65 protein-coding genes (1 of these 65 cut by a window edge) are annotated in these 55060 nt (G+C 69.5%); 21 read left to right on the top strand and 44 right to left on the bottom strand.

From position 1 onward, the window contains the following. A protein-coding gene (locus tag HC028_RS18150) for a winged helix DNA-binding domain-containing protein (protein ID WP_168078552.1) crosses the window boundary here: on the top strand, positions 1–946 show its 3' portion. The gene continues 224 nt to the left of window position 1, outside the view; the window shows 946 of its 1170 coding nt (coding positions 225–1170); its start codon lies off the left edge, out of view; the stop codon is at positions 944–946. On the opposite strand, the gene HC028_RS18145 is transcribed toward HC028_RS18150, so the two are convergent. Continuing rightward, positions 943–1386: an NUDIX domain-containing protein gene (locus tag HC028_RS18145; protein ID WP_168078551.1), complete on the bottom strand. Its 444-nt coding sequence runs from the start codon at positions 1384–1386 to the stop codon at positions 943–945. The genes HC028_RS18150 and HC028_RS18145 overlap by 4 nt on opposite strands. A 169-nt stretch (positions 1387–1555) precedes the next feature. Here HC028_RS18145 and HC028_RS18140 point away from each other — a divergent pair, with 169 nt between their 5' ends. Together HC028_RS18140 and HC028_RS18135 are read left to right on the top strand one after the other, a co-directional pair. Next, entirely contained in the window at positions 1556–2596 is a 1041-nt protein-coding gene (locus tag HC028_RS18140) for an SMP-30/gluconolactonase/LRE family protein (protein WP_239075488.1), read from the top strand. Positions 2597–2649: 53 nt separating this feature from the next. Then, the gene (locus tag HC028_RS18135; protein ID WP_168078549.1) at positions 2650–3213 is read left to right on the top strand and encodes a hemerythrin domain-containing protein; all 564 of its coding nucleotides are present in this window, start codon (positions 2650–2652) and stop codon (positions 3211–3213) included. A 32-nt stretch (positions 3214–3245) separates the two neighbouring features. Here HC028_RS18135 and HC028_RS18130 read toward each other — a convergent pair whose 3' ends face one another. Then, positions 3246–5276, bottom strand: a complete 2031-nt coding sequence (locus HC028_RS18130) for a glycoside hydrolase family 55 protein (protein WP_203981342.1) — start codon at positions 5274–5276, stop codon at positions 3246–3248. Between the two features lie 284 nt (positions 5277–5560). Between HC028_RS18130 and HC028_RS18125 the strand changes: the two genes are divergently transcribed. Both HC028_RS18125 and HC028_RS18120 read left to right on the top strand, forming a co-directional pair. After that, positions 5561–5980 (top strand): hypothetical protein, encoded by a 420-nt coding sequence (locus HC028_RS18125; RefSeq protein ID WP_240940238.1) that lies wholly within the window; start codon positions 5561–5563, stop codon positions 5978–5980. After that, positions 5977–6321: a DUF3817 domain-containing protein gene (locus tag HC028_RS18120; protein ID WP_168078547.1), complete on the top strand. Its 345-nt coding sequence runs from the start codon at positions 5977–5979 to the stop codon at positions 6319–6321. The genes HC028_RS18125 and HC028_RS18120 overlap by 4 nt, the downstream gene beginning before the upstream one ends. Here the strand turns inward: HC028_RS18120 and HC028_RS18115 are convergent. The 7 genes from HC028_RS18115 to HC028_RS18085 form a co-directional block, all read right to left on the bottom strand. Continuing rightward, the gene (locus HC028_RS18115; protein WP_168078546.1) at positions 6305–6730 is read right to left on the bottom strand and encodes an ATP-binding protein; all 426 of its coding nucleotides are present in this window, start codon (positions 6728–6730) and stop codon (positions 6305–6307) included. The two genes, HC028_RS18120 and HC028_RS18115, sit on opposite strands and share 17 nt — an antisense overlap. A gap of 334 nt (positions 6731–7064) precedes the next feature. After that, positions 7065–7541: a YybH family protein gene (locus HC028_RS18110; protein ID WP_168078545.1), complete on the bottom strand. Its 477-nt coding sequence runs from the start codon at positions 7539–7541 to the stop codon at positions 7065–7067. Positions 7542–7719: 178 nt separating this feature from the next. After that, positions 7720–8220 (bottom strand): metallophosphoesterase family protein, encoded by a 501-nt coding sequence (locus tag HC028_RS18105; RefSeq protein ID WP_168078638.1) that lies wholly within the window; start codon positions 8218–8220, stop codon positions 7720–7722. Positions 8221–8224: 4 nt separating this feature from the next. Then, entirely contained in the window at positions 8225–8731 is a 507-nt protein-coding gene (locus tag HC028_RS18100) for a hypothetical protein (protein WP_168078544.1), read from the bottom strand. An 85-nt stretch (positions 8732–8816) separates the two neighbouring features. Then, positions 8817–9182: an STAS domain-containing protein gene (locus HC028_RS18095; protein ID WP_168078543.1), complete on the bottom strand. Its 366-nt coding sequence runs from the start codon at positions 9180–9182 to the stop codon at positions 8817–8819. Positions 9183–9275: 93 nt separating this feature from the next. After that, the gene (locus HC028_RS18090) at positions 9276–10001 is read right to left on the bottom strand and encodes a GAF and ANTAR domain-containing protein (RefSeq protein ID WP_168078542.1); all 726 of its coding nucleotides are present in this window, start codon (positions 9999–10001) and stop codon (positions 9276–9278) included. A gap of 103 nt (positions 10002–10104) precedes the next feature. After that, a complete protein-coding gene (locus HC028_RS18085) occupies positions 10105–10869 on the bottom strand; it encodes an ATP-binding protein (protein WP_168078541.1) in 765 nt (254 codons plus the stop codon). A gap of 129 nt (positions 10870–10998) precedes the next feature. On the opposite strand from HC028_RS18085, the gene HC028_RS18080 reads away from it, so the two are divergent. The 4 genes from HC028_RS18080 (at position 10999) to HC028_RS18065 (ending at position 14193) form a co-directional block, all read left to right on the top strand. Then, positions 10999–11364 carry a hypothetical protein gene (locus tag HC028_RS18080; RefSeq protein WP_168078540.1) on the top strand — a complete coding sequence of 122 codons (366 nt, stop codon included), beginning with the start codon at positions 10999–11001 and terminating at the stop codon, positions 11362–11364. 169 nt (positions 11365–11533) lie between these two features. Further along, positions 11534–13096, top strand: a complete 1563-nt coding sequence (gene rfaE2, locus HC028_RS18075) for a D-glycero-beta-D-manno-heptose 1-phosphate adenylyltransferase (RefSeq protein ID WP_168078539.1) — start codon at positions 11534–11536, stop codon at positions 13094–13096. Between the two features lie 63 nt (positions 13097–13159). Continuing rightward, positions 13160–13330 (top strand): hypothetical protein, encoded by a 171-nt coding sequence (locus HC028_RS18070; protein ID WP_168078538.1) that lies wholly within the window; start codon positions 13160–13162, stop codon positions 13328–13330. Then, positions 13327–14193: a glycosyltransferase gene (locus HC028_RS18065; protein WP_168078537.1), complete on the top strand. Its 867-nt coding sequence runs from the start codon at positions 13327–13329 to the stop codon at positions 14191–14193. Before HC028_RS18070 ends, HC028_RS18065 begins: the two co-directional genes overlap by 4 nt. Before the next feature lie 5 nt (positions 14194–14198). Here HC028_RS18065 and HC028_RS18060 read toward each other — a convergent pair whose 3' ends face one another. Further along, complete coding sequence (locus HC028_RS18060; protein ID WP_168078536.1) at positions 14199–15323, bottom strand: baeRF2 domain-containing protein; 1125 nt, start codon at positions 15321–15323, stop codon at positions 14199–14201. Between the two features lie 108 nt (positions 15324–15431). Here HC028_RS18060 and HC028_RS18055 point away from each other — a divergent pair, with 108 nt between their 5' ends. Next, on the top strand, positions 15432–15953 hold the full coding sequence (locus HC028_RS18055) for a phosphatase domain-containing protein (protein ID WP_168078535.1): 522 nt from the start codon (positions 15432–15434) through the stop codon (positions 15951–15953). Positions 15954–16015: 62 nt separating this feature from the next. On the opposite strand, the gene HC028_RS18050 is transcribed toward HC028_RS18055, so the two are convergent. Next, positions 16016–16408, bottom strand: coding sequence for a DUF3140 domain-containing protein (locus HC028_RS18050; RefSeq protein ID WP_168078534.1), 393 nt, complete (start codon positions 16406–16408; stop codon positions 16016–16018). 137 nt (positions 16409–16545) lie between these two features. Between HC028_RS18050 and HC028_RS18045 the strand changes: the two genes are divergently transcribed. The 10 genes from HC028_RS18045 (at position 16546) to HC028_RS18000 (ending at position 25224) form a co-directional block, all read left to right on the top strand. Beyond that, complete coding sequence (locus HC028_RS18045; RefSeq protein WP_168078533.1) at positions 16546–17379, top strand: sortase; 834 nt, start codon at positions 16546–16548, stop codon at positions 17377–17379. Between the two features lie 83 nt (positions 17380–17462). Next, positions 17463–19811 (top strand): chemotaxis protein CheW, encoded by a 2349-nt coding sequence (locus HC028_RS18040; protein ID WP_168078532.1) that lies wholly within the window; start codon positions 17463–17465, stop codon positions 19809–19811. Positions 19812–19815: 4 nt separating this feature from the next. After that, positions 19816–20262 carry a chemotaxis protein CheW gene (locus tag HC028_RS18035; protein WP_168078531.1) on the top strand — a complete coding sequence of 149 codons (447 nt, stop codon included), beginning with the start codon at positions 19816–19818 and terminating at the stop codon, positions 20260–20262. 142 nt (positions 20263–20404) lie between these two features. Then, the gene (locus HC028_RS18030) at positions 20405–21298 is read left to right on the top strand and encodes a hypothetical protein (protein ID WP_168078530.1); all 894 of its coding nucleotides are present in this window, start codon (positions 20405–20407) and stop codon (positions 21296–21298) included. A gap of 186 nt (positions 21299–21484) precedes the next feature. Beyond that, a complete protein-coding gene (locus tag HC028_RS18025) occupies positions 21485–22648 on the top strand; it encodes a protein-glutamate methylesterase/protein-glutamine glutaminase (protein ID WP_168078529.1) in 1164 nt (387 codons plus the stop codon). Further along, a complete protein-coding gene (locus HC028_RS18020; RefSeq protein ID WP_168078528.1) occupies positions 22648–23502 on the top strand; it encodes a CheR family methyltransferase in 855 nt (284 codons plus the stop codon). The genes HC028_RS18025 and HC028_RS18020 overlap by 1 nt, the downstream gene beginning before the upstream one ends. A 6-nt stretch (positions 23503–23508) precedes the next feature. Then, positions 23509–23895 carry a response regulator gene (locus HC028_RS18015; protein WP_168078527.1) on the top strand — a complete coding sequence of 129 codons (387 nt, stop codon included), beginning with the start codon at positions 23509–23511 and terminating at the stop codon, positions 23893–23895. Continuing rightward, a complete protein-coding gene (locus tag HC028_RS18010) occupies positions 23892–24362 on the top strand; it encodes a chemotaxis protein CheX (protein ID WP_168078526.1) in 471 nt (156 codons plus the stop codon). The genes HC028_RS18015 and HC028_RS18010 overlap by 4 nt, the downstream gene beginning before the upstream one ends. Next, entirely contained in the window at positions 24359–24733 is a 375-nt protein-coding gene (locus HC028_RS18005; RefSeq protein ID WP_239075490.1) for a response regulator, read from the top strand. Before HC028_RS18010 ends, HC028_RS18005 begins: the two co-directional genes overlap by 4 nt. A gap of 8 nt (positions 24734–24741) precedes the next feature. Beyond that, entirely contained in the window at positions 24742–25224 is a 483-nt protein-coding gene (locus HC028_RS18000; RefSeq protein ID WP_168078525.1) for a hypothetical protein, read from the top strand. Between the two features lie 129 nt (positions 25225–25353). Here HC028_RS18000 and HC028_RS17995 read toward each other — a convergent pair whose 3' ends face one another. The 4 genes from HC028_RS17995 to flhA are packed head-to-tail and all read right to left on the bottom strand — an operon-like array spanning position 25354 to position 30038. Further along, positions 25354–25716 carry a hypothetical protein gene (locus HC028_RS17995; protein ID WP_168078524.1) on the bottom strand — a complete coding sequence of 121 codons (363 nt, stop codon included), beginning with the start codon at positions 25714–25716 and terminating at the stop codon, positions 25354–25356. 20 nt (positions 25717–25736) lie between these two features. Beyond that, positions 25737–26399 carry a PilZ domain-containing protein gene (locus HC028_RS17990; protein ID WP_168078523.1) on the bottom strand — a complete coding sequence of 221 codons (663 nt, stop codon included), beginning with the start codon at positions 26397–26399 and terminating at the stop codon, positions 25737–25739. Then, entirely contained in the window at positions 26396–28021 is a 1626-nt protein-coding gene (locus tag HC028_RS17985) for a hypothetical protein (protein WP_168078522.1), read from the bottom strand. Before HC028_RS17985 ends, HC028_RS17990 begins: the two co-directional genes overlap by 4 nt. After that, on the bottom strand, positions 27999–30038 hold the full coding sequence (gene flhA / locus HC028_RS17980) for a flagellar biosynthesis protein FlhA (RefSeq protein ID WP_168078521.1): 2040 nt from the start codon (positions 30036–30038) through the stop codon (positions 27999–28001). Before flhA ends, HC028_RS17985 begins: the two co-directional genes overlap by 23 nt. 145 nt (positions 30039–30183) lie before the next feature. Here flhA and HC028_RS17975 point away from each other — a divergent pair, with 145 nt between their 5' ends. Then, complete coding sequence (locus HC028_RS17975; RefSeq protein ID WP_168078520.1) at positions 30184–31428, top strand: EAL and HDOD domain-containing protein; 1245 nt, start codon at positions 30184–30186, stop codon at positions 31426–31428. A gap of 76 nt (positions 31429–31504) precedes the next feature. Here the strand turns inward: HC028_RS17975 and HC028_RS17970 are convergent, their stop codons facing one another. The 29 genes from HC028_RS17970 to HC028_RS27685 form a co-directional block, all read right to left on the bottom strand. After that, positions 31505–32587: an EscU/YscU/HrcU family type III secretion system export apparatus switch protein gene (locus HC028_RS17970; RefSeq protein WP_168078519.1), complete on the bottom strand. Its 1083-nt coding sequence runs from the start codon at positions 32585–32587 to the stop codon at positions 31505–31507. A gap of 142 nt (positions 32588–32729) precedes the next feature. After that, positions 32730–33503: a flagellar biosynthetic protein FliR gene (locus tag HC028_RS17965; RefSeq protein ID WP_168078518.1), complete on the bottom strand. Its 774-nt coding sequence runs from the start codon at positions 33501–33503 to the stop codon at positions 32730–32732. After that, on the bottom strand, positions 33500–33775 hold the full coding sequence (locus HC028_RS17960; protein ID WP_168078517.1) for a flagellar biosynthetic protein FliQ: 276 nt from the start codon (positions 33773–33775) through the stop codon (positions 33500–33502). Before HC028_RS17960 ends, HC028_RS17965 begins: the two co-directional genes overlap by 4 nt. A 12-nt stretch (positions 33776–33787) precedes the next feature. Then, entirely contained in the window at positions 33788–34663 is an 876-nt protein-coding gene (gene fliP / locus HC028_RS17955) for a flagellar type III secretion system pore protein FliP (RefSeq protein WP_168078516.1), read from the bottom strand. Beyond that, entirely contained in the window at positions 34660–35088 is a 429-nt protein-coding gene (gene fliO / locus HC028_RS17950; RefSeq protein WP_168078515.1) for a flagellar biosynthetic protein FliO, read from the bottom strand. The genes fliP and fliO overlap by 4 nt, the downstream gene beginning before the upstream one ends. 9 nt (positions 35089–35097) lie before the next feature. Continuing rightward, a complete protein-coding gene (fliN, locus tag HC028_RS17945) occupies positions 35098–35850 on the bottom strand; it encodes a flagellar motor switch protein FliN (protein ID WP_168078514.1) in 753 nt (250 codons plus the stop codon). Then, positions 35850–36803: a flagellar motor switch protein FliM gene (locus tag HC028_RS17940; protein WP_239075492.1), complete on the bottom strand. Its 954-nt coding sequence runs from the start codon at positions 36801–36803 to the stop codon at positions 35850–35852. Before HC028_RS17940 ends, fliN begins: the two co-directional genes overlap by 1 nt. Before the next feature lie 98 nt (positions 36804–36901). Continuing rightward, complete coding sequence (locus HC028_RS17935) at positions 36902–37336, bottom strand: flagellar basal body-associated FliL family protein (RefSeq protein WP_168078513.1); 435 nt, start codon at positions 37334–37336, stop codon at positions 36902–36904. 32 nt (positions 37337–37368) lie between these two features. Beyond that, the gene (locus HC028_RS17930; RefSeq protein WP_168078512.1) at positions 37369–38271 is read right to left on the bottom strand and encodes an OmpA/MotB family protein; all 903 of its coding nucleotides are present in this window, start codon (positions 38269–38271) and stop codon (positions 37369–37371) included. A gap of 34 nt (positions 38272–38305) precedes the next feature. Then, entirely contained in the window at positions 38306–39076 is a 771-nt protein-coding gene (locus HC028_RS17925; protein WP_168078511.1) for a motility protein A, read from the bottom strand. Further along, the gene (locus tag HC028_RS17920) at positions 39076–39384 is read right to left on the bottom strand and encodes a flagellar FlbD family protein (RefSeq protein ID WP_168078510.1); all 309 of its coding nucleotides are present in this window, start codon (positions 39382–39384) and stop codon (positions 39076–39078) included. Before HC028_RS17920 ends, HC028_RS17925 begins: the two co-directional genes overlap by 1 nt. Positions 39385–39600: 216 nt before the next feature. Further along, positions 39601–40812, bottom strand: a complete 1212-nt coding sequence (locus tag HC028_RS17915) for a flagellar hook protein FlgE (RefSeq protein ID WP_168078509.1) — start codon at positions 40810–40812, stop codon at positions 39601–39603. A gap of 27 nt (positions 40813–40839) precedes the next feature. Further along, entirely contained in the window at positions 40840–41268 is a 429-nt protein-coding gene (locus HC028_RS17910; protein ID WP_239075493.1) for a flagellar hook capping FlgD N-terminal domain-containing protein, read from the bottom strand. Between the two features lie 15 nt (positions 41269–41283). Next, positions 41284–42837 carry a flagellar hook-length control protein FliK gene (locus HC028_RS28520; protein WP_168078508.1) on the bottom strand — a complete coding sequence of 518 codons (1554 nt, stop codon included), beginning with the start codon at positions 42835–42837 and terminating at the stop codon, positions 41284–41286. A gap of 14 nt (positions 42838–42851) precedes the next feature. Further along, positions 42852–43808, bottom strand: a complete 957-nt coding sequence (locus HC028_RS17900) for a transglycosylase SLT domain-containing protein (protein WP_168078507.1) — start codon at positions 43806–43808, stop codon at positions 42852–42854. Further along, complete coding sequence (locus HC028_RS17895) at positions 43805–44209, bottom strand: flagellar FliJ family protein (RefSeq protein ID WP_239075499.1); 405 nt, start codon at positions 44207–44209, stop codon at positions 43805–43807. The genes HC028_RS17900 and HC028_RS17895 overlap by 4 nt, the downstream gene beginning before the upstream one ends. A 20-nt stretch (positions 44210–44229) precedes the next feature. Further along, entirely contained in the window at positions 44230–45564 is a 1335-nt protein-coding gene (locus HC028_RS17890) for a FliI/YscN family ATPase (protein WP_168078505.1), read from the bottom strand. Then, complete coding sequence (locus HC028_RS17885; RefSeq protein ID WP_168078504.1) at positions 45561–46220, bottom strand: FliH/SctL family protein; 660 nt, start codon at positions 46218–46220, stop codon at positions 45561–45563. The genes HC028_RS17890 and HC028_RS17885 overlap by 4 nt, the downstream gene beginning before the upstream one ends. After that, positions 46204–47220, bottom strand: coding sequence for a flagellar motor switch protein FliG (gene fliG / locus HC028_RS17880; protein ID WP_168078503.1), 1017 nt, complete (start codon positions 47218–47220; stop codon positions 46204–46206). The genes HC028_RS17885 and fliG overlap by 17 nt, the downstream gene beginning before the upstream one ends. A 2-nt stretch (positions 47221–47222) precedes the next feature. Next, positions 47223–48836, bottom strand: a complete 1614-nt coding sequence (gene fliF / locus HC028_RS17875; RefSeq protein ID WP_168078502.1) for a flagellar basal-body MS-ring/collar protein FliF — start codon at positions 48834–48836, stop codon at positions 47223–47225. Next, a complete protein-coding gene (fliE, locus tag HC028_RS17870) occupies positions 48836–49153 on the bottom strand; it encodes a flagellar hook-basal body complex protein FliE (RefSeq protein WP_168078501.1) in 318 nt (105 codons plus the stop codon). Before fliE ends, fliF begins: the two co-directional genes overlap by 1 nt. Continuing rightward, the gene (locus HC028_RS17865; RefSeq protein ID WP_168078500.1) at positions 49150–49572 is read right to left on the bottom strand and encodes a flagellar basal body rod protein FlgC; all 423 of its coding nucleotides are present in this window, start codon (positions 49570–49572) and stop codon (positions 49150–49152) included. The genes fliE and HC028_RS17865 overlap by 4 nt, the downstream gene beginning before the upstream one ends. Before the next feature lies 1 nt (position 49573). Further along, positions 49574–49924 (bottom strand): flagellar basal body rod protein FlgB, encoded by a 351-nt coding sequence (locus HC028_RS17860; protein WP_168078499.1) that lies wholly within the window; start codon positions 49922–49924, stop codon positions 49574–49576. 183 nt (positions 49925–50107) lie between these two features. Further along, positions 50108–50413, bottom strand: coding sequence for a hypothetical protein (locus HC028_RS17855; RefSeq protein ID WP_168078498.1), 306 nt, complete (start codon positions 50411–50413; stop codon positions 50108–50110). 63 nt (positions 50414–50476) lie between these two features. Beyond that, entirely contained in the window at positions 50477–52654 is a 2178-nt protein-coding gene (locus HC028_RS17850; RefSeq protein ID WP_168078497.1) for a glycosyltransferase, read from the bottom strand. Between the two features lie 100 nt (positions 52655–52754). Further along, a complete protein-coding gene (locus HC028_RS17845; RefSeq protein WP_168078496.1) occupies positions 52755–53075 on the bottom strand; it encodes a hypothetical protein in 321 nt (106 codons plus the stop codon). 5 nt (positions 53076–53080) lie between these two features. Continuing rightward, the gene (fliS, locus tag HC028_RS17840) at positions 53081–53500 is read right to left on the bottom strand and encodes a flagellar export chaperone FliS (RefSeq protein ID WP_168078495.1); all 420 of its coding nucleotides are present in this window, start codon (positions 53498–53500) and stop codon (positions 53081–53083) included. 8 nt (positions 53501–53508) lie between these two features. After that, complete coding sequence (gene fliD / locus HC028_RS17835) at positions 53509–54810, bottom strand: flagellar filament capping protein FliD (protein ID WP_168078494.1); 1302 nt, start codon at positions 54808–54810, stop codon at positions 53509–53511. Between the two features lie 166 nt (positions 54811–54976). Continuing rightward, positions 54977–55051 carry a hypothetical protein gene (locus HC028_RS27685; RefSeq protein ID WP_275941330.1) on the bottom strand — a complete coding sequence of 25 codons (75 nt, stop codon included), beginning with the start codon at positions 55049–55051 and terminating at the stop codon, positions 54977–54979. Positions 55052–55060: the final 9 nt, after the last annotated feature.

The raw sequence follows: 55060 nt of genomic DNA, 5'->3' as shown, positions 1-55060 counted from the left end.
GCTCGGCATGCGCCGAACGATGTTCGTGGTGCCGGTCGAGTTCGCTCCGGTGATACAGGCCGCCTGCACCGAGGCGATCGCTGTGGTGCAGCGACGGAAGTACACGCAGCTCATCAGCGAAGGCGGCCTCGGCGACGCCGACTGGCTGGCCGAGGTGGAGGATTCGACCGCCAGGGCGCTCGCCGTCCGGGGCGAGGCGACCGGGGCCCAGTTGTCCAGCGCCGAGCCGCGCCTCCGCAGCCAGGTGATGATGGCCGAAGGCAAGTCGTACGGGGGCAGGCAGAGCATCACCACCTGGGTCCTGTTCCTGCTCGCCGCGGATGGTCGGATCGTCCGCGGCCGGCCGAGCGGCTCCTGGACGAGCACCCAGTGGCGATGGTCGCCGGTCGAGAGATGGCTGCCGGGCGGCATGGCCGAGGTGCCGGTCGAGGCGGCCCGGGTGGAGTTGGTCCGCCGGTGGTTACGGGCGCTCGGTCCGGGCACCGTCGCCGATCTGAAATGGTGGACCGGGTGGTCGGCTGGCCACGTCAAGCAGGCGCTGAGCGCGATCGGGCCGGTGGAGGTCGACCTCGACGGTTCCACGGGGCTGGTGCTGGCTGACGACATGGAGCCCGAGGTCGAGCCGGAGCCCTGGGTCGCGCTGCTTCCCGCGCTCGATCCGACGGCGATGGGCTGGTCGGAACGTTCGTGGTACCTCGGCGCGCACGGCCCGGCGCTGTTCGACCGGTCCGGCAACATCGGGCCGACGGTGTGGAGCGACGGCCGGATCGTCGGCGGCTGGGCGCAGCGGGCGGACGGTGAGGTCGTGTACCGGTTGCTCGAAGACGTCGGCAGCGATACCGCCGCGGCGGTGGAGGCGACCGCGGGCCGGCTCACCAAATCGATCGGGGCGATCCGCGTGATCCCGCGTTTCCGTACGCCGCTGGAGCGGGAGCTGGCCGCCTAAGCTGCGGTGAGCGCGCGGTACTCCTCGGAGATCAGGAACGTCGGCACCACCCGGTCGACGCCGCTGGCCAGGGGCAGTTCGAGGGCCTCGGCCGGCGCGAAGAACCGCAGCGCCGCCCCCTCGCCGAGGACCACGTCCTCCTGCCGGGCGAGCGTTGCGCCGCAGTACACATGCCAGTCGATGCGCATCCCAGGGGTGAGGCGGGAAGGGAAGTTCTCGTGCAGGAAGAGCGAGAGATCGCCGCGTGCCCGTAGTCCGGTCTCCTCGCGCAGTTCGCGCTGCGCCGCGACGGCCGGGTCCTCGCCCGGCTCCACGTGCCCGCCGGGCAGGCCCCACCGGTCGGGGTCCATCCGGGCGTCGGGCTCGCGCAACTGCAGCAGGATCGCGCCGTCCTGGTTGACCAGTAGGACGCTGGCCAGGCGCAAGGCGGCAGATGACATGTGATCACTGTAGGGGTGGCCGGGGTGCTGCAGCCGCGATTGGTCCGGTATGCGACGCGCGTCCCCGGTACGCGTACCTTGACGAGTGGTGCCAGAACGGGCTGGACTGATCTTTTTATCGTCCGGAATGGATCTTTCTTGTCGGTGCGCGCGACGGCAGAATGGCGCCGTGGCCTCTTTGATTCGTGCCGCCAAGGCACCTGCGAGCACACCGCCCCCGCTGGTGGGGGAGTGGGCGGCCGTCGACACCAGGCTTGACCGGCTTCAACGCTTTGCGCTGCCCGGTGGGCATGGGCCCGAGGACATCGTTGTCGACCTCGAAGGCCGGCTGATCACCGGAGCCGAGGACGGTCGGATCTGGCGCTGGCCATCCGGCGCGGTGAGCGCCAAGGACGACGCAGATGCGGATGGCGCTGCTCCACCAGAGCTGGTCGCGGACACGGGTGGGCGGCCGTTGGGCATCGAGTTCGACCCGCGCGACGGCAGCCTCGTGGTGTGCGACGCCCACCGGGGGCTGCTGCGGGTCACTGGCGACGGGGCCGTCACGCTGCTGACCGACCACGCGGCCGGCAAACCGATCCGGCTCTGCGACAACGCCGCGGTCGCGCGGGACGGCACGGTGTACTTTTCGGACAGCTCCGACCGCTACGGCATCGAGGACTGGCGCCTCGACATGCTGGAGCACCGCCCCAACGGCCGGCTGCTGCGCTACGACCCGGGCACCGGGCAGACGGACGTGGTCGCCGCCGGGCTGTACTTCCCGAACGGCGTCGCGCTCACCCCCGATGAGTCGGCGCTGCTGTTCGTCGAGACGACCACCCACCGGCTGATGCGGATGTCGCTCGACGGCGGGTCGCCGGTCCAGCTCGCCGACCTTCCCGCGTACCCGGACAACATGGCGCCGGTGGGGGACGGCACGTACTGGATCGCGCTGCCCAGCCCCCGGGTGGCGTCCCTGGAACGGCTGCTGCCGTACCCGCGGATCCGCCAGCTTGTGGCCAGGGTGCCGGAGCGGCTGCAGCCACAGCCCAAGCGGTACGGCCTAGCGGCGCTCGTCGACGGTGACGGGCGGGTGCTGCGCAGCCTCCACGGACCAGCCGGCCGTTACCTGTTCATCACGGGAGTCCGCCAGCACGGGTCGGACCTGTGGCTGGGCAGCCTGATGGAGAGCGCCGTCGCGCGGGTGAGCCTGGCCGAGTCCGCGGGTTAGCCCCCCGGTTGCCGGGGTAGCCGAGCGGCGACCCTACTTGTCGGGAGGCTGCTGTGAGCGCGCCGCAGGACCGCGGCGAGGACCTCGTGGATGTGCTCATTCACGATCACCGCGAGATCGAAGAGCTGTTCGGGGAGTTGCAGACCGGTGACCCGGGCGCGGAGGAGCGCCGCCGGATCGCCGACGAGGTCGTGGCCGAGTTGGTGCGCCACTCGGTCGTGGAGGAGCAGTACCTCTACCCGACGCTGCGCAGGGTGCTCCCCGAGGGGGACCGGATCGCCGACCACGAGATCCAGGATCACTCCGAGGCCGAGGTCGACATGAAGCGGCTGGAGCGCCTGGAGGCGACCGACCCGGACTTCGAGTTCGTGCTGAGCCGGCTGATGGCCGCGATGCGCCAGCACTTCCTCGAGGAGGAGGTCGAGGTCTTCCCGCGGCTGCGGATGGCGACCGACCCGGACGAACTGCGGGAGCTGGCCGACCGGGCGCAGCAGGCCAAGAAGTTCGCGCCGACCCGTCCGCACCCGGCGGTGCCCGCCAACCAGCCGGTGAGCCGGCTGCTCTATCCGGCGCTCGGCCTCGTCGACCGCATCCGCGACGCGCTGCGGCGGGCCTGACACGCGACGCGCGTCAGGCGGCGCGGATGGGCTCAGCCCGTGTACAGCGGCACCGTCCGGCCCTCACCGCGCCAGTAGGTGTCCTGCCGGGCCAGATCCTTGCTCGTGCCGCCCCGGCGCTGCCGGATCAGCACGTCGTAGACGCCGTACCCGGGGCCCATCGTCGCGAACGACAGCGCCATCGACGCGTCGTCGAGGCACTCGAAGGCCACGGCGTTCCCGCTCGGCGCCTCGTACACGGCACCGCCGAGCACCTCGGTACGGGCGCCGCGCTCGGTACGCAGCAGCGGCCCGCTCCGCTCCGTCTCCAGGCCGAGCACCCATACCGTCGCCCCGGCGTTGACCAGTAGCGGCGAGCGATTCTCGGTGGCGGTGTCGCGGTCGACGTGGTTGAACTGGCGCGCCCACACCTGTTGCGGCTGGTCGAACTGCCAACCGGAGGCGGAGACGTTCTCCAGGTACAGGGGCCCCACACCGGGCGCGGCCTGGTAACTCGTCGTAGCGTCCGCGCAGTCGATGTCCTTGAGGATCAGCGGGCGGGTGGTGCGCTGGGCGAATGCGACCAGGCCGGTGACGGGTGGGGAGGACTTCTCGGCGCGGGCGATGCGCAGCCCGGTGATCGTGACGTCCCGGGCGGTGCCGTCGCCGACCTCGATGAGGGCGGCCGGCGCCGCGGCGTTGCCCCACGCCGCCCCGGTCGGGGTCAGCGTCGACGCGAAGCCGACGATCTGCCGCACCGCACCGGTGATGCGCACCGGCTTGGAGATGACGTACCGGCCGGTGGGGAGGTAGACCACGGGCTTGCCGGCGTCCAGGGCCTTCTGGAAGGCGGCGGTGTCGTCTTCGCCGTCGTCGGGTTTCGCCCCGTACGCCGCGACGCTGGCCCAGTCCGCCGCCTGGGTCGGGAAGTAGTCGGGGGTCTCGCGTACCGGGAGGTCGACGGCGGGGCTCTGGGTCTCGGGGAACGGCGTGAACGCGGACTTCGACACGTACTGCGCCAGCTCGGTGCCCGCGATGATCCGCCCGCTCTGGGTGATCGCCGACCGGTATCCGGCGGTGCTGACCCGGCGGGTCATGAGCTCGCCGTTGCTCTGGATCGCGCTGAAGTCGACGGTGCCGCCGGTGAGCTTCGCGTCGACGAGGGAGATGAAGCCACCGCGGTCGCCGTTGCGGATCGCCGGCACGGCGTTGACGCTCGTCAGATCGCGGATGGCGAGGATGTTGCCGGCGTTGTCGAGTCCGGCGATCTTCTGCTCGGACAGGTGCAGGTGCTCCAGCGTCAGCCCGTACTGCCCCTGCGCGATCCTGATGCCGTAGTCGAAGCCCTTTACCGTCACCCGGGAGATCAGCGCCGGGCCGGGCAGGCCCTGGGTGATGGACAGGCCGACCGGTCCCTTGCCGGTGACCGTGAGCCGGCGGATCGATGCGACGGTACTGCCGGTGTAGTCGATGCCGGTGGCGCCGGGGTTGTCGCCGGTGTCGACGGTGAGGTTCTCCAGATGGTTCCCGTACCCGATGGCTTCGCCGGGCCGGCCGATGCCGTCGGTGGTCGAGGCGCCCGCCCGCAGGAACGGTCGCGGGCTCCAGTGGTTACCGAAGCCGGCGGTGTGGTCCTTCAGCTTGATGATCGTGTTGTTGCGTTCCTCGCCGACCAGCCGGAGGCCGGACTGCCAGCGCCCTTGCTGGTCCCGTGCCTCCAGGGCCTTGCTGACCAGGTACGTGCCTGCCGGCAGGTACAGCGTGCGGCCCGGGTTCTCGGTGATCGCCTTCTGCAGGGCGGCGGTGTCGTCGGCGCTGCCGTCGCCCTTGGCCCGGTAGGACGACTTCACGTCCACCACGGCGTCGGTCGGGAACAGCAGCCGAGGGTTGTCCGCCGCGGGGTCGTCGGCCGTCGTCGTTTCGGGAGTAGGTACGGCCGGCGCGGGGGCAGGGGCCGTGCTGACCACGGGCGCCTGAGGATTCGCGGCGGCGACGTCCTTCGCCGGCCGGACGCCAACACCGGCGGTGCAGGCCACCGCCAATCCGCCAACCAGGCTCATCATGGTCAGTGCGGCCGTTGCCACCGTCTCCGACGATGGTCGTTTCTTGGTCATATGCTCCCTCGGACGAACCGGTGGCAGGCGGGCATCACCCTACTCAACCGTCGATGGACTTCACACCCCCATGGTCGTGGTCAGTTCACCACGTCACCTGGTATTTGCCCTAAAACTGGCATATCGCCATCGGCATATGGATCCCGCCGAGACCGGGCGTGCTCGGCGGGAGCGGTGCCCGGAGGAGTCGGGCGGGTACGCTCGCATGCGTGGCCCGGTTTCTGACGCCCTGGTGGTTGGTGCGTCACCTGCTGATGGTGGTGCTGGTCACCACGTTTCTTCTGCTTGGCTGGTGGCAGGTCGGCAGGGCCCGCGGCGGCAACATGCTCAGCTTCGGGTACGCGCTTGAATGGCCGCTCTTCGCGGCCTTCGTCGTGTTCGTGTGGATCAAAGAGATCCGCGCTGAGCTGCGCAAAGGGCAGCCGGTTCCGGAGAGCGTGCCCAGCGTGGCGGTCCCGGCGGAACTGGCCCGGCAGCCCGGGTACGTGCCGTTCCAGGCCGCGCCGGTGCGGCGGGAGCGGGTGTCCGACGATGGCGACCCGGACCTGGTGGCGTACAACCGGTACCTTGAGTGGCTGACCGCCAACCCCGGTCGCCGGCCCAGTGAATACCGGCCCAGTGAATACCGGCCTGGTGAATACCGGCCCAGTGAATACCCGAGATCGGAAGGATGACCGGAGTGGAGTCCGCACTCAAGCGTTTCCGCGTGGCTGCTTACGTCGTCGGGGTCTTCCTGTTGCTTCTCACGCTGGTGGCGATGCCGCTGAAGTACCTGGCCCACGACGAGACGGTGATCGCCATTGTCGGGCCGATGCACGGCTTCCTCTACATGGTCTACCTGGTGATCACTTTCCAGCTGGCGGTGCGCGCCCGCTGGCGGTTTCTCTACACGCTGGGCATCCTGCTCGCGGGTACGATCCCGTTCCTGTCGTTCGTCGCTGAGCGCAAGGTGACCCACCGCGTGCGGGCGGCTCAGGCCGCCGCCGAAGCGGAGCCGATCACTTCAGCTGTGTGAGGAGGGACTGCGGCTCCCACTCGAGCTTCTTCTCGAAGTGCATGATCGTTCCGCGCTTCGGGTGGTGGGCCAGCATGACGTTCTCCGTCAGCATGCGGATCAGGTGTAGCCCGCGGCCCTCTTCGGCGTTGGGGTGCGGCATCGATGCCTGGAGCGCCTCCTCGTCGTAGCCGTGGCCGCTGTCGATCACGTCAATGCTGCAGGTGGCGCCCTGGATCGCGATGGTCACCTCGTACTCGTCGGAGTAGGCCGCGTGCTGCACGACGTTCGCGCAGGCCTCGGTCAGGGCCAGCTCGACGTCGTAGCGGATGTCCTCGACGACGCCCAGGGCATTGAGCGCCGACCGCACCACCCGGCGGCTGATCGAGACGCTGGACGTGTCTCTGGGTAAACAAAGTTTGACGGTCACCTGTACCATGTGGCCCCTCGCGATCGGCCGCTACCGGCCAGACATCGACCGATGGTGCGACAGAAGAGGTTAGTCGCTTCACGTTACACGGCTCTATCTAGTAGTGCCCCCGCGCGGTCCACAACAAACCGCGCGTGGGTGGCGGAAGGGGTGGATTCCCCTGACTCGGGTGGCGTCGCGCAAGGCCGTCGCCGTTTGGAACTTCTCAACTCCGGTCGGCGGCCGCCGATGCTTGTCTTGCCGGACCCCACCGTCTGCCGGACCGCTCGCCGTAAGGACTGGGGTCCGGCTTCCATATCTCCGTCGCTTCGTCCGACGCCGCTCCGCGTGATGCTCACAACAGGGAGCCGGACGTCTCGAACTGTTCCATCTCGCGGCCACTCGTGAACGTCTCCTCGCCGACTGTGCCACCCTCGTCGGAGTCGTAGTCCAGGGCAATCCGCCAGACGCCATTGCGTTTGCGGCAGATCGTGTGGAACATCCCGTACCACACGTTTTCGTCGGTATCGGGATAGGTCAGAGTGAGCCGGTAGACGCCGCGTTCGGACGAGGCGTCATCGCCGGTGTGCCGCTCCAGGAAGCGGAATTGGATCTCGAGCTGGCCCTCCTGCACCGCGACCCATTGGAACCACTCACGGAGGCGCCCCGAGTACTCTTCGAAGCCGCCGATCCAGCCGCCGTTGCCCTCCACCCGGATCACCTCGGGGGAGTGCAGTGCGATGAAGGCTTCCGGGTCGCCGGCCGCGTACGCGGTGGAGAACGGGATCCATATGTCCCGATTGATCTGAGTGAGCACATCCGCATTGGCCAACCGGATCGCTCCTTCTTTGGCGCGCCCCACCGACACTCGCGGCCGTACGTTAACACCGTCTACCGAGGACTGTTAAGGGGTTGTGCACCCGCACGAAACCCGCCCCTGTTCGTGCGGAGGGCGCCCGGCTCACGGGACAGACCGTAGGCGGGGCGCCCTCCTCGGAAACAGGGGCGGATCACCGACGCGGCAGCGGGTGGAGAGTCACGTCCGTCAGCGCGCCGTCGTGGATCTCCGCGGTCAGGTACGTCGCGACCGGCTGGCGCCGTCGGTCGGTCGGCGACCCGGGGTTGAGCAGCCGGAGGCCGCCGGGCGCGACGGTGTCCCACGGGATGTGGCTGTGGCCGAAGACGAGCACGTCGACGTCTCCGAAGCGCTCGGCGCAGCGGCGTTCGCGGCCGGTGGCCGGGCCGGTCTCGTGGATCACGGCGAGCCGGAGCCCGCCCAACTCCGCCCGGGCCACCTCGGGCAGCCGGGCGCGCAAGGCCGGGCCGTCGTTGTTTCCGTACACCCCGACGAGCCGGGCGGCCCGGGACTCCATCCGGTCGAGCAGCGCGACGTCGACCCAGTCGCCGGCGTGCACCACGACATCGGCCGCGTCGATGGCGCGCCAGAGCGGCTCGGGAAGGTCGCGGGCCCGCTTCGGTACGTGCGTGTCGGCGGTCAGGACGAGCTTCATGGCCTCAGTACTGTTCACGGATGGCCCGCCAACGCGGTCCCATCCGGGCGCCGAGGTCGGCCAGGAACGCCTGCGACAGCGGTGGCCAGTTGTTGAACCGTACGGCGAGCTCGCCGACCACGTAACCGTCCGGCCATTCGCCGAGCAGTCGGGCGGTGCCGCAGCCGGCGCAGTCCACCCTCGGCTCGGGGCCGTCCAGCCACGGCCGGATCATCGCCTCAAGGGTCGCCTCGGCCAGTTCGTACCCGCACTCGGGGCAGCTCGGGGCCTTGTGCGGAGAGGTGTCGCGGTACAGCTCGCGCTCGACGAGGATCTCCACGCCGTTGTTGGCGAGGGTGTAGTCGGTGTCCCCGAATCCGGGCGCCGCGGCCGGCGCCTGCGGGCCCGGCAGGTACCCGCTGGGCTGCCAGGTGTTGCCGCGCTGGGGGTTGGGCACGATCACTCCGGTGTCGAGGAGCCACTGGATGACGGCGTCGGCCCGATCGGCGGCCTCCAGCGCTCCGGTCGACATCTCCACGACTGTGACGCATTCGTCACCCACGGTTCACCAGCCTAGGTGACCTACCGGTATCGAGCGACCCCTCACTCAAGTGACGTCAGGGGCCGGCGACCACGAGGGCGTCCGCGTCGGCGCGCCTGGCGGCCTCGACGCTTTGGTAGGTCGGGAACGTGTCGAGCAGGCCGACGACGGCGAGGACCCGGGCGACGTGGCGGCTGGGTGCGGCCAGCCGCAGGTAGCCGCCCTGCAGGAGGCAGTCGTTGTTGGCGCGTACCAGCGTGCCGATGCCCGTCGAATCGCAGAAGGCCAGGCCGGCGAGGTCGACGACGAGACGGGTACGCCCGGCGTCGATCAGGCTGCGGATGCGCTCCGCCAGCGGAGGGGCGGAGGCTATGTCCAACTCACCGGTCAGCGAGACGACCACCGGATCCGTGTCGGCCACGGTTGTGATGCCCAGGTCCATTGCTCGCCCTCCCGACGCGTTCGCGTGAGCATACGTGCCCGCGATGCGGGCACGTTCAAGCACCGCGCTGGTAGAGGCGCAGTTGCGGGCGGCTCAAGCGGATCGACTGCCGATCGCGTTGACCAGCCGGTCGGCCACGTCGTGCAGCGGTACGTGCAGGTTCATCGACGCCTGTCGCAGCACCTGGAGGGCCTCTTCGGCGCGGCAACCCCGCTGCGCCATCACGATGCCGATCGCCCGGTTGACGGTATCCCCGCTCGCGAGCGCCTCGGAGAGGTCGGCCGCGAGCCCGGCCAGTCGACCGCGGTCGAGCACGGCCGCGAGCAGCAATCCGGCGTGCTCGGCCACCAGCATCGCAGCCAGTTGGACGTCTGGGGAGAACGCGTTCGACTCGCTCGTGTACAGGTTCAGTGCCCCGATCACATGGTCGTCGATGTCGAGCGGCATCGACAGTACGCCCGAGATCCCGTCGTCGGCCGCGGCCTCACGCCACTGCGGCCACCGGGCCTCGCCTGCAAGGTCGCCGACGACGACCATCTCCCGGGTGCGGATGGCGGTGAGCGCCGGGCCATCGCCGATCTTGTACTGGATGTCGTCGACCCTGGCCGTCAACGGGCTCGATGCGGCCTGCGTGGTGGGTGCGCCGGCCCTGATCAGGGTGATTCCGCACCACGATTCGCCCGGCACTGCCTGCGCGGTCGTCGCAACCAGCACCTCCATTGCCTCGTCGAGGTCATCGCTCGCGATGAGGCCGGCGGTCAGTTCCCGCAGCAACGAGGCGATCTCGACCACGTGAAGCTGACCCGTTCGCTCACCCATACCTGTTTTCTCCCCTCAGGGCGCGCCAGCACGCCGGCACCTGCCTACCCCACGGGGCTGTCGGAAACACCTACGTGACAGCCGGATCGGTTCGAGCGGGTCCTCACGTGAATCCCGCCGAGACCCTAGCCCACACCACTTTTCCGTTTCCTACACATGTCATTCCCCAGTCCTTACACAGGGCGTCCACCATGAACAGCCCCCGCCCGTGCTCGTCTGCGGGGGAGGCCGTCCGCTGGCGTGGCAGCGCAGGGCTGTCGTCGCCAACCGAGATCTGGAGGTCGCCCTGGCGCAGCGAAACGGTGAGTACCACCCGGCTGCCGGCGTGCCGGACCGCGTTGGCTACCAGTTCGGTGGCGACCAGTTCCGCGGGTTCGAGGAGTTCCTGCACCGACCAGGACCGGCACGCCCGGCCGAGCAGCCGTCGGGCCGCCGGCGCGGCGACCGGCGAGGCGGGCAGCGCCTCGCGCAGCCGGTACCGGGACCCGCCGCTGGCGACCCTGTCCCGCGCGGCGTCCACGGAGGGGTACGACGCGATTTCCTTGCCCCTGCGGCGGACCGCGGCGACGAGGGCCGGTGGCGCGCAGGCGAAGACGACGGGGCTGCCGGGCCAGGTCATCGCCTCGCAGGAGAGGGACACGAAGGCAGTTGCGCACTCGTCGGCGGTGACGGTCAGGTCGGCCACCTCCAGGACGACGGCCTCCGGCTCCGCCGCCAGGCAGCAGTGGAGGCAGGTCTGCAGTTCGGGTAATCCGGTCGGGTCCAGCCGCCCGACGATGTGGATCACCGCCACCGGGTACTCCGACTCGACGGTGCAGCTCAGGGCCGCGTCGCCGGGCGCGCTTCCCACGTCGGTCCGTCGATCCATGCCCCAGTGCTACCCGGTGCCACGAGATCCAATCGTCGCGTCTGAATCGCCACACCGTAGTGGCACGGCCGTTTCGGTCACAGGCCGGCTGGGTAGGCAACTACGGACCGTAATGGAAGGTGATCTCCGATGAGCGCACCCGCACCCGGACCCCAGGACAAGAATGCGAGCGCAGCGCAGGGCGACGCACCGCGCGACGACACTCACAAAGACAAGATCAGCGCGCCGCGCGAGGGGCACGTGAGCGCACCTCGCGGTGAGGGTGTCTGGCGGGACCCGAACGAACTGCCGATCGGTGAGCTCACCAAGGCGATGGCGCAGTACTCCTACGACGGTCAGATCGACGACCCGACCGGCGGAGACGCCGGGTCGGAGCAGGCGTTCGGCGACGAACTGCGGTTCGCGAAGTGGTACACCGGGCCGGACCCGGACGCCGACACCGAGGAGGGGCGCAAGCTGCGCCCGAGGCCCGAGGGCCAGTCCGGCCCGGGCTGAGCCGCACCGAGTCGCGAGCTCCTGGAGCTTCGGCAGCAGCCACGGCGCGAGGCCGCCGCGGACGAAAGTACCGCTGAGCGGCTCACCGCGCACGCGATGAGCGGGATGGTTCGCCGGCGCGGGACGGGGTATCCCCGGCGGGACATGCGCCGACGACAGGAGGGCGTCGATGACGCTGACCGACCTACCCGCACGGTGGCGAGGCGCCACCGTGCTCGTCGTGGGGGACGCCATGCTCGACGGTTGGCTCGCGGGTTCGCCTCGACGCCTCTGCCGGGAGGCGCCCGCGCCGGTACTCGAGGTGGAGCGCATCACGTACGCGGGCGGCGGGGCCGCCAACACCGCGGCCAACATCGCGGCACTGGGTGGGCGGGCCATGCTGGTGTCCCCGATCGGGGAGGACCCGGACGGCGGCCGGCTGCGCCGCCGGCTGGACGCCGCCGGAGTCGACCACCGGCTCGTACCGGTACGGGGTAGGCGCACGCTCGCGAAGCGACGGCTGGTGGCCGACGAGCAGATCGTGCTGCGCTTCGACGAGGGCGACACCGGGGCGCTCCCGGCCAAGTCCGAGGCGGCCCTGGTCGACGTGGCCGCCACCGCGCTGGACTCCGGCGTCGATGCGGTGGTCGTCGGCGACTACGGAGGGGGCGGGGCCGCCGAATCCGTACGGGCGTTACTGGCCCAGCGGCGGGACGACATCCCGCTGCTGGTTGTCGACGCGCACGATCCGCGACCGTGGGCCGGCGTCCGCCCGGATCTCGTCACGCCGAGCTTCGCCGAAGCATGCCGGCTGCTGGAGTGCGATCCAGTCGCGGTCGGCACGCGCCGCGCCGAGTGGGTGATCGAGGCGACCGACCGCCTGCTGGCGCTCGCCGGGGCGCCCACGGTGGCGGTGACGCTCGACATCGACGGATCCGTCGTGCTGACCGCGGAGGTCGAACCGGTGCGCACGCATGCGCTGCCGGCGCCCACCAGCCTTACCGTCGGCGCCGGTGACGCGTACGTCGCGGCGTTCACGCTGGCGCTCGCCGCGAAGGTGCCGCTCGCCGACGCGGCGCACGTGGCGCAGCTGGCCGCGACGGCGGCCACCCGGGGCCACGTGCCGGGTACCGCGGTCTGCGACACGCACGGGCTGCTGGAGATCGGCGGAGAGGGCGACCAGGTGGAGATCGGCGCCGCCGACCTCGTCGCCGCGGTCGCGGCGTACCGCAAGCGGGGAAAGCGGATCGTGTTCACCAACGGCTGCTTCGACGTGCTGCACCGGGGCCACGTCGGGTACCTCAACCAGGCCCGGCGCCTCGGTGACGTCCTCATCGTCGCGGTCAACTCCGACGACTCGGTACGCCGCCTGAAGGGCCCCGAACGCCCGGTCAACTCTGTCGAGGACCGCGTTGCCGTGCTCGCGGCGTTATCCAGCGTCGACCACGTCGTGGTCTTCGAGGAGGACACCCCGGCCAACCTCATCGCGCTGGTCCGGCCGGACCTGTACGTCAAGGGCGGCGACTACCGCCCGGAGATGATCCCGGAGGCGTCGCTCGTACGCGAACTCGGCGGTGAGGTGCTGACGCTGGACTACCTGCCGGACCGCTCCACGACGAAGTTGATCGGCCGTATCCGCGCCGGCACCGCCCGGTCCGCCGCTCACTCCGCGAAGCAGGCACACCCACAGCAGGGACACCCACAGCAGGGGCATCCGCTCGACCCGGCTCGGGGTCGGCGTACCCGGTCCTGAATGTTGGTTTTCCGCGCCGGTGCGGGGTAGCACCGTTCACGGATGACCGATTAGGGGAGCGTCATGACCAACATCCAGCAGCCGGAGATGCGCCGCAGCGAGCATGACCCGCTGGTGACCGACCATGCGGAGGAGACCGCGCAGAACGCCCTGCCGCCGGGCAAGGACGACCGGGCGCTGCACAAGGTGCCGGAGGACCAGCGGACGCCGTACGAACCGCCGCCGAAGGAGTGAGCCGGCCGCTCGAGACGGGTGACCCGTACGCGTTCGCGCACGAGCGCGACCTGGACGTGCTGGTACCCACGCGCAACCGGCCGGTCGAACTGGCCGTCGCCCTCGCCGGGTTGGCCGCCCAGGACGTCGGGTTCGGCGTCGTGGTCAGTGATCAGTCCGACGCCGAACCGGCCTGGTGCCATCCCGCCGTCGCCGGCGTGGTGCGCGCGTTACGCCACTTCGGCCATCCTGTTCTGCTCGGCCAGCACCTGCCGCGGCGCGGGCTCGCCGAGCACCGCGGCTACCTGCTGTCGTGCTCCCGCGCCCGGTACGTCCTCTTCCTCGACGACGACATCTGGCTCGAACCCGGCAGCGTCGCTCGGATGCTCACCGCCATCAGGCAACTGGGCTGTGGCTTCGTCGGCAACGCGCCGCACGGTGTCTCATACGTCGATGACCACCGGCCGGCCGAGGAGTCGTCCTTCGAGGAGTGGGACGGCCCGGTGCGACCGGAGCGCCTGGACGTGCGGGGTTCGCAGTGGAGCCGGCATACCGTCCACAGCGCCGCGAACCTGCTGCACATCACCGACCGGCTGGGGTTGGCACCGGGGGAGTGGCGGGCGTACAAGGTCGCCTGGATCGGCGCGTGCGTCCTGTACGACCGGGCGAAACTGGTGGCCGTCGGCGGGTACGGCTTCTGGACCGAGGTGCCTGCGGTGCACGCCGGCGAGGACGTGGTGGTCCAACTTCGGGTGCAGGCGGCGTACGGGGGAGCTGGCGTCGTGCCCAGTGGCGCCTACCACCTGGAGTCGCCGACCACGGTCCCGGACCGCGAAGTCCAGTGCTTCGATGTGGTCGGGGTGGCGGGCGATCCGGTCGGTTGACCGGCTCAGAGGTGACGAGTCGATACGTCGGCGTAGCGCAGCAGCGCGCCCACTCCGCCGCCCTGGTCGAACTCGTCGGGTGTGACGAGGACCAGGTCCGCGTCGGTCGCGGCGAGCGCGCGCAGCAGGGCCGCGTCCGCGCGTACGCGCTGGGGATTTTCGGCGCCGAGAGCGAGGGCCCCGTCCTTGGTGAGCGCGACCTCGTTCGGCCGATCGCCGACCCACAGCTGAAGTGGGGAGGACAGGTCGTTGACCAGCAGGGCGGTCTTGACCTGGCAGCGCTGCAGCGCCGTCACCAGCGCCGGCAGCCCGACCTCGGCGGCCGCGTTGTGAGCCTGCTGGATCTTGAATCGCTCCAGGACGTCGGCGATGTGCTCGTCCGCCAGGCGGGCGATGGACCGGAGCGTGAAGTCGTCCAGCGGCTCGGGGTCGGCGCCGGGAGCGCGCGAGCCGACGTCGCTTTCGACGTACCGCTTCTGCCACCACTCCGGCAGGTGGTCGATGAGCAGGCGGCGGGTCTGCGGGTCGCCCGCGACGATGAGGATCTCGGCGCCCATCTCGGTGGCCATTCGGCCGACGGCGTCGGCGATCTCCTGCGCGTTGCGCTGCCAGGTCATCTGCGCTGCGCGCCAGTAATGGGAGTAGGACCAGCCGCCCGCCTTGACGCGGTGGATGGGGAAGTCGTTGTGCCCGTTTATCTGACCGCGGCGGGGGCTGCCACCCAGGGTGGCGCCTTCGAAGTCGGCACCGATGCGGTTGACGACGATCCGCAGCCAGGCGACCTGCTCGCCGTAGCCGGCGATCATCGGCATGGCGTGCGGCAGCGGTCCCCAGGCCGCGACGTGGTCCCGGGGAGTGGCGACGATCGGCATGGCCAGCACCACCTCGCCCTGCGTGGCGAAGGCGGCCAACCAGTAACGCCCGGGTACGGGCTGATGATTCAGAACGGTATTTTCGAGGGCTGCCAGCGTGGGCTCGTCAGCCCCCTGCGCCGCCAGCTCCTCGCGGGCGGCCCGCCAGCGTAGTTCGATGGCCTTGGTGGCGTCCTCGGTCTCGTGCGAGGCGTCGAGCACGATCGAAGCCCACGGGCCGGGGTGCTCGGACAGCGGACGAAGCACGGAAAGATGCATCACGTACCCCCCGGATCGGGTCCTTCGCTCTTACCCTCATTAGGCTTGTTGTCACGCAATCCGGGTACTACAGGCGACTTACGTGATCCAAACGGGGACGATGTATCCGTGCAGGAGCCATCCGAGAGACCGGTAGCCGAGCGACCAGCAGCCAACAGGCCCGTAGCCGTATTCGACGTGGACGGCACGGTCGCCGATGTCCGTCACCGGCTGCACCACGTGGCCCGCCGGCCCAAGAACTGGCGGCGGTTCTTCGCGGGCGCCGACGCCGACGACCCGCTGGCTCCGGGCGTGGAGCTTGCCCGCGAGTACGCCCGGGACCATCGCCTGGTCTGGTTGACCGGGCGCCCGGAGTACCTGCGCGAGGTCACCGAGCGGTGGTTGGCCCGGCACGGCCTGCCGGTCGACGAGCTGCTGATGCGGCCGACGTCGGACCATCGGCCGGCGCGGGAGTTCAAGGCGGAGCAGCTGCGCCGCCTGGGCAAGAACGGTGAGGTCGCGATCGTGGTCGACGACGACCCGGCGGTGGTGGCGAAGCTGTCGGAAGCGGGCTGGCCGGTACGGCTCGCCGACTGGGTGCCGTACGCGGAGTCGTTGAAAGAGGCGCAGGAGCGCGAGGGTAGAACTTAACGATCTTGGACAATTGGCGGGTCCGTAGCGCCGCCAATTGTCCAAGATCGCCCCCGACAGGTTCAGGTGGTCGTCATTTCCCGGAGGAGCGTTGCGGCCTCTTCGCCGCGCGGTGAGTCGGGCCGCAGCGGGTCATGGCCGAGCGTCAGCAGGGTGTCGCGCCAGGGTTCGTTGACCGCTTCCTCCGGTGGTGCGTTCATCAGCCGGCCCACCACCAGTTCCGTCACGAGTTCCATTGTGGCGACGTCGTCGTCGGTGAGGTCGACGCGTCGCTTCTCCAGGATCCGCAAGACTCGCCCGCCGAGCTCGTGGATGTCGATGTCGGGCTCCGGTGCGTATGCGGCCGCGCCGTCCGGGGTGGACAGCAGCCAGTCGCGCAGCTCCGGGGATGGCATGTTCACCACCCGGTGGAAGACGTCCCACCTCTGCTCGATCGCGGGGTTGCTACGAGTCATTTCGATCACCTCCTAGGCTGTCCTACTTACCCCGGGCCATGGCGGGTGAATCGTCGGGAAGGCGAGCCCGATGGCGGCAGGCCCTGATATGTCCTGCTCACCCTGTTATGCCGGAATTTGCCGATATAGTGCACTTCATGGGTATCAGTCGTCGGGGCGATGCCGACCGGTCCGGCTCCGTAACGACCGGGCGACCCGACCGGACGCAGCGCCTGCTCAGCGTGGCCGCCGCGGTCCTACTGGCCGGCGGCCTGGCCCTCGTCGGCGGGACCGGTTGGAACTGGTGGTCGCGGATCAACCAGATCCAGACCAACCAGGCCGGCCTGGAACGGGCGGTCGACGCCGCATGGGCCCGGCCGGTCGAGCGCCAGCAGGCGGCGCGGGCAGATGGTGCGGCGCCAGCTCCGGCGGTACGGGGCGCAGCGGGTCAAGCCGGGCAGGGCACGGCGGCTCAGGCGGCGCAGGGAGCCGGTGCCCAGGAACCGCAGGGCGGTCCCGTGCCGGGCGCGAGCCCGTCGCCGTCCGGCGCCATCGCCCGGCTCCACATCCCGCGGCTGCGGCTGGACCTCGTCGTCGTCGAGGGCGCCAGAGACGAGGACCTGCTGCGCGGGCCCGGCCACATCCCCGACACGCCGTCGTTCGGGCAGCCGGGCAATGTGGGGATCGGCGGTCACCGGTACCCGGGCGTCTTCTGGGACCTGGACCGGCTCCACGAGGGTGACCCGGTGGTCGTGGAGACTGATTCGACGTGGTACATCTACCGGGTCAGCCGGGAGATGATCGTCGGCCCGTCCGACGTCCAGGTGCTGGCCCCGCGCCCCGCCGGTGCGCCCGCCGGTGCGCGCGACTTTCTTACCCTGGTCACCTGCGACCCGGTCTTCACCACCCTGCGCCGGCTGGTCCGGCAGGCGGTTCTGGTGCGGGCGACCCCCCGGTCAGCTGGCGCGCCACCGGAGTTGACGGGGAACTGAGGTGATGGCTGCTGTGTTTTGACCAAATTCTCAGTTGCGCCCGGGCCTTGCCGATTGTGTGCCTCGTAGAGAAGGAGGCGGCGTTGGACGAGCTCGGCGACATCGTGCAGGAATTCCTCGTGGAAAGCCACGAGAACCTGGACCAGCTGGACCGGGACCTGGTGGCTCTCGAACAGGAGCCAGGTTCACGGGAACTGCTGTCAAGCATTTTCCGTACCATTCACACCATCAAGGGCACGAGCGGCTTCCTGGCCTTCAACAGGCTGGAGCGCGTGACGCACGTCGGCGAGAACCTTCTCGCCCGGCTGCGCGACGGCACCCAGGTGATGACCCCGGAGACGACCAACACGCTGCTGCGGATGGTCGACGTCGTCCGGACCCTGCTGACCGCGATCGAGGAGAGCGGCGCCGAGGGTGACGTGGACGTCGAAGGCGTCATCGAGGCCGTGACCCGCTGCATCGAGAGCGCCAACGCGCCCGCCGAGCCAGCCCCCGCCGCGAGTGCGTCTGCGCCCGCCGAGGTTAAGGCCGCCCCGACCCCTGTCGAGACCGAGGCTCCGGCCGCTGCCGAAGCTACTGACGCGACCCCCGAGCCGGTACCCGCCGCGGCGCCGGCCGTGGAGGCCGATGTCGACACCGTACTCACCGCCGCGGTCGCGGCTGCCGCGTCGGCTTCGTCGGCCGACGAGGAGCACGCCAGTGGCGAAACCGCCGCCGCGCAGGCTCGGCGCAGCATCGCCGACAGCTCGATCCGCGTCGACGTCGACCTGCTCGACAAGCTGATGAACCTCGTCGGTGAGCTGGTGCTCACCCGCAACCAGATGCTGCGCGCGGTCACCGCGACGTCGGACGCCAACCTTGCCCGTACCGGTCAGCGGCTCAACCTGATCACCAGTGAGCTGCAGGAAAGCGTCATGAAGACGCGGATGCAGGCGATCGACCACCTGTGGTCGAAGCTGCCCCGGGTGGTGCGGGACCTGTCCGGTTCGGTGGGCAAGCAGGTCCGCCTGGCGATGGAGGGTCGCGAGACCGAGCTGGACCGCAGCCTGTTGGAGGCGGTCAAGGACCCGTTGACGCACCTGGTGCGTAACGCCGTCGACCACGGCATCGAGGCGCCGGCTGACCGTCGGGCTGCGGGTAAGCCGGCCGAGGGGGTGCTGACCCTGCGCGCGTACCACGAGGGTGGGCACGTGATCGTCGAGGTCGCCGACGACGGTAAGGGCATGGACCCCAACAAGATCGCCGACGTGGCGGTCCAGCGTGGTCTGCTGACGCGGGATCAGGTGGCGCACATGGAGCGCCGGGAGATTCTGAACCTGGTGTTCCGGGCCGGTTTCTCGACCGCGGAGAAGGTCACCAACGTCTCCGGGCGTGGCGTGGGCATGGACGTGGTCAAGACCAACATCGAGCGGATCGGTGGCGCGGTCGATGTCGACTCGACCCTCGGGGAGGGCACGACGTGGCGGTTGACGATCCCGTTGACGTTGGCGATCATCCAGGCGTTGACGGTGGAGTGCGGCCCTGAGCGGTACGCGATCCCGCAGGTCGCGGTGCATGAGCTGGTGTACCTGGACGGGCAGAACGGTCGGGTCATCGAGCACGCGATGGGTGCGCAGGTCTACCGGCTGCGCGGCAAGCTGCTGCCGCTGGTGCGCCTGGACGAGACGCTCGGTCTGCCCATGTCCTCGGGCGACCGGGACGTCTACGTCGCCGTGCTGCAGGCCGAGGGCCGCAAGTTCGGCCTGGTGGTCGACCGGGTGCTCAACACCGAGGAGGTCGTGGTCAAGGCGCTGTCGTCGCGGTTCAAGGAGATCGGCATGTACGCCGGGGCCACCCTGCTCGGCGACGGCCGGGTCGCGCTGATCCTCGACGTGCCGTCGCTGGCCCGGCGGGCGCACCTGAACATGGGGGCGGTCGAACGCGCCCAGCAGGAGCTGGATGCGGTCACAGGCACCCACGACAACGTCGACCGGCTGCTGATCGCCGGCGTCGGCGAGCGGCGGGTGGCGATCCCGCTGGACATGGTCACCCGGCTGGAGGAGTTCCCGCTGGAGCGCTTCGAGCGGGTCGGCGCCCGGGAGGTCGTGCAGTACCGCGACCAGATCCTGCCGGTGCTGCGCCTGGCCCAGATGCTCGGGGTGTACTCCGAGGGCGAGCAGGCGTCGTCGGTGCCGGTGGTCGTCTACACCGAGCGCGGCCGCAGCGTCGCGCTGGCCGTCGACCGGATCGTCGACATCGTCGAGGACGTGGTGGGGGCCGAGCGGGACTTCGGTGACGACGGGCTGAAGGGTTCGGCGGTCATCCAGCAGCGGGTCACCGAACTGCTCGACGTCCGTCGGGCGATCATGGCCGCCGACCCGCGCTTCGACGCCGATCTCGACACCGAAGCCGGCGCCGGTTACGACAGCGACTCGTTGATGGTGGGGGCATAACAAGATGGCAAGTCGTCAGTACGCCACCTTCGAGGTGGCCGACCAGCTGTTCGGGCTGGACGTGGCCAAGGTCCAGGAGGTGCTGTCGTTTCACGAGTACACCCCGGTGCCACTGGGGCCGCGCTCGATCGGCGGGCTGTTCAACCTGCGCGGCCAGGTCATCGCCGCGGTCGATCTGCGCGTGCAGTTGGGCCTGGCCGCCCGTGACTTCGACGGCCCGGCGATGAACGTGATCGTGCGTACCGAGGAGGAGTCGGTCAGCCTGCTGGTCGACCGCATCGGTGAGGTCGTCGAGCTCGACGACGACACCGTCGAACCCCCGCCGGACACGCTGACCGGGCCCAGCCGGGAGCTGATCACCGGCGCGTTCAAGCTCGACGGCCGGCTCATGCTCGCCCTCGACACCAACCGCGCGGTGCAGACCACCACCGGTAACGGAATCGACGAGTAGAAACTGGAAGAACCCGAAAACAGGGTGCCCCTACAGCGCGATATGGTGCTGTAGGGGCACCCTGTTTTCGTATGTACAGAGAGTTACATAGTTAGCCAATCGGGGGACAGCGCGGGGAGCGCGTTGGTTGCAGACTGGGTGCATGTACAGCCTCGTCAGCGCTCCCGTTCTCGGATTTGACCTGTCCCGCCTCCCCGGTGGATCGGCAACCGCTGATGTGCTCCTCCGTAGCCTCTCGCTTACTGAGAGTGACCTTGAGGTCATCGCGAACTTCCGGATGGAGGACTGGGACCGGCTGACGCTCTGGCAGGACGTGGATGAGGCGGCCCGCCAGCGACAGACCATCCGAGACCTGTCGGTGGAGCCGAGCGACGCGCACCAGACGCTCGCCCTGCTGGAACAGGCCCCGATCGGCACCGTCGACGGGCTGCTGCAGTGCCTACGCCAGGACGTCCTGGACTGGACCTGGACGTCCACCGGCGGTTCCCCGGCCGCGCAGAGCGTGGTGGCCGCCCAGGCCACCTCGGTGATCTGCGACGCGGTGGTCGCCGCGTACCTGCGCGACCTGTTGTCCGTGCCGTCGCGCCGCACCCTCGCCGCCGGGTGGCTCTCCGCCACGCGGTGGCTGCCGGTACGCCCGGTCCACCTCGGACCGCAGCATGATGACATTTCCGCCCTGCTGAGCCGGGTGCGCGTGCTGAGTCCGGCCCAGCTTGCGCGACTGGCCGCCGCCGCTGACGCGACCCGCCGCGGCGCCAGCGGGTGGGCACCGGCCGTGCACGCCGCCTCGTGGGCGGTCTACGTATCCGGGCGGGTACGGGCCGCGGCCGCGGCCCAGCTGATGCTCGTGCGGGCCGTCGACGACGCGGGCATCCCGCTGGCCGACCGTGCGGGTGGTACCTGGAACCTGCTCAGCGGTGCCGTGCAGGCGATGGCGGCCCGGGACCTGCTGGCAGTCGAGACGCATGGGCGGCTCGTCGACCCGCTCCTGGCCGCGCTCGACCCGCCGGAGACGCCCGGGGGAGCAGGCGCCTGAGGCGCAGCGCTGGCCACTGTGGTTCACGCCACCAAGCAATGTCTATTCCGGATAGTTCCCTGAAAAGCCCTAAATAGGGCTGGTTCATCCGTACGCACTTTTCTCATCCGGTACCCGTTCGCGCCGATATGGCCGTTGAACGGATGGCCGGGCGGTGGTCATCCTCTGCGCCGGGGAGGCCGCTGCGTGATCAATGTATTAGTCGTGGACGACTCAGTCGTCATCCGACGTCTGGTCACGGACGCCTTGGCCGAGGATCCGGAGATCAGGGTGGTGGGCACCGCCCCCAATGGGCGGGTCGCGCTGGCGAAGATCGAGCAGCTCAACCCCGACCTGGTCACCCTCGACATCGAGATGCCCGTCCTCGACGGCCTCAGCACCCTTCGCGAACTACGTCCCCGCTACCCGCGGCTGCCGGTGATCATGTTCAGCACGCTGACCGCCGCCGGGGCGAGCGCGACGCTCGACGCGCTCTCGGCCGGCGCCAGCGACTACGTCACCAAGCCCTCCAACGTGGGCAGCTTCGAGGAGTCTAAGCGCAGCGTCCGCGAGCAGATCATTCCGCGGATCCACGCGCTGTGCGAGGGTGGCTCGGGCCGCCGGCCGCGTCGTACCTCGACGGATCGGCCGGGTGGCGCATCCAGCGGATTCACGTTCCCGCCGGCAGTGCCCGGTCTGGCCGGCGTGCCGCGTACCGGGAAGCAGCCGGCGACCTCGACCCCCGCAGTGCGGCGCTCGCGTACCGACCTGGTGGACGTGCTCGCGGTCGGCTGCTCGACCGGTGGCCCGGACGCCCTCTCCAAGGTGCTCCAGGCGATGCCCGCCAGCCTGCCGGTCCCGATCGTGGTCGTCCAGCACATGCCTCCGGTCTTCACGAAGATGTTCGCCGAGCGCCTCAATCGGTCCTGCGCCCTCGAAGTGGTCGAGGCGGCAGGGGAGGAGCAGCTACGCCCCGGAACGGTCTACATCGCACCGGGCGACTTCCACTTGGAGGTCGTCCGCTCCGGTACGGCCGTGATGACCAAGTTGCAGAGCGGTCCGCCGGAGAACTTCTGCCGTCCCGCTGTGGACGTGCTGTTCCGTTCCGTCGCGCAGGTCTACGGCGGGAAGGTCCTGGCTACCGTGCTGACCGGCATGGGCCAGGACGGTAAGCGCGGTGCCGAGGTGCTGTACGCCGAGGGCGCCGAGATCGTTGCCCAGGACGAAGCGACATCCGTGGTCTGGGGCATGCCGGGCGCCATCACGCAGGCCGGTCTCACCGACGCGGTACTCCCGCTGCCCGACATCGCAAACTATCTCGTCTCGCGTATCTCCGCCGGGCGCCGAGTGCGGACGCAGGAGGTGGCCTGATGAGCCTGACCGCTCAAGAATTCACGTACGTCAGTGACCTGGTGCGCCGACACTCCGCCATCGTGCTCGAGACCGGTAAGGAGTACCTGGTGGAGGCCAGGCTGCTCCCGCTCGCGCGCGAGGCTGGTCTGTCCTCCGTCTCCGAGTTCGTCAGCCGGGCGCAGCAGCTGCCGGGGCCGGACACGCACGAGAAGATCGTGGACGCGCTGACGACGAACGAGACGTCGTGGTTCCGGGACAACGAGCCGTTCCAGGCGCTGACCACCAAGGTGCTGCCCGACCTGCTGCCGACCCGGTCGGCCAACCGAACCCTTCGTATCTGGTCGGCTGCGTGCTCGAGCGGGCAGGAGCCGTACAGCCTCGCCATGGTCCTGCAGGAGTCCCTGCCGGCCGGGTGGAGCTACGAGATCCTGGCCACCGACCTCTCCCAGGAGATGCTTGCCCGGGCCCAGGCCGGGCGCTTCACGCAGCTTGAGGTCAACCGCGGGTTGCCGGCGAACATGTTGGTGCGGCACTTCGAGCGGGACGGCACCAACTGGAAGGTGACGCCCGGCCTGCGCAAGAACATCACGTTCCGGCGCCTCAACCTGGCTGCTCCGCTGCCGCCGCTGCCGCAGTTCGACGTCGTCTTCCTGCGCAACGTGCTGATCTACTTCGACGTCGAGACCAAGCGACAGGTGCTGGGCCGAGTGAGCGCCACGATGCGCCCCGACGCGTGGCTGTTCCTTGGCTCCGCGGAGACGACCATCGGCATCGACGAGCGGTTCGAAAGGATAGCCGCTGGTCGCAGCTCCGCCTACCGCCTCCGTGGCGGTAAAACCACGCAGCCCGTCGGCTTCTCCGGAAAGGGGTGATCACCGATGGTTGCATTGGTGATCGATGACTCGCGAGCGATGCGGATGATCCTCAGTCGGATCACCGCCCAACTCGGATTTGAAGTCTGGGAGGCGGGCAATGGTCGGGAGGCGATGGATCTGCTCGCCGCCGCAGAAACGGTCCCCAAGGTGGCGCTTGTGGACTGGAACATGCCGGAGATGAACGGACTGGAGTTCATTACCGCAGTCCGCGCTGATCCGAAATACCGTGCCATGTCATTGATGATGGTCACCACCGAGGGCGAACAGAGCCAGATCGTACGAGCTTTGGCGGCTGGTGCGCACGAGTACGTGATCAAGCCTTTTACCCCTGACGCCATCCAAGAAAAGCTGGCGCTGCTGGGAGTGCTAACGAATGGAGCCCCGGAATGACCACTAGTGCCACGCTCACGGACACGGATCTCTTCGCGATCGCGGAGCAGATCTGGGCCTCGTACCTCGACGTCGAGGGCACGAGCCCGCTTCTCGAGGCGCCACGTACCGCGCCGTCGTCCGATGTCTGCGCGTCGGTCTCCGTGACCGGTGCCTGGGTCGGTCACATCGTCGTGAGCTGCTCCATGCCGGCGGCCCGGAACGTGGCGGCTGCGCTGCTGGGCATCGACCTCGACGGCGTCGCGCGTGAGGACGTCACGGACGCGCTCGGCGAGCTGGCCAACATCATCGGGGGCAACGTCAAGAGCCTCATGCCGGAGCCGTCCGCGCTGTCGCTGCCGATCGTTCTGATCGACGGCAACACCGGCTGGCCGTCGGCCAGCGAGGTTTCCCGGCTCAGCGGCGAGTGGCTGGGTGAGCCGATCTCCGTACAGGTTCTAGAGAGCAGTGTCGAGAAGGAAGCGTGACCGTAGCAATGAAGATTCTGATCGCGGATGACAGCCGAGTGATGCGTCAGATCGTCACCCGTACCCTGCGTCAGGCGGGGTACGACGGCCATGAGCTCGTCGAAGCCGCGGACGGCCAGGAGGCCTTCGACAAGGTGATGAACGAGGGCCCCGATCTGGTGCTGTCGGACTGGAACATGCCCGAGATGACGGGCATCGAGGTGCTGCGCATGCTGCGCGCCAACGGCGTAGAGGTGCCGTTCGGGTTTGTTACCTCGGAAGGCACTGAAGAGATGCGTAATACCGCGGAGTCGGCGGGCGCGCTCTTCCTGGTTACAAAGCCGTTCACGGCCGATGCGTTTCGTGATGTTTTGGATCCAATCCTAGGATAAAGTGAGCTATGTCGAGCCTGCTGCCCGTACCTAAAGAGGTTCGTGACCTCTTCGAGGACCTTCTCGGACGTCCTATCACCGTTGGCGACGCCAAGCCGGTCCTCGCGGAGGACCTGAAGACGACGCTTGTGAGCCTGTACGCCGACGACAAGAGCAAGCTCTGGGCCGTCGTTGGCATGGACCTGCCGCTGACGGTGTACTCCGGTGCGGCGATCGGCCTGCTTCCGCCCGGAGGCGCCCAGGACTGCGTCGCCGACGGCGTCGTCACCGAGACGGTCGCCGAGAACGTCCGCGAGGTCTGCAACATCATGACCGGCCTGCTGAACCGTGAAGATGGGCCGCACCTGAAGCTTTACCAGGTGTTCCTGCCCGGTGAGCAGGTACCCAGCGACGCCGGTGCGATCCTGCTGGCGCTCGGTCGCCGCATCGACCTGACGGTCCAGGTCGGTGGTTACGGCTCGGGCAGGGTATCCGTCGCGCTGGCCGAGTAGGTCGTCGCACGAACGAGAACTCCCCGCGCGACAACGGTGTCGCGCGGGGAGTTCTCTTTTTGCTGTACGGGTTTTGCTGTACGGGATTGAGCAGATCGGTAAGGAGCCGGGGACCGGGTGCCTGGTGTGCTACTCGGCGACCTCGTCGGCCGACTGCTGGCCGTCGGTGCCGCGGCGCGCCTGCGCGATCAGGGCGGGGTTGGCGCGCGCGGCTTCCAGGGCCTCCATGGCCCTGTCCTGGGCCGCCTCGCGGCTGGCCGCCAGGGCCTCCATCTCGGCCTCCCGGGCGGCCTCCCGGGCCTCGGCCTCGTTGGCGCGACGGTACCCGTTCATCAGTCCCCGCAGCAGCGCCAGCATGATCGCTGCCACGACGACCGCGATCAGGTACCGGACCAGGGCGGTCGTGTGGTCCATGTCGCCTACCACGAACGCGTGGTACAGCGCCGGGCTGTCCAGCAGCGCGGCGAGCAGGAGGGTCGATAACTTGGCCATGCTCTGCGCAAGCCTCTCGATCAGTAATCCGCGTCGGCGGCGGTTCGCCGAGCGAGGATCTGCTGGCGCATCACGTACCGGCGGACCATCTCCGCCTGGCGCTCGACCAGGTTCAGCGTCACGATCATGTCGACCGTGCTCGTGATGTGGTCCTCGATGGTGCGCAGAACCCAGCCGTCGGCGTCGAGCATTTCCTCATCGAGATGGACGACAACGGTCACGGCCTCATCGTCGTTGAGCCGGACCCACGTCTCATCGCCCGGCTTGACGCCCGAGACATGGAACCGCACGCCGCCCTCACTGATGTCGTTGGCTGAACCGGAGAGCATCACGTCACGCTCGGTCGAGCGTACGCCGACCGACTCGCCGCCGCCCGCGCGCACGTACCGGCGCCTCTGCTGCAGGACCGGCTCGGACAAGACGGTCAGGGTCCAGCACCGCGTCGGTACGCCCTCGACCCGCGAGGTCGACACTAGCTTGGTGTCCACGGCGTACCGTCCGCGCGGCCCGGCGCTCCAGCTCAGCGACACGGCGGATCCGATCTCCGGGACCTCCACCGTCTGGTGCATCGGCGCCGTCACGACCAGTTTGTTTCCCTCGATCATTTCGATCCGGGACTCGTGCTCGGACCCATCGACCGTGATGCTGACCGCCGAACGGATCTCCGGCATCGGCTCGGTCATTCCATTACCTCTTCTAAACGGCGACACAGCAGTTCAGCCCACAGGTTCGGGGTGGCGAGGCGGCCGTCGATCAACGCTACGGGGATGCCAAGTTGCAGGACCGTGGCCGGGTCGTCCGTCTCCCCACAGCCGTATGCGGCGATCGCGTCTACACGGCCGATATCGGCCAGCCGACGCGCACTATCCGCAGTCTTACGTGTGGCGTCCATCACACCCCAGACGCATGTGGCGTCGACGCTCTCGATGACCGAGCGGGCCCACTTGACACCGCCGCCGTCGGCTGCGCGGGAGGCGGGCGTGCTGTCGACGACGACCACGAGCGGCAGGTCGGTGTCGCGGCGAAGCGTCGCGACGCGCTTGGCGGCCTGCTCCGCATCGGCCAGGCGCCGGCTGGCGTGAACGCCGGTACCCGCGCAGCTCGTAGCCGCAAGCAGAATGCGCGACGACGGCAGGTTCAGCAGGTAGCCCACCCTGTCGGCGGCCGCCAACGCGTCGCGCAGCCCGCCGACGATCACAAGGACCTCACCGGCTCGCGCCGGCATCTTCGGCGCCTCGGGCAGGAGCTTGACGATGCGGCTGATCTCACGGTAGGAGTCGGTTCCGCTGACCAGATCGACCAGCTCGGCCGGCAGGCCCAGGTGGGCCAGCGCGGTCGATAGCGGAGTGTCGGCGCCGAGTCGCGCGGGCTCGTAGCGCGGGATCGCCACGGTACGGAGCGTGGACTGCTCGGCCGTCGCCGCCGCCGTCGGGGTCGGGATCGGGGTCGGCGTCGCCGTCGCCGTCGCCGTCGCCGTCGCCGTCGCGACAGCTGTCGCCTCGGCCGGCTTCGGGTCCATCGCCGTCGAGTAGCTCCGCGTCGGCTCAGCGGGGGCAAGCTCGGACAGGATGTCCGCGGCCAACGATGTGGTGATCGGTGTGGTCGCCTTCCACGCGGCGGCGAACCAGTCGGAGAGCTCCGGCTCGGCCGTCTCCGGCTCCATGGTGGCCGTCTCCGGCTCCATGGTGGTGGACGGCGCCATGGCCGTGAACTCCTCCGAGGTCGTGAACGGCTCCGAGGTCGTGCTCGACCCGGCAGGGACCTGCTGGGCCGGTACGCCGTAGTCCGCCAGGACGTCGGCGAAGGCCGCGGTGCTGGCGCTGATCTCCTGAGCCGCCTGCATGGCGCTGTCGGCCGAGGTCGACTCGTCCGGGTCCACGTAAGGCGTCAGTCCACGCTCCTGCGACTCGACCAGCGCGACGAGCACATCGGCTGGGATGGCGACGTCCACTGTGGTGGTGGCGGGTCGGGACGGCGTGGTGGTGGTGGCGGGTCGGGACGGCGTGGCAGTGGTGGCGGGTCGGGACGGCGTGGCGGGCCGGGAAGCGGCAGCGGCGGTGGCGACGGCGGCCCGGGACGGTGCAGTGGCGTCGGCCGGCGCCGGCGCGTCCGGCTTGTCGCCGCCGGCGACCCCGTCGGCCACCTCGACGGTCAGCTCGTACCGCTGGCGGGCGAACAGGCCGGCGACGCCGGCGGTGCGGACGCGGTCGGCTGCCACGATCTTGGCTGCGGGGCCGTGCTCAGCGCGTACCTGCGCGAGCAACTGCTGAATATCGGTCCCCTCAAGCAGCAATCGAGTAGACACCGTTCACCACTCCTATGGTCTCGATGCGCAGGGCGCACCGGGCAATCTCGGCGTACGACAGGACGGGCATCCGCGGTATGGCCATCTGGAGCAGGCGACGCAGTGCCAATCGGAGCTGAGGAGAGCAAACCACTACGGGGTTGGCTCCGCGTTGCTCCGCGGTTTCAGCAAGGTGGTTCAGCTCTTCGGCCATGGCCTCCGCGCGGCCGGTGTCGATGAGCAACTGCAGGCCGCTGTCGGTCGGGCGCAGCGACTCCAGCAGCGACTGCTCCAGGCGGGGGTCGAGCGTGATGGCCGTGAGCGCGCCGTCGGTGGCGTACCGGGCGGCGATGGCCGGCCCGAGCGCGGCCCGGGCGGCTTCCAGCAGGGTGTCGTGGTCGGTGGAGGCCTTCGCGGTGAGCGAGAGCGCTTCGAAGATGCGGACGAGGTCCCGGATCGGTACGTCCTCGTCGAGCAGACCCTGCAGCACCTTCTGCACCTGGCCGAGGCTGAGCAGGGCCGGGGTGAGCTCCTCGACGACGACCGGGTTGGTCTGCTTGACGATGTCGGTGAGCGCCCGTACGTCCTCACGGCCGAGCAGGCGGCTGGAGTTGGCGCGGACGACCTCGGCGAGGTGCGTGATGACCACCGAAGCACGGTCGACGACGGTCGCGCCGGACAGGTCGGCCTGGTGGCGCAGCTCGGCCGGCACCCACTTGCCGGGCAGGCCGAAGACCGGCTCGACACCGGCGCGGCCGGGCAGGAACTCCAGGTTCTCGCCGATCGCGAGGACCGTGCCGGGAGGTGCCTGGCCCTGGGCGACGTCGACGCCGCTGATCCGGATCGCGTACGTGGAGAGCGGCAGGTCCAGGTCGTCGCGGGTGCGTACCGGCGGCATCACGATGCCCAGGTCGAGGGCGACCTTGCGGCGCAGCGACCGTACCCGGTCGAGCAGGTCCCCACCGGCGCCGTCGACGAGGTCGACGAGGTCGGGGGCGAGCGCCAGCTCGAGCGGGTCGACCCGCATCTCGCTGAGCAGGGACTCGGTCGCGTCGAGAGGGGCGGGCGCGTCGGCCTGCTCCTGCTCGGCCTTGTCCGCCGTGGTGGTGGGCATCTTCTGTGCGGCGAACAGCGCGGCGCCGCCGACCAGGAGGAACGGGAGCTTCGGCAGGCCCGGGATCAGGCACAGTACGAGGGCGGCGCCGCCGGCGATCCGCAGGGCGTTGCGGTGCTGGCCGAGCTGCTGGGCGACGTTGGTGCCCATGTCGCCGTCGGTGGCCGAGCGGGTCACGATCAAACCGGTCGCGACCGACAGCAGCAACGCCGGGATCTGCGAGACCAGGCCGTCACCGACGCTCAGGAGGCTGTACTTCTGGACGGCCTCCATCGGCGTCAGGCCCTTCTGGACCATGCCGATGATGAAACCGCCGATCAGGTTGATCAGCGTGATGACGATGGCGGCGATCGCGTCGCCCTTGACGAACTTGGAGGCACCGTCCATCGCGCCGTAGAAGTCCGCCTCGGCGGCGACCTCGGAGCGGCGCTTGCGGGCCTCGATCTCGTCGATCAGGCCGGCGTTGAGGTCGGCGTCGATCGCCATCTGCTTGCCGGGCATGGCGTCGAGGGTGAAGCGCGCCCCGACCTCGGCCACCCGCTCGGCACCCTTGGTGATCACCAGGAACTGGATCACTACCAGGATGATGAAGATGACGAGGCCGATCACGAGCTGGCCGCCGACCACGAAGTGGCCGAACGCGTCGATGACCTTGCCGGCGAAGCCGTCCAGGAGGACCAGGCGGGTGGCGCTGATGTTGAGCGCCAACCGGAACAGCGTCATGATCAGCAGCAGTGACGGGAAGGCTGAGAAGTCCAGCGGGCGCCTGACGTACATGCTGACCAGGACGATCAGCAGGGCGCCGGTGATGTTCAGCGCGATGAGCAGGTCGATGAGCATGGTGGGCAGTGGGACGACCATCATGATGATGATCAGAACCACGCCAACAGGAACGGCGAACTGGCTCAACCGGCGACCGGACACGACACCTTCTACTGTGCGTCTAAAGCAACTGAGCCCGTTCCGTGGCCGTACCGATGCCTTCCTGGCACCGAACTCATCGGCCGACTTTTCCGTCGGGTGAGGTTTTTTCCCTCAGTAAAGGTTTCCGGTTGCCGATCGGTGCGACATGTCCGCCTCAGAAGCCTCCGCTGGGCAGATCGTCCACGTCGGACGCCAGCCGCTGTACAACCCAGCGGGTGACGTCGTCGGGTACGAGCTGCTCTTTCGTGGCGGCGGTGCCGAGGTAGCGGCGTCCCGCCGCAACGCCTACGCCACCAGCCAGGTGATCGTGAACGCGTTCACCGAGTTCGGGCTGCGCGAGCTGGTCGGCAACCACACCTGCTTCATCAACCTCACGCGCGAGTTCATCGTGGGGGAGTTGGCGCTGCCGTTCGAACCCGGCCAGGTCGTCCTGGAGGTGCTCGAGACCGTCGAGATGGACGACGAGGCGATCGCCGGCGCGGCCCGGCTGGTGGAGCAGGGGTATCCGATCGCCCTCGACGACTTCGTCTTCGGCCTGGGCCACGAGCGACTGCTGGACATCGCCTCGTACGTGAAGATCGACGTCCTTGACGGGGACGTCACACGGATCACGTCCGTTGCGGAGGAGTGCCGGCGGTACCCCCACATCAAGCTGGTCGCCGAGAAGGTGGAGGCGCCCCAGCACCTCATGCTCGCCCAGGAACTCGGGTTCGAGCTCTACCAGGGGTACGCGCTGAGTCGCACCCAGGTGGTGTCGATCGCCACGCTCGCGCCGTCGCGCCTGCGCCGACTGGAGTTGCTGGCCGCGCTGACCGGCGCGGAGACCGATCTCGACCATGTCGTGTCGATCGTGATCAGCGACCCGGGCCTGTCGTTCCGCGTACTGCGGGCGACGAACGCCGCTGCCGGCGGTCTGGCCCGTCGGGTCTCGTCCGTCCACGAGGCGGTCGTCATGCTCGGCGGTCGCCGGATCCGCGAGTGGGTCACGCTGATGCTGGTGTCCGACATCGCCGAGGTGGCGGAGGACCACCTGTCGACGGCCATGGCACGGGCGAAGCTGTGCCAGACGATCGCTCCCAGACTGGACGCCTCCGCCGATTCGGCGTTCGTCGTCGGTCTGCTGTGGGGCGTCGCGGACGTGCTCGGCGTTCCGGTGTCGGACCTCGTCGCGTCGCTGCCGCTCGCGGACGATGTGACCGCCGCTCTGGTCCACGGCGCCGGCCCGCTGGGCGAGGTGCTGGAGACGGCTCGCGGCTACGAGGGCGCTGACGCGTCGATTCTCAGCCACTCCAAGGTGTCGCCGGCCGAACTGGCCAAGGCGTACCTGAGCGCGGTGGGCTGGTCCGTGCGGACCGTGCGGGGCGTTCTCGGCCCGACCCACTCTTCATGATCGTAGGCGTCCTGGCAGAGATCATCCGGCCGCGGTCATCGGCGCCGTAGCCCGCCGCGTCTGATCCCGTACACCATCAGTTCGTGAGCGCCGGCGCGCGGTGCAGACCCGCCGCCGAGCCACGCGTCTTGAGCGTCATCACGAAGGCAAGCACCCGCGCGACCGCGCTGTACAACTCCGGCGGGATCTCGCTGCCCAGATCGCAGGCCTTGTACAGGGCGCGGGCCAGCGGTACGTCCTGCACCATCGGGATGCGCTTCTCGGCCGCCACCTCACGGATGCGGGCCGCGATCGCGCCCGCGCCCTTGGCCACCACCCGGGGTGCGCCCTTGCTCGGGTCGTAGCGCAGCGCGACCGCGACGTGGGTCGGGTTCACCAGCACGACGTCGGCCTTCGCGAGGTCGCTCATCATCCGCTGGCGGCTCATCGCCATCTGCCGTGACCGGATCGCGCCCTTGAGCAGCGGGTCGCCCTCCTGCTGTTTGTGCTCCTGCTTGACTTCGTGCTTGCTCATCTTGAGCTGCTTGTTGGTACGCCGGCGGGACATCGCGTAGTCAGCTACCGCGATCACGAGGCCCGCCGCGGCGGCGGTCCGGAACAGGGCGAGGATCGCGTCGGCGATCAGCTTGAGCAGCGCTGGCAGCGGCATTGAGGCGGCTGTGACCAGGCCGGGCAGCATCGTTCGAAGCTGCAGATACAGCACGGTACCGAGGACCGCCGTCTTGGCGGTCACCTTGACCGCTTCCCAGAGCGCCTGCGGGCCGAACGTCTTCTTGATGCCGGTGAACGGGTTGAGTCGCTTGACGTCCGGCTTGAGCAGCTTGGAAGAGGGGCGGAGGGCACCCTGCGCCGCGGCGGCGATGATCGCGGTGGCCATCATGGCGAACGCGAGCGGCGCCACGGTCATCGCGCCGTCCGTCAGCCCTGTGACCAGGAGCTTCATCGCCTTGCCCGGATCGGGATCGCTGATCACGGCGGTGCACTGGACGAACAGCTTCTCCGTGGTGTCCATGATGTTGCGCACCAGCATCGGCAACAGCATGCTCGCGACGAGCAGGCCACCCCACGACCCCAGGTCGGGGGTACGCGCGATCTGTCCCTCTTTGCGCGCTTCCCGCTTCTTCTTCTCGGTAGGCTTCTCTGTCTTCTCGCCGCTCACGACACCCCCTCCGAGCCAGGTGCGCCGCAAGATCCGCGCAATGTCGCACACATTGCTGCTTCAGGGCGCGAGATAGCAGCAAAGAGTGACACATTGCGCGGATCATGGAGGTGCGACGGGTGCGACGACCACAGGTGACCGCTCATGATCCGATCGCCTGCATCACGGCCTTGACGGCCTTGTCGACGAGGTTCTCGACGGCGAGCGGAAGCATCGTCATCGCCAGGCCGACCCCGGTCAGGGTCAGCAGGATCTTCACCGGAAAGCCGAGCGAGAACGCGTTGAGCGCGGGCGCCACCCGGGACAGCAGGCCGAGCCCGATGTCGGCGCAGAAGAGCACGGCGATCAGCGGGCCGGCGATCTGGAGCGAGGCGGCGAACATCTCGACGATGCCGTCGGTGAGCAGGTGCTGAAGGTTGGAAAGGGACAGCGTGCCGTTCAGCGGCAGCACGTTGTACGAGGTGGTGAAGCCGCGTAGGACAAGCTGGTGGCCGTCGGTGGCGAACAGTAGCGTGATCGCCACGAGGTTGTAGAACCGGCCGAAGACACCGCTACCGCCGTTGCCGGTGGCGCCCATCGGGTCGAACGCGAACGCCAGCGAGAAGCCGCCGAACAGGTCGATCAGGCTGCCGGCGGCCTGCACCGCGGCGAACAGCAAGGCCGTCAGGAAGCCCAGCGCGGTGCCCAGGACGACCTGTTCCGCGAGGCTGACCACCATCGCGGCGGTGTCGAGGGCGGGTACCTTGCCGACGATGGACGGCACGACCGGCAGCGCGATCGCCACCGACAGCAGCGCCTTGATCTGGGCCGGGATCACGTTCGTGTTGAACGGCGGCGAGATCATCAGCCACGCGGCGGCCCGTACCGACGCCAGCAGCAGCGCGGTCAGCTCCGCCACCGGCAGAGACAGATTCATGCGCTCCCCAGCAGGGTCGGAATCTGGGCGAACAGCATCTTGGTGAACGTGATCATCTCGTGCAGCATCCAGTTGCCCGTCACCAGCAGCGCTATCCCGCAGCCGATCGCCTTCGGTACGAAGGACAGGGTGGCCTCCTGGATCTGGGTCACCGACTGGAAGAGCGAGACGGCGAAGCCGATGAGCAGTGCGGTGAGCAGTACGGGAGCAGCGAGCTTCGCCGAGACCGTCATGGTCTGCAGGCCGATGTGGACGATCTGGGTGTCGGTCATGAGCGCAGGCCCTCAGTGGTAGCTGGCGACCAGGGCGGTGATGACCAGCCCCCAGCCGTTGACGAGTACGAAAAGCAGCATCTTGAACGGCAGGGACACGGTGACCGGCGGCAGCATCATCATGCCGAGGCTCATCAGTGACGCCGCGACGATCATGTCGATGACCAGGAACGGAATGTAGATGACGAAGCCGATGATGAACGCGGCCCGCAGTTCGGACAGCGCGAACGCCGGCACGATCGTCGACAGTGGAACGTCATCCCGGTTCTTCGGCATGGGACGGTTGGCGACCTTGGTGAAGAGCGCCAACTCGTCCTTGCGGGTGTGGTTGAGCATGAACTCCCGCAGCGGCTTCACGCCGTCGGTGAACGCCACGCTCTGGGTCTTCTCGCCCTTGAGGTAAGGCTGCACGCCGTCGCGGTTCATGTCCGACATGACGGGGCCCATGATGAACAGGCTGAGGAACAGGGCCAGACCGGCGAGGACCTGGTTGGGTGGGACGGTCGTCAGGCCGAGCGCGTTGCGGGTGATGCTCAGAACCACGAAAATCTTCGTGAAGCTGGTGCACAGCAGCATTAGAGCCGGTGCCACCGACAGTACGGTGAGCGCGATCAGGATGACGATCGACTGGCTCGGCTTGCCGTTGCCTACGTTGACGCTGACCGTTCCCTGTGGCTCCGTCGGCGGGGCGGGCGGCTGAGGCGGCACCGGCGCGGTGACCGGAGAGAACGCCAGCGGCGACACGGCGAGCGGCGAGTGCGCGACCGGCACGGCGAGCGCGGCGGACGCGGTCGCCGGCGCTGCTGCCGCGGGCGCCGCGGGCGTACCGAGCAGCAGCGCCACACCGATGCCGGCGGTGGCGAGGATCGAGCGGATCCGGTGCTTCACGGCTTGCGCACCGTCCGTTCGCGCAGGAACTGCATGGTCTGCTTCCACATGTCAGGCGACAGCACCGAACCGTTCAGCGGTCCGATCGCGCGGGCGCCGGCGGGGGTGGTCGCGGAGTCGAGCGATTCCAGGGAGAGCGGTTCGCGCTTGACCGGCGCCTCCGGCTGGTACTCCTCGATCGTGGCCAGGTCGGCCTCGCTGATCAGGCTCACCTGGCCGTCGGTGACGCCGAGCACCATCGCCTTGTCGGCGACCCGTACCACGGCGACCGAGGCGCTGCGACTGAGCTGCTGGCGACCCAGGACTTCGATGAGGCCACCACCGCGGCGTATCCCGAGCGGCTTGCGCGCCAGCTTGGCCATTCCCCACATGAGGGCGACGACCACGAGCAGCGAGAAGACGATCCGGATGGTCAGCTCGATCACGGCTACCTCTCAGGACCGCTGCTCGGACGGCGAGATGATCTCCGTGACCCGGATACCGAAGTTCTCGTCGATCACGACGACCTCGCCGCGGGCGATCAGCCGGCCGTTGACCAGCAGGTCGGCCGGAGCGCCGGCGGCGCGGTCCAGTTCGACCACGTTGCCGGGGGTCAGCGCGAGCAGTTCGCGCACGCTCATGCGGGTACGCCCGAGCTCGGCGGTGACCTCCATCTCCACGTCGTGGAGCAGGTCCAGGCCGGTACGCGGAGCGGGCTTGTCCGGCGCGGACGTCACCGACGGTGCGGGCGGCGTCGCGGCGCCCGTGGCGTCGACCTTCACCTGCAGGCCGACCACGCCGCGGACGTCGGTGCCGTCCGTCAGCGGTACGAGCACCCCACCCTCGGCGACGAGGGAAGCGAGCGCGTCGGCGGGGTCGGTTACGTTGCCCGGGTCGACGACGACCGGGCCGAGGGTGCCGGCGGCGGCCTCGATGGCCGGGCGCACGGCCTGGGTCACGTCGAGCGAGCCGAGCGGGGTCTCACTGAGCGCGTCGACGAGGTCCTGGGCGACCATGACGAGGATCTCGCCCTGGGCGGCACCGGCGAAGCGGGCCCGGATGACCTGGCCCGCGAGCGTGATCTCGGTCGGGTCCTGCGTCGGCTCACCGGGCGAGAGCGGGCTGCTCGCCGGCAGCAGGGCGACCGCGGCCTGGGCCGCCGCGAGCGCTCGGCCCAGGTCTTGCGATGTTGCGGTGGGAGCGGTCATCAGCGGTCTTCCTCCTTGGCGGGTGCCACGATCAGGCAGGCCAGGCGAGTGCCATGGCTGCCGGGTACGGCGTGAGCGAATGTCATGCCCGCGGTGGTGACCGCGAGTGGTTGCGTCGACGGGTGATTGAGGGTGACGACGTCACCGAGGCGCAGGTTGATCAGTTCTTCGGGTCGCATCCGCACCGGCTGGAACCGGACGCTGACGTCGAGCGGGACGCTCTCCATGCCGGCGACCAGGTTGCGGTGCGCCGCCTCGCGGGCAGCGCGCTGAGCGGCGCTGAGCTGGACGTCGGTCCGATCGCCCTGCAGCTTCGGAAAGATCATGCCGAGCGGCATGCAGACGGTGGCGACGCCCTCCGAGGCGCCGACCTTCATCTCGAAGGAGGCGACGATCACCGGGTCGGAGGCGCCACCGGCCTGCACGAACTGCGGGTTGTACTCGATGCCGATGAGCTCGGGCCGCACCGAGGCAATGCCTTCGAGGGCGTAGCGCAGCTCACCGAGTACGCGGCCGAAGAGGCCCTGCAGCAGCGGCGTCTCGATGTCGGTCAGCGGCCGCTGGGGCTGAGGGCCACCGGAGCCGCCGAGCATGTGGTCGATCGAGGTCATCGCGATGTCCAGGGAGAACTCGACGATCGCGGTGCCGGGGAGCGGCTCCATGCTGACCTTGGCCACGACGGTCGGGCTCTCCAGCGAGGCGATGTACTCGTCGTAGGTGAACTGCTCGATAGACAGCAGCGTGACCTGCGAAACCGCGCGCAGGCTCGTCGTCAGGACCGTGGTGAACTGGCGCGCGAACGTCTCGTACGCGATCTGCAGCGTGCGGATGTGTTCACGGGACAGCTTCGTTGGGCGTCGGAAGTCGTACGGTAACGGCCCGGCGCCCTTCGAGCGGCGGTTGATACGGCCTGCGGGGCGGTTCGAGCCGGCCATGGACGACGCTTGAGTCACGTCGAAACCATCGGCCGGCCCGAGCCTGGCTTGAGGAATCCTTGTCGGGTGATTGGGTGATGTCGGGTGCCCGGTAGGCGGGCGACCCGACGGTCCTACTACTGCATCACGAACTCGGTGAAGTACACGTCCATGACGTGGCCTTCGTACGCCTCGTTGATCTTCTTGCGCAGCTCGGCCTTGGCCTTGTCCCGGGCCGCGTTGGAGGACAGCTCGGCGACCGGCCGGTTGCTGAACTCGGAGATGGCGATGTCCAGCGCCTTGCTGCCGTCCGGCTCCTCGGCGGCGTCCGCGGTCGCCTGCAGGGAGAGCTTCAGCTTGAGGAAGTGCCCGTCGGCCAGGTTGAGGGTGATCGCCTCCAGCGCGACGACCTTGCCCGGCGTCGGCGGCTTGGGGGTACTCGGCCCGCTGAAGAACGCGAAGTACCCGCCGGCGCCGCCGCCGAGCAGCACCACCACGGCAGCCACGATGATGAGGAGCTTCTTCTTCGACTTCTTTGGCGCCTCTTCGGCGGCCTTCTCTTCCTTAGCCATGATCTTTCCTTTTCTCGCGCCGCAGGGGCGGGTCAGACAGGGCCCGCCGCCGACGGCAGCAGGGCGCGCTCCGCGGGGGGCAGCGTGGACAGGACGATGATCTCGACGCGCCGGTTCAGCTCCGGCGCCTTCGGGTCGTTCGGCGGGTACAGCGGCTTCTGGCCGGCGAAGCCGGCCGCGAACATCCGCTCGGCCGGCACATGCCCCTTGTCGATCAGGTACCGCACGACCGTCGAGGCGCGGGCCGTGGACAGCTCCCACGCGCTGGGGTAGTACCTCGTCGGTACCGGAAGCTGGTTGGTGTGCCCGTCCACCTCGATGTGGTTGGGCAGCGGCGTCAGCGCGGGCGCCACCGCGTCCAGGATCTTCTGGCCGGGTGGGAGCAGTTCGGCGCGGTCACCGGCGAAGACCACCTCGCTGGTGACGACCGTGACGACCAGACCGCGCTCGTCGATGGTGAAGCGGAGCTGGCCCTCTACGCCCTGTTGCTTGGCCGCCTCGAGGATCTGTTTTCTGATCTCGTCGAGGTTCTGGGCCTCCTGCTGGGCGTTGGCCTGCATGCGCTGCTGGCGCGCCCGGTCGGCATCCTGCACGGCCTTCTGCAGCGCCGGGTCCTGGGCCTGGGTCTGCGGCTTGTCCGGCATCTCGCCGACCCCGGCGGCGACGTCGATCGCGCTCTGCGAGCCGCCCGCGGTCTGGACCGAGTTGTTGGTGCCCGACATGATCGCCGGCGCGCCGAAGCCCTTGGCCAGGCCGTCGCGCAGTGCGGTGAACTTCTTGGCGTCGACCGAGCTCATCGCGAACAGCACGACGAACAGAACCATGAGCAGCGTCAGCATGTCCGCGTACGTGACGAGCCACCGCTCGTGGTTCTCGTGCTCCTCCTCGTGCGCGCCGCCGTGCTTCTTGCCGCGACCCGCCTTGTGGTTGCTCATGACGGCGCCCTGTGTCGGGCGCGGGCGGCGCTCATCAGGCCGCCTTCTTCTTGGACTCGGAGCCCGGCGGCATCATGCTGCGCAGCTTCTGCGCCACCAGACGCGGGTTGGCGCCGGCCTGGATGTTGATGATGCCGGCGATCACCAGGTCCATCTGGCCGCACTCGACCTCGGACACCCGCTTGAGCCGGTTGCCGATCGGCAGCCACATCACGTTGGCGGCCAGGATGCCCCACAGCGTCGCGACGAACGCCGCGGCGATCATGTGGCCGAGCTGTTCCGGCTGGCTCAGGTTGGACAGCACGTGGACCAGGCCGACGACGGTACCGATGATGCCGATGGTGGGTGCGAAGCCGCCCATGTCGGTGAAGATCTTCGCGCCGGCCTTGTCGGCCTTGCGCTTCGCGTCGACCTCGCCCTCGAGGATCTCGCGGAGCTCCTCGGAGTCGGTGCCGTCGATGGCCAGCTGCAGGCCGCGCTTGAGGAACTCGTTCTCGACGTCCTTCATGGCGTCCTCGAGGGCCAGCAGGCCCTCGCGGCGGGCCTTCTCGGCCAGCTTGACCATCGCCTCGACCAGCTCGTCGGGCTTGCCGGGCTTGGCCAGGAACGCCTTCTTGAGCTGGGTGACGAAGCCGGTGGTGTCCCGCATGATGCCGCTGGCCATGCCGACGCCGAACGTGCCGACGAACACCAGGATCAGCGGCGCCGGCAGCAGGATGTGCATGATCGGCGTGCCCTCGAGGGTCATCGCCATGAAGATGGCGCCGAAAGCGACCGCGACGCCGATTAGGGTTGCCGGATCCATCAGCGCTCCCTGCGGTGAAACTGGACGACGTTGGCGCTGTCGGCGGAGTTCTCGCCGTCGCCGTCGCCGTCGTGCGGTACGGGCTCGCGGCGCGGCTCGTGGGGCTGGGCGACCATCTGCTGGGCCTCCGCGACCACGGACGCCCGATACCGCCTGATCAGCGCGACGAGCTCGGCCAGCGACTCGCCCACGACGTACTTCGTGCCGTCCACCAGGGTGATGACGGTGTCGGGAGTGGAGTCGGCGCGCTCGACCAGGTCAGGGTTGAGCGCGAAGACCGGGCCGTTGAGGCGCGTCAGGAGTATCACGGTGGCCGTCCTTGGTGCAGGTGGTGGGGCGATCGTCGAGCCGGGGCTCGTGGCCGCGGCGGGGACGGTGCTGGCAGACCCGTCCTTGGGCCCGCCTTTACATCGGCGGGGATCAGCGAGTGTTGAGGTTTTGTCGGGTGATACGGCGCACGGGTGGCAAACCGGCTGACGCGGCAGCCGGTTCACCACCCGTGGTCGCCTCGGGTGGTCTCAGGCTTAGCGCTTGAGGTTCACCAGGTCGTTCAGTAGCTCGTCGGAGGTGCTGATGACCTTGGTGTTCGCCTGGAAACCGCGCTGGGCGATGATCAGGTTGGTGAACTCCTGAGCCAGGTCCACGTTGGACATTTCCAGGGAGCTGCCCTGCAGCCCGCCCCGCCCACCGGTGCCGGCGGTGCCGAGCTGCGCGAGACCGGAGTTGACCGTCGAGCGGTACATCGAGCCGCCGGTCTTCTCCAGGCCGGGCGGGTTGTTGAACGTCGCCATGGCGATCTGCGCCAGCGCCTGCTTCTTCCCGTTGGAGAACACGCCGACGAGGGTGCCGTCCGGGGAGATCGTGAACGACTGCAGCGAGCCGATGCCGGAGCCGTTCTGGCTCTGGATGCCCACCGACGACGCGCCGGCGTAGCTGGTGAGCTTCGTCAGGTCGATGGCGATGCCGGGCGCGGTGAACGCGGCGTTCGTGTACGAGATGCTGGTCGGCGCGGGTGGCCCACTGCCGTCGGCGGCAAAGTTGATGGTCGTGGCCGCGGTCGGCGTCGTTCCGTCGGTGGCGGTCACGCTCCAGCTCGTGGCGCTCAGCTTGGTGAACGACACGCTCAGCTGGACCTTGTTGCCCTGTGCGTCGTAGACCGTCTCCGACATCGTGATCGGCGTCGTGCCCGCAGTCGTGGAGTCGGCGGGCAGGTTGCCGCCCAGGGTCATGTTGTCGGTGTTGGTCGGCGCCAGCAGCGTGCCCACGGCGAGCTTGACGTCGCCCACCGCAGCGTTGGTGTTGATGGCTCCGGTGGGGTCAGCCATCCAGCCCTGGACGACCGCGCCGCCCGGACCGGCCAGGATGCCGGTCGCGTCGAAGTTGAACGCGCCGGACCGGGTGTACATGGCCTCGCCGCCGTTGCGGACCACGAAGAAGCCGTCACCGTTGATCATCAGGTCGGTGGTGCGGCCGGTGTTCTGGGTACCGCCCTGGGTGAAGTTGGTGTTGATGCCCGCGAGGCGGACACCGAGGCCGACCTGGGCGGGGTTGGTGCCGCCGGCGCCATTCTGGGGCGCGCCCGCGGCCTTGAGCATCTGACTCAGGGTGTCCTCGAACACGCTCTGCGAGGTCTTGAAGCCCGCGGTGTTGACGTTGGAGATGTTGTTGCCGGTCACGTCCATCATCGTCTGGTGGACGCGCAGGCCGCTGATACCGCTGAACAGGGAACGGAGCATGGTGCCTTCCTCGGTAAGGTATGCCGGTCAGCCGGCGGTGCTGCTGCGGACTTCCTTGACGGAGGACAGCGGTACGTCCGTGTTCCCGACCTTGACGGTCGGGTTGCTGCCCGTGAACGTGGCCGCGGAGACGACTCCGGTCTTCTCCGCGCCGTCGGCGTCGACATAGCTGACGGTCTTGCCGATGAGGTTGCTCGCGCCGAACTGGAGCTGGGCCGCGACCAACTGCTGCTGCGCGTCGGCCAGGTTGGTCAGCTTCTCGAGCATGGTGAACTGGGCCGTCTGCGCCATGAACGCGCTCGGGTCGCTCGGGCTGCTCGGGTCCTGGAAGCGCAGTTGGGCGACGAGCAGCTTCATGAAGTCGTCCTTGCCCAGCTCCCCGCCGGTCTTACGAGCCGGCGTGGACACCGGCATGGCGCCACTGTTCTTGAGAACGTCGCTGATTGGGCTGGTCACGGGGCTCCTTAGGTCTTAAACGTGCAGGTCGAGGCCGGCGCGGCCGAGGCGCGGGGCACGTTCGCCCGTCGAGCCCCGGTATCGCTCCGCGCGCTCCTCGCGCTCCTCGCGGCGAGCGTCGGTACGAGCCTGCGGCTGGTGCTCGCGGGCCTGCCGGCCCGGCGCGCCGCCGTTGCCGGGCGCGTCGCGTGACACGTCCAGCGAGCTCGATCCGAACCCGGATCCCTGCAGTTCCTTTCGCAGCTCGGGAAGTGCCGCACGCAGCGCTTCCCGGGCAGCGTCCGTCGCGCCGGCGAGGTGGACATGGATGTCCCCGCCGCGGACTTCCGCCGTTACACTGATCGGCCCGAGATCCACCGGGTTGAGGTGGATTGTCAAACGATGTACGCCGTCCGGCCCCTTTCGTAGCGGTGCCAGGCGCTCGGCGAGCTGCGCGGCGTGTGTTGCGGGGGTCGCGGGCGCACCCGTGACGGGCGCCTGAACCGGCTGGGCCGCCGTCGGGGCCGGGGCCAGAGTGGCCGCGGTCGCCGCGGTCGCCGCGGTCGCCGTGGCCGGATCGGCCGAGACGGTCGCCGTCGCGCTGGTGCCGGTGTCGTCCCCCCGGCGCGTACGGTCGGTCGCCTTGGCGTCCGCCGAGGCAGCTGGCGTGGTCACCGGAGCCTGCGGCGCCGGCGCGTCGGCTGCCTTGTTGGCCGCGGGCTGGCCCGCGGTCGCGCCGTCGGCGATCGGCTGGACGGCCGGCGGGTTGCCGGCGGGCGCCGCCGGCTGCGCCGTGGCGCCGGCCGGCTGCGTGGACGCGCCGGCGGCGCTGGCCGGGACGGCCGTCGGCTGGGTGGTCGCGGCCGTGCCCGCTGACGACTCAGGAGTGCGGGGCGCGGCTGGCAGGGGGGTGGCAACGGCCTGCGCTGGACCGTTGGGCGTACCTGCTGGCACGCCGGCCTGGCCGGGTACCGCTCCGGTCTGACCGGCGGCCGTCGCCGGCTCGCCGGTGGCCGGTGCCACGCCCGCCGCGGTCGCGCCCGCAGCCGCCGCCGTGATGCCCGGGCCGGTGCCGGCCACGCCGGTCAGCCCAGGAACGCCGCTCGCACCGGGCACGCCCGGAGCACTGTCCGTAACCGGTACGGCTGCGGTGAGCCACCCGGCGGTCGACACGGCGGCAGCGCTCGCGGCCTCCGCAGCCGCGGCGCTCGCGGCCTCCGCCGCAGCGGTGGCCTTGGCCGCGGCGTCTCCGGCGGTGGCGTCGTCGTCCTTGCCGGTGGCCGCCTTGCCCTGCAGGCGGTTGCTGGTGGCGTTGTCGGCGCTGGCTTCGGGCGCGTCGCGCTCCGGCGTCCGGGCGTCGGAAGCCCTGGCGCCGTCCTTAGCCCTGGCGCCGTCCTTAGCCCTGGCACCGTCCTTAGCCCTGGCGCCGTCCTTAGCCCTGCCGCCGTCCGTGCCGTTGTCGGCAGCGACCTGACGCGAGGCCGGGTCGTCGCCGCCAACCAGCGCCGAGAGGACCGCGCCGAACGCGTCGTGCCCGGTCGGAGCGTCGTTTCCGCTCCGCGCGGGTGTCCGCGTGGCCGGGGGGCTCACGGGGAGAACCGTCGTCACCACGATCTCTTTCCTTGCAGGGCGGCCATCGCCGCTTGAACCTTGGGTACGTACGCCTGGGTCTCGGCGTACGGCGGGATGCCGCCGTACTTGCGGACCGCTCCGCCGCCGGCGTTGTAAGCGGCCAGGGCGAGCGGTACCGAACCGAACTCGTGCAGGTTGTTCGACAGCAGCCGGGCGGCACCGTCGATGGCCTGGGCCGGGTCGAACGGGTTCACCCCGAGCCCGCGGGCGGTCTCCGGCATGATCTGCATCAGGCCCTGCGCCCCGGCCGGGCTCACCGCCTGCGGGTTGTAGCTGGACTCGACCTTCGCCACGGCGGCGAGCAGATTCTGCGGCAGGCCGTACTTCACGGTTGCGCCCGCGAAGGCGTCGGCGTACGGGACGCCCTGCGCGGCGCCGGCACTTGACAACGCCGACGGTCGGAGCGCCGGCAGGATCGACGGGGAGGTGTCGGGCAGGATGCGCCGGATCGCGGACGGCGTCTTGTACACGTCCTGGATCTTGACCACGTCACCGGTCTGCGGCGCGGCGATCATCTTGCCGTCGCCGATGTAGATGGCGATGTGGTCGACGGGGGAGTTGAAGGCGAGCAGGTCGCCGGGCTTGGCCTGGGCGAGGCTGGCCACCGGCTGGCCTTCGCGCGCCTGGTCGGCGGCGATGCGTGGCAGCGTGATGCCGAGGTCGCCATAGGCCCGCTGGACCAGCGACGAGCAGTCCAGGCCCTTGGCCGGGTCGTTCCCGCCGAAGACGTACGGGACCCCGAGATACTTGCGGGCCGAGGCGACGACGGCCTCCCCGGACGCGTCGGTGCTTCCGTCGAGGCCCAGGGAGGACTGGGCCGAGCCGAGGGCGCGGGCGAACGCGGCGCCGTTGGTGGCCACGACGGGCTTGTCGAGGCCGAGCTGGGAACGGATCTGCTGGATCCGGTCGGTGATGTCGACGAACGTCATGAGGCGTCGTCACCCCCTCGGTGCCGGCTCGCCGCGAGGTCGTCGAGCTCCAGTTGGGCGGCCGCGTCCTCGGCGGCCCGCTCGGCCTCGGCGTGGCGGTCACGGAGCTTCTCGACGATCCGGTGGCGGGTTGCTGCCGCTGTCAGGTCCGTGACGCGTTCGTCCACCACGGCTTCCGCTTCGGCCGCGGCGGTGACGGCCATGGACAGCTCGCCGGCCATGGCCTGCCGGGCCCACATGGTGGCGGCGAATGCGAGACCACTGGGCGAGTCGGGCTTGGGGCGCGCGTCGATCGCGGCGTTCATCCGGCGTACCCGCTCCGCGGCCTCCTCCGCTTCCTGGCGGGCGCGCAGCAGCTTGCCGCGCGCCGAGTTCTCCTGTGCGTACCGGGCGCGCAGCACGGTAGCCAACCGGAAGCCCCTCATGCTTCGCTGCCGTTCAGGACGGCGGCAAGGGCGTTCCAGGCGGTTTCGGCCGTGGTCTGGTCTTCCAGGTCCTGGCGCAGGAACGCGTTGATCGCCGGCATGAGTTCGCGGGCCCGGTCGGCGTCGGGGTTGGTACCCGGCACGTAGGCGCCGATCTCGACCAGCTCGCGGATGTCGCGGTAGGCCGCGAGCATGCGGCGCAGCTCGGTGGCTGCGGCGCGCTCGTCCCGGCTGGTGACCGCGCCGGCGACCCGGGAGATCGACTCCAGCACGTCGATGCTGGGGAAGTGGCCGGCAGTGGCCAACTTGCGGTCGAGCACGATGTGACCGTCCAGAATGGAGCGTGCGGAGTCGGCGATCGGCTCGTTGTGGTCGTCACCCTCGACCAGGACGGTGTACAGGCCGGTGATGCTGCCGACCTCGCCGGGCCCGGCCCGCTCCAGCAGCCGGGGGAGAAGGGCGAAGACCGACGGCGGGTACCCGCGGGTGGCCGGCGGCTCGCCGACGGACAGGCCGACCTCGCGCTGCGCCATCGCGGCGCGGGTGAGGCTGTCCATCAGCAGCAGCACGTCCTTGCCCTGGTCCCGGAACCACTCGGCGATGCGGGTGGCCACGAAGCAGGCGCGCAGACGTACCAGTGGGGGCTGGTCGGAGGTGGCGACCACGACCACCGAGCGGGCGAGGCCCTCGGGGCCCAGGTCGTTCTCGATGAACTCGCGCACCTCACGGCCGCGCTCGCCGACCAGCGCGATCACGCTGATCTCGGCGTCGGTACCGCGGGTGATCATCGAAAGCAGGCTGGACTTGCCGACGCCGGAGCCGGCGAAGATGCCCATCCGCTGGCCACGTCCGGCCGGGGTCAGGGTGTCGAGCGCGCGTACGCCCAGCGACAGCTGCTCGGTCACGCGCCCGCGGGCCAGCGCGTTCGGGGCGGCGTTGTCCACGCCGACCAGTTCGCCGCCGAGCAGTCCCGGGCCGCCGTCCATCGGCCGGCCGAGCCCGTCGAGGACCCGCCCGCGCAGGTGGTCGCCGACGGTGATCCGCATTGGACCGCCGGTCGTGACGACCGGGGTGCCGGCGCCGATGCCGTCCAGGGAGCCCAGCGGCAGGCAGGTGAGCTGGTCGCCGCTCAGCGCGACGACCTCGGCGAGCACAGGGCCATGGTCGGAATCGATCGACAGGAGGTCGCCGACCCGGCCGGGGATGCCGCGGACCGCGACCGACAGGCCGAGCACGCTGCTGACCTGTCCGGCCAGGAGTGGCTTGGCGGCGCTGGCGGCGGTGTCGAGGCGTCGCTGCAGGGCGCTGTTCGGCGTGAACGTCGCCGTCATACTCCCAGTACCTCCCGTACCCGGGCCAACGCCGGCCCGATCCGGGCGTCGATGGTGGTGGCGTCACACTCGGCGACCGCGTCCCCCGGTTGGAGGCTCGGATCGGCGAGGAGGGTGATCGTGCGCCCTTCTATTTCGACAGGCCCGGGTTGCCCGGCCGTCACCGTCGCGTGATCAGCCGGGTGCAGCCGTACCGTGACCGGCCGGCCGGTGGGGGCCAGCTTGAACACGCGGGCCACCGCGTCACGGCCGGAGATCGGCGAGCTCTCCACCTCCCGCCCGACGACCGCCTCCGCGATCGCATACGCCGTGCTCAGGATGAGGTCCTCGAACTCCTCGGCGATTGGCACCATCCACTGCTCCAGGTCGGCCACGGCCCGGCTGATGGTGAGCAGGGCCTGCTCGACGCGGAGAGCTTCGAGCTCCTCCGCCTCGCGGGCCCGCGCCGCAGCCTCTTCCCGGGCGGCCTCGGCGGCCACCTCGGCCTCCCGGCGGCCCTGCGCCCAGCCGGCGGCGTAGCCGGTGGCCTGCGCCTCGGCGCGCAGCCGGTTGGTGATGTCGTTGGGCAGCGTGGGCTGTTCGCGCAGGTCGACGTCGAAGCGGACGGCGGTCGTCGCGCGCTCCCCGCGCACGACCGTCTCAGGCAACAAACTCATCGTCGTCACCCCGCCTGATCATGATCTGGCCCGACTCCTCGAGCGCGCGGATGACCTGGACGATCTTGGCCTGGGACTCCTCGACCTGGCGCAGCCGGACCGCACCGAGCATGTCGATCTCCTCGACGAGGTTCTCGGCGGCGCGGGCGGACAGGTTGCGGGTGACCTTCTCGCGCACGTCCTCGCGGACGCCCTTGAGGGCGGTCGCCAGGTCGTTCGTCTCCACCTGCCGCAGCACGAGCTGGACCGCGCGGTCGTCGAGGCCGGTGATGTCTTCGAACATGAACATCTTCGACCGGACTTCCTCGGCGAGCTCGGGATCGCGGGCCGCGAGGCCCTCCATGATGAGCCGCTCGGTGGCGCGGTCGGCGCGGTTGATGATGTCGACCAGCGGCTGCAGGCCGCCGACAGCGGACAGGTCGCTGGGCTGGAGCACCGACGAGAGCTTGCGCTCCAGGGTGGACTCGACCTGCCGGATGATGTCGGGGGAGGTGCGGTCCATGATGGCGATGCGGTGGGCGACGTCGGCCTGCAGCTCACCGGCGAGGCCGGAGAGGATCTGCGAGGCCATCGCGGCCGGCATGTGCGCCAGGACCAGCGCGATCGTCTGCGGGTGCTCCTCCTGTACGAACGAGAGCACCTGTCGCGGGTCGGCCTTCTGCAGGAAGGCGAACGGCATCTCCACGAAGGCCGCGGACAGCCGGTTGACCACGGCCTCGGCGGCCTCCCGGCCGAGCGACGCCTCCAGCAGTTCCTTGGCGTAGTCCAGGCCGCCCTGGTGGGCGTACCTGTTGGCCACGGCCATGTTGTGGAACTCGTCGAGAACTTCCTCGGCGATGTTCCCGTCGATGGTGCCCAGCCGCATGATCTCGGCGGTGAGCTCCTCGACCTCGGACTCGCGCATCTGCCCGAGGACCTTCGCCGACTGTTCCTTGCCCATCTGGACGAGCATGATCGCAGCCTTGCGCAGGCCGGACAGCTGCGTGGCGGTCTCGGCCATCGTCAGCCCCTCCGATCCGCGAGCCAGCCGCGCAGGACCATCGCGACCTCTTCAGGCTGCTGCTCGACCAGGCTGGTGATCTCCCGCTGCCGCTCCTCGCGCTCTGCGGCTGCGTCGTCGTCGGGGCCGCCGCCCGCGATCGCGAGCCGTGCCTCCGCGTTGGCCTCGGCCTCGAGCGCCGCGCGGGCCTCGGCCAGTTCGAGCTGCAGCCGCTCCTCGTTGGCCCGGGCGATCTCGGCCTGCAGGGAGCGCAGGCCCTTGTTCCGCCGCCGGGTGCGCAGCCAGGCGATGAGCCCGAGCAGGAGGATCGCACCGACGACAGCGCCGGTCTTGAGCATCGAGTACAGCTGGGCCTGCTGTTCGGCCTTCTTGGCGTCGGCGAGCGCGGTGGCGTTCGCCTTCGCGGCGGACTTGTCGAACGGGATCGTGCTCACCGCGATGGAGTCACCGCGGTTGGGGTCCAGCCCGACCGCCGAGGACACCAACTGCTGCAGCTGGCCCTGGTCGACGCCGCCGGCGGTGGCGCTGTCGAGCATGACCGCGACCGAGAGCCGGCGGACCGAGCCGGGTGCGGACTTGCGGGTCTCGGTCACCATCCCGACCGCGTTGTTGCGGGTCAGGGACTCCGACGAGTACCCGCTCGAGGGGTTGACCCCGGTGGGCACCTGGATGTTGTCCGGGCCGAGCACGCCGGCGCCGAGCGCCCCGCTTCCGCTGTACAGCTCGGTCTTCTTGCTCTCCGCCAGCGGCGGGGTGCTCGGGTCCGCGATGTACTTCTGGGTCTTGGTCTCGGTCTGGTCGTAGTCGAGGTCGGCGGTGATCTTGACGGCCGCGTGTCCGGTGCCCACGACCTGGTCGAGCATCTGCTGCAGCGAGCCGGTCATGCGCTGCTCGAACGCCAGCGTCTGCTGGCTGCGGGAGTCCGCGGCGCCGCTCGCGCCGGCGCTGTCCTCGGTGGACAGCACCTTGCCGTCGGCGCCGACGAGGGTCACCTTGCTGGCCTCCAGGCCGGGCACGCTCGACGCGACGAGGTGGACGATCGACTGCGCCTGGGCGGAGCTCAGCTTCGCGCTCGGCGCGGTCTGCACGAGCACCGACGCGGTCGGCTTCTGCTGGTTGTCGGCGAACACGTCCTTGGTCGGGATCGCCAGATGCACGGCCGCGTTCTGCACGCCGCTGATCGACTTGATCGTCTTGTTCAGCTCGCCCTCGAGCGCCCGCTGGTAGCCGACCTGCTGCATGAAGTCGCTGGTCATCACGCCCTGCTTGTCCAGCAGCGCGTAGCCGGTGTCCGCCTGGGCCGGCAGTCCCTGGCCGCTGAGCTTGATGCGCTCGGCGTACACCTGGTCCTGCGGCACCATGATGGTCTGGCCGCCGTTGGTGAGCTGGTAGGGGACACCGTCCGCGGTCAGCTTGTCGACGATCGCGCTCGCGTCGGCGGGGGCGAGGTTGGAGAACAGGGGACTGTACGTGGGTTGGGCCACCCACGTGGAGAAGAAGTATCCACCGATGGCGAGCGCGATCACCGCGAATACGCTCATGGCCTTCTGGCCAGGCGTGAACGACTGGAAGGTCTCGGTGATCCGGCGCAGAACGGCGGTAACGCGGTCGCGCATCAGGCCTGCAACCTCATGATCTCGTTAAACGCCTCGATCGCCTTGTTGCGCACAGCCACCGTCAACTGGGTGGCCAGCGACGCCTGAGAGCTGGCGATCATGTACTCGGCCGGGTCCGCGAGGGTCCCTGCGGCCGCCTGCACGGCGAGGTCGTCCGCCTTGCTCTGCACGGACTGCAGCTGCTCCAGGCCACGGCCGAGCGTGGCGGCGAAGCTGGCGCCGGTGTCGGCCGGCTGGGCAGTGCCCGCGTCGAGCGCAGGGGGAGTCGGCAGTATCGGCAGCGCGCCGCCGATCGCGCCGATCGCGTCGATGCTCATGCGCTCCTCCCGAGCTGCAGAGCCGCCTCGTACGAGGTCTTGGCCCGCTCGACCACAGCGAGGTTCGCCTGGTAACCGCGCTGCGCCATGATCATCTGCGCCATCTGGCTACCGAGGTCGATGTCCGGGTAGCGGACCATTCCGTCCTTGTCGGCGAGCGGGTTGTTCGGCTCGTACACCAGCCGCCCCTCGGGGTTCCCGCTCAGCGCGATGCCACCGACCGCGACGCCGGCGCCCTGGCCGGTCATACCGTCGGTCTGGGCCTGGGCCAGCACGTAGCGCGCCTGGAACGCCTGCCCGCTGGTGGGGCTGGCGTTGTTCATGTTCGTGATGTTGTCGGAGACCGCGTCGAGCCACTTGCGGTACACGGTGAGGCCGGTGCCCGCGATGCCGATCGTGCCGAAGGTGGGGAGGGCCATGTTACGCAACTCCCTTGATGACGCTGCTCAGGCCGTTGATCTTGTTGTTCAGTGCCGTCAACGCCAGCTGGTACCGCAGACCCGCGTCGATGCTGGAGATCGTCTCCTCGTCGAGGTTGACGTTGTTGCCATCCAGTCGGGTGGGCTCCAGCGACCGGGCGATGGTCGGTGACACGTCCGCCGGGTTGCCGCCGCTCGCGATCGCGGCGCCCAGGGCCTTCTCGAAGGAGACCTTGCGGGCGTGGAAGTTGGGGGTCTCAATGTTCGCGATGTTGTCGGCGATCACTCGCTGTCTCAGATGAAGACCGGACAGCGCAGTGTGCAGCGCGACGGACGTGACGTCGTCCAGCATCGGAGGACGCTCCCTTCGGCGACGGTGGTACGTATCGCCGATCCATGGCGACCCAGTTGAGCGCTCCGTGCTCATGGTTCTCATCGGCAGGGAGCTGGGGGCTTGAACGGCTTTGTCGGTTGCCAATCACCGGCTTGGCGGTTGCCAAACGGGTACCGTCTCGGCGCCCCCGGTGCTGCTCGCTCAGCGAATGAGCAGGATGTTGTCGAACCAGCCCACGGTGAGCACGGTGGCCACGTCGATCGGGATGGGCGTGCCGTCGGCGGCCGCGCCAGTCGGTACCAGAGCTCCGCGTCCTCGATGACGCGGGGAGCCTGCGCCATCCAGCCGGCGGCCAAGACCGCGTCGGAGGCCGGAGCGTTCGGCGCGCATACCAGCTCCGCGAGCTCCAGCAGTCACGCAACAGCCGTCGATCTGCCGGTCGACAAGCAACTGGGCGACGAGCTGTTCGGCGGCCGTACAGCCGAAGAAGCCGCTGTCCGTGCCCACCGGTACGTCCAGGACGTACCGGTGTACCCCCGCTCATGGCCGGCGTCGTGCAGCGCGGCCGTCTCAGCCGGCGGCGGCGGGCGCGATGGCCGCGGCGATTCCGGGCGCGAGCAGCCGCAGTTCGTCGAGCACGGCGTCGGTCTCGTCGTCCGGTACGGCTTCGAGTGTCTTCTCCAGCAGCGGCATCGCGCGCTCGTCGGAGAACAGTTCCAGCGCGATCGCGGTGGCCAGTACGCGGTCGCGAGACCTCCGCGTCTCATTCGCGGCCAGCGCCAGCAGCGTGCAGTGCTCCGAGAATCCGTGCTGGCGCAGGCGGGCGGCCCACTCCATCGCACGCATGACCGGCAGTCCGCCACCGAGCCGGGCCGCGGCCGCCAGCAGGGCCGCCGAGCCGGCGTGCCGCTGCCAGAGCGCCTCCAGCACCTCGTCGACCTGGTCGACCGGGGCTTCGGTCGTCAGGAACAGCAGGGCGCGGAGGGCGGGCGCCGGGACCAGGTCCGCGAGCTCGTCAATCCCCGAACCGGCGGCCTTGAGCACCGCCGCCATCTGGGGAAGGTTCAGGGGCAACGTCTGTGCCCGAACGCACTCGCGCAGCCGCTCCGCCGCCTCGCGGTGGCGCTGGAGCCGGAACAGGCTGAGAATCTCGATTTCGGCGAGGCGATCCCGGCTGATAAAGGTGAACTGGTCGTCCATCACGGACTCCGGAAACGCCCGGACGGCCGCCAGGGCGCCCTCGAGGTCCCCGTCCTTGTAACGGATGCGCGCCTCGAACTCATCTGCCACGGCGGCGCTGGACAGCTGACGAATTTCCGCGATCGCCGCACGGGCTACATCGAGCTTTCCCAGGGCCTCGCAAGCGTGGATCAAGGGCCGGAGGAATCCCAGCCGGACGACCGCCTCGGTGCTGGTGGCCAGCCCCTCCTGGCACGTCTCGAACGCCTCTTCGACCTTGCCCGCCATGAGCTGGGAGCGCGCGAGGTCGATCAGATGATGGCCGCCGGCCGTCGAGTCCTCGACCGACAACTCGGCCAGTCGAAGGTTGCGCTCACCCTTGTTCTTGACGGTGGCGCGGACGGTCGTGTAGCCGGAGTGGCGAAGACTCACGCCGGGTAGCGGCACGGAGCGTACCGGACGACCGACGATCCGGTCGCTCACCTGCTCGTGGAGGCGGCGGATGTACCGGCCGCGGTTGGGCCGGAAGAACCGGACGGACAGCATCCGCCCGTACGTCGCGGTGCCATGGCCGGTCAGGCTCTCCACCTCGGCGAGCAGGGCCGGCCTGTCGGCGGTGGCCAGCGCCGCACGCACCTGGGCGGGATCACCGGTCATGATCTCGTCCGCGTCCACGACGACGACCCACTGCCCCGTACAGTTCTCGATCGACCGGTTTCGCGCGTCACCGAAATGATCGTTCCAATAGCCTTCGATGACCCGGGCGCCGTGCTCGCGGGCGATCTCCCGGGATCGGTCGGTGGAGCCGGTGTCGTATACGACGATCTCGTCGACGAAGTCCCGCAGCGCGGTCAGGCACTCGGCGAGGATCTCCTCCTCGTCCTTCACGATCAGGCTCGCGGACAGCAGGGGAGCGTCGGTGGAGATGTCGGGCACGCGCAGGGAGCACTGCTCCGAACCCACGTGTGCGACGAGCGCGCTGTGCGCGACGACGATCCGGCCTTTCCTGCGCAACTGCTCGTACGGCATGTCGAGGGTCGGCCCGCCGACCCGGCTGAGCGCGTCGCGCCGGAAGGCGGCGCAGACCGGCCCCAGCCGGTCGACCTCGCTGAAACTGCCGGTGTGCTCCTGTCGCCACTGCCGGGCGTACGACTTGAAGGCAGGAACGTTGACCAACGCCTCGTCGGGCAGATCGACGCCCTGCGGGCCGATGGTGAGGTGGCACCGCGGACCGGCGGCGACGACGCCCGGTTCGGTCAACGCCTCGACGACCGGGTCCAGCCAGTGTGGAGAGACGAGGACGTCGCCGTCGAGAAAGACGATGAGGGAGTGCCGGGTGGCGGCACACCCGGCCGCCCAGCGGGTGGCCGGGTCCGCGGACTCCACATCGAGCACCGTGAGCCACGTTCTGCCGTTGAGCTCGTCGCGCAGGTCTGCCCGGTCGGTCGGCACGACGCAGACGACCTCGTCTCGTATACCGAGGGTCGGGCGCAGACACTCCAGACTCGCGTGGAAGTCATCAAGGCTGCCGCTGGCGGTAACGACGATCGAGACAGGAAGTCGGCTCACACGATATGTATCGGCACCGGCGGGCCGGTCCTGAGACCTACGTAAATCGGGCATCACTCGAAAGGGTGACCGCTGATGCGGGGGCGCGCCGGACGCGTGGTCAGATGGCGCAGTCGAGGTAGGCCGGCCGACGGGGCTCGTCGCCCGCCTCGATGCGCGCGGCCATCTCGCTCTGGCGGCGGTTCGCCACCATCGCGAGCGCGAGCGCCTGGGCTGCGGCGAGCTGCCGGTTGAGGATGGCGTCCGCGCGTGGGCGCAGGTCCAACGGCAGCTCGCCGAGCCCCTCCGGCGGTGACCACGGGGTGGCCAAGGGCAGGTCCCGAGCTCGGTGGTCCTCGGCGAGCAGCGCCTCCACCCGCTCCACGTCGACCTCGAGCGCGTCCAGCGCATCCGTCCAGGCGCGCCGCCAGCCGCTGGTCACGGCCGTCACGCGACCCGCGCCGGGACGGCTCCCGCCGCCGAGGCGGCGGCCGCCTGCGTCGTCTGGAGCGCCTCCCGCCACGCGTCGCGCAGCGGCTCCACCATGCGGCGGCAGGCACCAGCCAGGTCCGCGTCGCCGCGGACGTTGGCCTTGATCAGTTCAGTCAGCAGGAACCGGTAGATCCGGGCCAGGTCCGCGGCGCCCTCCCAGACGGAGAGGTCCAAGGTGGAGTGAAGTTCCGCCACGATTTCCTGGGCGTGCATCAGCCGGGCCGAACCGGTTTCGCGGTCGCCGGCTCGCAGCGCCTCCTCGGCCTGCGTCAGGTCGACGACCAGCCGGTCGTACAGCATCACCAGCAGCTGTCCGGGGGACGCGGTGGCGATCGACTGGGCCAGGTACCGGGCGCGAAGTGCGGGATTGCTCATCGGGGTCCTCAATTACCGCTCGAATTACCGCTGGGCAGGCCACCGATCTGACCTGCCAGCCAGCTGGACTGGTTCTTCAGCTGTCCGAGCGCGGCCTCCATAGCGGCGAACTGCCGCTTGAGCGCGGTCTGTCGCATCTGCAGGCGGCTGTCCCAGTCGGCGATCCGGTTGTTCAGGTCCTTGACCTGGTCCTGGCCGCTCTGAATCGCTGTCGTCAGGGTGCCGCTGACGAAGTCGGTCGCGTCCTTGGCGATCTTGCTCAGGCTCGTGGCGACGCCGTTGCTCACGCCGTTCTGCACGCTGGCTGGATTCGCGTTGTAGGCGACGATAAAGGCGCTGCGATCGAAGGTCAGCTTGCCGGTCTTGTCCAGGTCGACACCGACCTGCTTGTAGCTGCCGTACCCGGCAAGTCCGTTGCTGACCGCCGACAGGATGTTGTCCCGTAGCAGGCGCACGGTGTAGTCGCCGGTCAGGACCCCACCGGACTTGGCGGTCGAGTTGTACGTGGTGTAGGTGCCGACCTGGGCCAGGGCGGAATTGGCGGCATCGACCAGCGCCTGCATCTTGTCCGCGATCGACTCCGGGTCGGCGGCGACGGTCATGGTAACGCCGGTCTCCAGCTTCGACACGTTCACGGTCACGTTGTTCATCAGGTTCGTGAACGAGTTGGTGGCGCTGGTGACGACGTAGCCGCCGGAGGCCGGGTCGCCTACGGTGATCTGGGCGTCGGAAGCCGTGACGATGTTGGTGGTGGCCGCGGAGAGCCCGGTGATGCTGAAAGAGTTCGCCGCGCCGGTCTTGTCGCCGGTGAGCTGCAGGACGGTGCCTGTAGTCGTGGTGACGACGGCGGCGGTCACGCCGGTCTTGGCCGCGTTGATCGCGCTGGCCACGCCCTGTACGGAGGTGTCCGTGAGGTTGATCGTAGTGGTCGTGCCGGCGACCGTGAGGTCGACGGAGCTGCCGGTCGTGGCGGTTGCGGTGGCCGAGGCGTAGCTCGCGGTCGTCACCTGAGCCTTCGCCAGCGCCGTCACGTCGAAGGTGAGGCTGACGGGGGACGCGCCGGTCGTCGCTGTCGCGGTCACCGACGTGGCGGACGAGGTCGCCTTGACCGCCTGCCAGGTCGGGTTCGTCGGAGTCAGCGCGTTCGGTGCGGTGAATGCCTCGGCCGCGGTCTTCAGCGCGGCCATCTTGCTGTTCACCGCCTGGTACGCGGCGACGATCAGGTTCTCCTTCGAGACCTTCGCCTTCAACATGGTCTGCGGCCTGGCCTCGAGCTGCATCAACTGGTCGATGACCTGCGACGTGTTCATGCCGCTGATAAGGCCATCGACTGCGCCAATACTGACCACTGTGCTCCTCCGTCCCGACCGAACGCGGGGTTACTGCGTACACCGCCGAAAGGGGTGGCCAGCGGTCTGCGCGGGCCACCCCTTCCGGATAGCTGTGAAGTTGTTATTCAGTTAGCGCCTAACCGGCTCAGCCGAGCAGCTTGAGCACGCCCTGGCTGGCCTGGTTGGCCTGGGCCAGCATCGCGGTACCGGCCTGGGTCAGGATCTGCGA

Origin of the sequence: Planosporangium flavigriseum, assembly GCF_011947225.1 — a bacterium.
In the GTDB taxonomy this organism is placed as follows: domain Bacteria; phylum Actinomycetota; class Actinomycetes; order Mycobacteriales; family Micromonosporaceae; genus Planosporangium; species Planosporangium flavigriseum.
This window is presented reverse-complemented; position numbering and strand designations above follow the sequence as displayed.

Coding starts and splice junctions, on each gene's coding strand:
- HC028_RS18080 (WP_168078540.1), top strand. CDS start 10,999: ATGAGCGCACCCGCACCCGGACCCCAGGACAAGAATGCGAGCGCAGCG.
- HC028_RS18070 (WP_168078538.1), top strand. CDS start 13,160: ATGACCAACATCCAGCAGCCGGAGATGCGCCGCAGCGAGCATGACCCG.
- HC028_RS18010 (WP_168078526.1), top strand. CDS start 23,892: ATGACCACTAGTGCCACGCTCACGGACACGGATCTCTTCGCGATCGCG.
- rfaE2 (WP_168078539.1), top strand. CDS start 11,534: ATGACGCTGACCGACCTACCCGCACGGTGGCGAGGCGCCACCGTGCTC.
- HC028_RS17960 (WP_168078517.1), bottom strand. CDS start 33,775: ATGACCGACACCCAGATCGTCCACATCGGCCTGCAGACCATGACGGTC.
- HC028_RS18045 (WP_168078533.1), top strand. CDS start 16,546: ATGGGTATCAGTCGTCGGGGCGATGCCGACCGGTCCGGCTCCGTAACG.
- HC028_RS17890 (WP_168078505.1), bottom strand. CDS start 45,564: ATGACGGCGACGTTCACGCCGAACAGCGCCCTGCAGCGACGCCTCGAC.
- HC028_RS17865 (WP_168078500.1), bottom strand. CDS start 49,572: ATGGCCCTCCCCACCTTCGGCACGATCGGCATCGCGGGCACCGGCCTC.
- fliD (WP_168078494.1), bottom strand. CDS start 54,810: ATGAACACGTCGCAGGTCATCGACCAGTTGATGCAGCTCGAGGCCAGG.
- HC028_RS18095 (WP_168078543.1), bottom strand. CDS start 9,182: ATGGACCTGGGCATCACAACCGTGGCCGACACGGATCCGGTGGTCGTC.
- HC028_RS17925 (WP_168078511.1), bottom strand. CDS start 39,076: ATGGATCCGGCAACCCTAATCGGCGTCGCGGTCGCTTTCGGCGCCATC.
- HC028_RS18050 (WP_168078534.1), bottom strand. CDS start 16,408: ATGACTCGTAGCAACCCCGCGATCGAGCAGAGGTGGGACGTCTTCCAC.
- HC028_RS17860 (WP_168078499.1), bottom strand. CDS start 49,924: ATGCTGGACGACGTCACGTCCGTCGCGCTGCACACTGCGCTGTCCGGT.
- HC028_RS18015 (WP_168078527.1), top strand. CDS start 23,509: ATGGTTGCATTGGTGATCGATGACTCGCGAGCGATGCGGATGATCCTC.
- HC028_RS18000 (WP_168078525.1), top strand. CDS start 24,742: ATGTCGAGCCTGCTGCCCGTACCTAAAGAGGTTCGTGACCTCTTCGAG.
- HC028_RS17995 (WP_168078524.1), bottom strand. CDS start 25,716: ATGGCCAAGTTATCGACCCTCCTGCTCGCCGCGCTGCTGGACAGCCCG.
- fliN (WP_168078514.1), bottom strand. CDS start 35,850: ATGACCGCTCCCACCGCAACATCGCAAGACCTGGGCCGAGCGCTCGCG.
- fliF (WP_168078502.1), bottom strand. CDS start 48,836: ATGCGCGACCGCGTTACCGCCGTTCTGCGCCGGATCACCGAGACCTTC.
- HC028_RS17990 (WP_168078523.1), bottom strand. CDS start 26,399: ATGACCGAGCCGATGCCGGAGATCCGTTCGGCGGTCAGCATCACGGTC.
- HC028_RS18145 (WP_168078551.1), bottom strand. CDS start 1,386: ATGTCATCTGCCGCCTTGCGCCTGGCCAGCGTCCTACTGGTCAACCAG.
- HC028_RS17915 (WP_168078509.1), bottom strand. CDS start 40,812: ATGCTCCGTTCCCTGTTCAGCGGTATCAGCGGCCTGCGCGTCCACCAG.
- HC028_RS18020 (WP_168078528.1), top strand. CDS start 22,648: ATGAGCCTGACCGCTCAAGAATTCACGTACGTCAGTGACCTGGTGCGC.
- HC028_RS18120 (WP_168078547.1), top strand. CDS start 5,977: ATGACCGGAGTGGAGTCCGCACTCAAGCGTTTCCGCGTGGCTGCTTAC.
- HC028_RS18125 (WP_240940238.1), top strand. CDS start 5,561: ATGGTGGTGCTGGTCACCACGTTTCTTCTGCTTGGCTGGTGGCAGGTC.
- HC028_RS17935 (WP_168078513.1), bottom strand. CDS start 37,336: ATGGCTAAGGAAGAGAAGGCCGCCGAAGAGGCGCCAAAGAAGTCGAAG.
- HC028_RS17885 (WP_168078504.1), bottom strand. CDS start 46,220: ATGAGTTTGTTGCCTGAGACGGTCGTGCGCGGGGAGCGCGCGACGACC.
- HC028_RS17975 (WP_168078520.1), top strand. CDS start 30,184: ATGTCCGCCTCAGAAGCCTCCGCTGGGCAGATCGTCCACGTCGGACGC.
- HC028_RS18085 (WP_168078541.1), bottom strand. CDS start 10,869: ATGGATCGACGGACCGACGTGGGAAGCGCGCCCGGCGACGCGGCCCTG.
- HC028_RS18035 (WP_168078531.1), top strand. CDS start 19,816: ATGGCAAGTCGTCAGTACGCCACCTTCGAGGTGGCCGACCAGCTGTTC.
- HC028_RS17900 (WP_168078507.1), bottom strand. CDS start 43,808: ATGACGTTCGTCGACATCACCGACCGGATCCAGCAGATCCGTTCCCAG.
- fliG (WP_168078503.1), bottom strand. CDS start 47,220: ATGGCCGAGACCGCCACGCAGCTGTCCGGCCTGCGCAAGGCTGCGATC.
- fliS (WP_168078495.1), bottom strand. CDS start 53,500: ATGAGCAATCCCGCACTTCGCGCCCGGTACCTGGCCCAGTCGATCGCC.
- HC028_RS18105 (WP_168078638.1), bottom strand. CDS start 8,220: ATGAAGCTCGTCCTGACCGCCGACACGCACGTACCGAAGCGGGCCCGC.
- HC028_RS18030 (WP_168078530.1), top strand. CDS start 20,405: ATGTACAGCCTCGTCAGCGCTCCCGTTCTCGGATTTGACCTGTCCCGC.
- HC028_RS18060 (WP_168078536.1), bottom strand. CDS start 15,323: ATGCATCTTTCCGTGCTTCGTCCGCTGTCCGAGCACCCCGGCCCGTGG.
- HC028_RS18090 (WP_168078542.1), bottom strand. CDS start 10,001: ATGGGTGAGCGAACGGGTCAGCTTCACGTGGTCGAGATCGCCTCGTTG.
- HC028_RS17965 (WP_168078518.1), bottom strand. CDS start 33,503: ATGAATCTGTCTCTGCCGGTGGCGGAGCTGACCGCGCTGCTGCTGGCG.
- fliE (WP_168078501.1), bottom strand. CDS start 49,153: ATGAGCATCGACGCGATCGGCGCGATCGGCGGCGCGCTGCCGATACTG.
- HC028_RS18100 (WP_168078544.1), bottom strand. CDS start 8,731: ATGTCGACCGGAGCGCTGGAGGCCGCCGATCGGGCCGACGCCGTCATC.
- HC028_RS17930 (WP_168078512.1), bottom strand. CDS start 38,271: ATGAGCAACCACAAGGCGGGTCGCGGCAAGAAGCACGGCGGCGCGCAC.